The organism is Flavicella sp. (assembly GCF_029238425.1).
In the GTDB taxonomy this organism is placed as follows: domain Bacteria; phylum Bacteroidota; class Bacteroidia; order Flavobacteriales; family Flavobacteriaceae; genus Flavicella.
The window spans coordinates 1-57,671 of sequence record NZ_JAQWGB010000101.1 but is presented as its reverse complement, the minus strand read 5'-3'; the positions used below and the strand labels follow the sequence as shown (position 1 = coordinate 57,671).

The following is a 57,671-nucleotide window of genomic DNA, read 5'->3' as shown; positions in this document are numbered from 1 at the left end:
TTTGTTTTGAAAATTTATTTTTAAATCTTGAATTTCAATAATTATATGCAGATATTTGCACATCGTTAAAGAAAAGGGTGATTTTTACGAAAATTATCCTTTTTTTTGAGTTTATCGTTGTAGATTTTTAAATGTAACTTGTTGGTATACAGTGTTTAGGGGTTTTAAATGTGCGCTTGAATAACGTAGTGTATTGTAGAAAAAAATAAAAAAATAATTAGGCAGTATTATATTTGCTTAGGAAATCAAATTAGGATTGAAACGTATTCCTTTTAGGAGGATATAAAAAATTATAAAATGGCATTAAATAAACACAGTAGTAGATTAACACAAGACGAGTCTCAACCAGCTTCTCAAGCGATGTTATATGCGGTAGGTTTAACAGATGAAGACATGAAAAAACCTCAAATCGGTATTGCAAGTACGGGTTATGATGGAAACCCATGTAATATGCATTTGAATACATTGGCTGCAGAAATCAAGAAAGAAGCAAATAAAAATGAGCAGGTCGGATTGGTTTTTAATACTATTGGTGTGAGTGATGGAATTTCAATGGGAACTTCTGGAATGAACTATTCATTAGCTTCTAGAGATATCATTGCAGATTCTATGGAGACAGTTGTAAACGCTCAGAGTTATGACGGTCTTATTGGTGTTGTTGGATGTGATAAAAATATGCCAGGTGCTATTATTGCAATGTTGCGTTTGAACCGTCCATCTATCATGGTTTACGGTGGAACAATTCGTTCTGGTAATCACAAAGGAAAAAAATTAAACATCGTATCTGCTTTTGAGGCATTAGGTCAAAAAGTAGCGGGTGAAATTGATGATAAAGAATACAGAGAGATTATCAAAGCATCTATTCCTGGAGCAGGAGCTTGTGGTGGTATGTATACTGCAAACACAATGGCTTCGTCTATTGAATGTATGGGAATGGCGTTGCCTTATAACTCTTCAATTCCAGCTGAGAATCCTAATAAATTATCAGAATCTGAGCGTACTGCTCAGGCAATGAAAAATTTATTGGAGTTGGATTTAAAGCCAAAGGATATTGTAACAAAAAAATCTATTGAAAACGCGATCGCTATTGTAAATGCATTAGGAGGTTCAACAAATGCGGTATTACACTATTTAGCAATTGCATATGCTGCTGATGTTGAGTTTACATTAGAAGACTTCCAAAGAGTTTCTGATAGAACTCCATTGATTGCAGATTTAAAACCTTCTGGAAAATACTTGATGGAAGATGTTCATGGTGTTGGTGGAACTCCAGCAATTATGAAATATTTATTAGAAAAAGGATTTTTACATGGTGACTGTATGACTATTACAGGAAAAACATTGGCTGAGAATTTAGCAGATGTTGAAGCGATGGAATTTGAAGATCAAGATGTTGTTTTTCCAACGGATAAAGCATTGAAGTCTTCAGGAAACTTACAGATTTTATATGGTAACCTTGCTGAAGAAGGAGCTGTTGCTAAAATTTCTGGAAATGAAGGATTGGTATTTGAAGGAAAAGCTGTTGTTTATGACGGTGAACAAGCTGCAAATACTGGTATTTCTAATGGAGAAGTAGAAAGAGGGGACGTCGTCGTTATCCGTTATGTAGGACCTAAAGGAGGACCTGGTATGCCGGAAATGTTAAAGCCGACTTCTTTGATTATGGGAGCTGGTTTAGGAAAATCTGTTGCTTTGATTACGGATGGAAGATTCTCTGGTGGTACACATGGTTTTGTTGTTGGGCACATAACGCCAGAAGCGCAAGATGGTGGATTGATCGGATTGGTTGAGACTGGAGACAAAATCTTAATTAGTGCAGAGGACAATTCTATCACGTTGAAAGTTTCTGAAGAGGAGATTGCAAAACGTAAAGAAAACTGGGTACAACCAGCATTAAAACATAACAAAGGAATTTTATTTAAATACGCAAAATCAGTTGCTACTGCATCTGAAGGTTGTGTTACAGATAAATACTAATTCCTAAAAACATTTTCAATTGTTCGCAATTGATATATTAAATTTTCGAATATGGGAAATTCAACAAATAATAAGTCAACTGAAAGAATTATAGGTGCTGAGGCAGTTGTAAGAGCTCTTTTGGAGGAAGGTGCAGATTTAGCTTATGGTTATCCGGGAGGGGCAATTATGCCAATCTATGATGAGTTATATAAGTACCAAGATAAACTACAGCATGTATTAACACGTCATGAGCAAGGTGCAATTCATGCTGCTCAAGGATTTGCAAGAGTTTCTGGTAAAGTAGGTGTCTGTTTGGCAACTTCGGGTCCTGGGGCTACAAACCTTATTACAGGAATTGCTGATGCACAAATTGATTCTACACCTTTAGTATGTATTACAGGGCAAGTAGCATCTCATTTGTTAGGTACAGATGCGTTTCAAGAGACAGATGTAATTAGTATTTCTGCTCCTGTAACAAAGTGGAATATCCAAGTGACAAAATCTCAAGATATTCCTGCTGCCATTGCAAAAGCATTTTTTATAGCTAGATCAGGGAGACCAGGTCCAGTTTTAATTGATATTACTAAAGATGCGCAATTAGGTGAATTGGATTACTCTTATGAGAAATGTTCTGCAGTAAGAAGTTATAAGCCTGTTCCTGAAACAAATATTGAAAAGGTAAAAGAAGCTGCTGAGTTGATGAATGCGGCTAAAAAACCATTTATTGTTTTTGGTCAAGGAGTTATTTTAGGAGAGGCTGAAGCTGAACTAAAAGCTTTGATTGAGAAAGGTGGAATTCCTTCTGCATGGACAGTATTAGGTTTGTCGGCTTTGCCAACTGAGCACCCATTGAATGTTGGGATGGTTGGAATGCATGGACATTATGGACCGAATAAACTGACAAACGAATGTGATTTGTTAATTGCGATTGGGATGCGTTTTGATGACCGTGTAACAGGTACGTTAGATACGTATGCGAAACAAGCAAAAGTGATTCATTTTGATATTGATCCTGCTGAGATTGATAAAAATGTAAAAACGGATGTTGCCGTAATTGGTAATTCAAAAGATACTTTAGCAAAAATATTACCTTTTATCAATGAGACGAAGCATGAAGCTTGGCACAATGAATTTAAGGAATATAGAAAAATAGAAGACGAGGCGGTTATCATTCCACAGTTAGAACCAACCAAAGAAGGTTTGACTATGGGTGAGGTAATCAACCAAGTAAATAAAGAAACAAACGGAGACGCAGTAATTGTTTCTGATGTAGGTCAGCATCAAATGTTTACAGTACGTTATGCTGATTTCACAACAACTAGAAGTAATGTAACTTCAGGTGGTTTAGGAACAATGGGATTTGCATTGCCAGCAGCTATTGGTGCTAAAATGGGAGCTCCAGAAAGAGAAGTAGTGGCCTATATTGGAGACGGTGGTTATCAAATGACTTGTCAAGAATTAGGTACTATTTTACAAACCGGTGCTGCAGTTAAGATCGTTGTTTTGAACAATGAGTTCTTAGGGATGGTACGTCAGTGGCAACAATTGTTTTTCGACAAGCGTTATGCTTCAACAGTAATGACGAATCCTGATTTTATCAAGCTTGCAGAGGCTTATGATATCAAAGCAACAAAAGTTGTAAAACGTGAGGATTTGGCCGGTGCTGTGAAAGAAATGATTGCTTCAAAAGAATCGTATTTCTTAGAAGTAATGATTGAGAAGGAAGACAATGTTTTCCCGATGGTACCTACAGGAGCAAGTGTTTCAGATGTAAGATTAAAATAAAAGAAAATGGAAAAACAATTATTTACAATTTCTGTTTACACAGAAAATAATCCAGGGTTATTAAATAGAATTGCAACTATTTTCTTGAAAAGACACATCAACATTGAAAGTTTGAATGTTTCCAGGTCTGAAATTGAAAATGTACATCGTTTTACGATTGTTGCAAGAATGACAGAAGTTGCTGTAAAGAAACTTGTAGGTCAGATAGAAAAACAAATTGAAGTAATTAAGGCCTATTATCATACAGATGATGAAATCATTTTTCATGAGACTGCCTTGTATAAAATTGCTTCCAATTTATTATTTGATAAAAGAGAGATTCAGAATATTATCAAAAATAGTCATGCAAGTATTGTAACGGTAAACCCGGACTTTTTTGTAATAGAAAAAACAGGATTTAGAAAAGAAACGGAAGCTTTGTATGATGAATTAGCTCCTTATGGAATCATGCAATTCGTTAGGACGGGTAGAATTTCTGTGTCAAAAACAGAAATGAAAATCTCTGAACAATTGAAAAATCTATAATTTTTTAACAAGAGATCTGTTTCTTATTATATGAGATAGGTTTTTTTAGAGATAATTATAAGATTATTAAGATATAAGCAAAGGTTTTTATATTTTTGCAATCGCAATAAAAATTAATAGCATAGCTAATAAGTTATTACCGTGTAAAAACAGGTAATCGATTAGTTTTAAATAAATTAACAAACAAAAGAAAAATGGCAAATTATTTTAACACACTTTCTTTACGTGAGCAATTGGAACAATTGGGACAATGTGAGTTCATGGATAGATCAGAATTTGACGGAGGTGTAGAAGCATTGAAAGGTAAAAAGATCGTTATTATTGGATGTGGAGCTCAAGGGTTGAACCAAGGGTTGAACATGAAAGATTCAGGATTGGATATTTCTTACACTTTAAGACCAGCTGCAATTGCTGAAAAAAGACAGTCTTATATCAATGCAACTGAAAATGGATTTGCAGTTGGAACATACGAAGAGATGATTCCTGCGGCTGATTTGTTAATCAACTTAACTCCAGATAAGCAACACACAGCTGTTGTAACTGCTGTGATGCCATTGCTGAAAAAAGGAGCTACTTTATCTTACTCTCATGGATTCAACATTGTTGAAGAAGGAATGCAAGTAAGAGAGGATATCACTGTAATCATGGTTGCACCTAAGTCACCAGGTTCAGAGGTAAGAGAAGAGTTCAAAAGAGGATTTGGAGTACCTACGTTGATCGCAGTACACCCAGAGAATGATCCAGAAGGAAAAGGATGGGATTACGCTAAAGCGTATGCTGTTGGTACAGGTGGTCATACTGCTGGAGTATTAAATTCTTCTTTCGTTGCTGAGGTGAAGTCTGATTTAATGGGAGAGCAAACAATTCTTTGTGGATTGTTACAAACAGGATCTATCTTGTGTTTCGATAAAATGGTTGCTGAAGGAATTGATGCTGGATATGCTTCTAAATTAATTCAATACGGATGGGAAACTATCACGGAAGGGATGAAGTATGGTGGAATCACAAACATGATGGACAGATTGTCTAACCCAGCTAAAATTGCTGCGTTTAAAGCTTCTGAAGATTTAAAAGACTTAATGCGTCCGTTATTCCAAAAGCATATGGATGATATCATTTCTGGTCACTTCTCTAAAACAATGATGGAAGACTGGGCTAATGATGATAAAAACTTATTAACTTGGAGAGCTGCTACTGGAGAAACGAACTTTGAGAAAACTCCTGCAGGTGATGTTGAGATTTCTGAGCAAGAGTACTATGATAATGGTACTTTAATGGTTGCTATGGTAAAAGCTGGTGTTGAGTTGGCTTTTGAGGCGATGACTGAGTCTGGAATCATTGATGAGTCTGCTTACTACGAGTCTTTACATGAAACTCCTTTAATTGCTAATACAATTGCAAGAAAGAAATTATATGAAATGAATAGCGTAATTTCTGATACTGCAGAGTACGGATGTTACTTATTTGATCATGCTGCGAAGCCATTGATTGCTGAGTACGTTAAAAATGCTCCATTGAATTTAATTGGAAAGCCTTTTAACGATGGTGATAACGGTGTAGATAATAAAGAACTTATTGAAGTGAACGCTGCTATTAGAGAGCATGGTGTTGAGGAAATTGGTGAGTACTTAAGAGAGTCTATGACTGCAATGAAAAAAATCGTATAATTAGATACAATTTATATTCAAAGCCTGATAGACGAAAGTTTATCAGGCTTTTTTTTACTAATCAAGGGAAAGATGTCAGTTCGAGTGATTTTAGAAGTGAAACGTAGAAAATAGTATCGAGAACAATTCATAAAATAATAAACAATGATCCCAATAGAAAGCGTACTAAAGGCTCAAAAAAATATAAAGAATATAGTTCAAGTTACTCCTTTGGATGTAATGGAGAATTACTCTAAAAAATATGAAGCTTCTATTTCCTTTAAAAGAGAGGATCTTCAGGTGGTTCGTTCATATAAAATTAGAGGAGCATACAATAGAATTGTAAATTTATCTAAAGAAGATTTGGTCAATGGTGTGGTCTGTGCTAGTGCAGGAAATCATGCACAGGGAGTTGCTTTGGCTTGTCAGAAGTTAAAGGTGAAAGGAGTGATTTTTATGCCTACTACAACTCCAAATCAAAAAATTGGTCAGGTTAGGATGTTTGGACAATCCTTTGTGGAGATAGTGTTAGAAGGGGATACCTATGATGCTAGTTATGCTGCTGCTTCAGTCTATTGCAAGGAGCATAGTGCTACCTTTGTGCATCCTTTTGATGATGAAGATGTCATGGCTGGGCAAGGGACAGTAGGCTTGGAGTTGGTAGATCAGTCTCAAGAAACGATAGATTATTTGTTTTTACCAGTTGGAGGAGGAGGACTGGCTGCAGGGGTTTCGAGTGTTTTTAAAATATTAAGTCCGACTACCAAAATTATTGGTATTGAGCCTGAAGGGGCACCGTCTTTTAATGTTTCATTGGAAAAAGGAGAGAATACTACTTTAGATCATGTAGAGAAGTTTATTGATGGAGCTGCAGTAAAGAGGATGGGGGAGACAACCTTTGAGATTTGTAAAGAACTAGTGTATAAAGCAAATGTTGTTTCAGAGGGAGCAGTGTGTTCTACTATTTTAAAAGTGTATAATGAAAATGCCTTGGTTGTTGAACCGGCAGGAGCTCTTTCTATAGCTGCTTTGGATTTGTATAAAGAGGAAATCAAGGGAAAGAATGTTGTCTGTATTGTAAGTGGAGGTAATAATGATATTACGAGGATGGAGGAGATGAAGGAGCGTTCTTTGTTGTTCGAAGGGTTGAAGCATTATTTTATCATACGTTTCCCACAACGTGCAGGTGCATTAAAGGAGTTTGTTGTAGAGGTGCTTGGGCCCAATGATGATATAGCCTATTTTGAATATACTAAAAAGAATAATAGAGATAAAGGTCCTGCAGTGGTGGGAATAGAGTTGAAAAGCAAAGACGATTTTGAGCCGTTACTTATAAGAATGAAAGAAAAAGGTTTTTTAGGAGAGTATTTGAATGAGAGTCCTGAGCTATTTCAGTTTTTGGTGTAGAAATTAACGAGTAGGTTTTAGAGTATTTTTAAGATGTAAAGTACTGATGAGTTAATGACAAGCATCCCAAATTGGATCTTTGGGAGTAGGTGCAATAATTTCTATGGGTTCTTTTTTTACAGGATGCATAAAGTTTATTTTTCTAGCATGTAAATGGATGCCAGCATCTTTATTGCTTCTGTTAAATCCGTATTTTAAATCTCCTTTTATCGGGCAGTTGATATTTGCCAATTGACTTCTAATTTGATGATGTCTACCGGTTTCCAGATCAATTTCAAGCAAGTGATAGTTATCTAGGCTTTTGATGATTTTATAGTGTAATACAGCTCGTTTCGTGTCTTTTGTTTCTTTGTTAAAAACCGTTGCTTTATTATTCTTTGGGTTTTTTCTTAAATAATTGACAAGCGTATCGGCAGGTTTTGAGGGTTTGTTTTTTACAACTGCCCAGTAAGTTTTGTCAATGGTTTTGTCTCGAAGCATTTTATTTAGTCGTTCCAAGGCTTTCGAGGTTTTAGCGAAAATGACAATTCCAGTAGTGGGTCTGTCTAAACGATGAACAACCCCTAAATAAACGTTTCCTGGTTTGTTGTATTTCTTCTTTATGTATTCTTTTAAAATATCACTTAAGGGTGCGTCTCCTGTTTTGTCACCTTGCACTAGGTCACCCGTTTTTTTGTTGACAACAATGATGTGGTTGTCTTCAAATAGGATCTCTATGTTGTTTGAATTGGATCTCAAAAGAATTTTTTAGATGTTTGTTATGATTCTTTCAGTTGTAAATTAACCTTGTCAATAAATTCTAAAACCGAGTCTCTACCTTCTTTTGAAGTGGATGAGGTAACAAAGTAATCTGGAAAAATATCCCAAGAGTCTTCTAGTAATTTTGCTTTGTAGGTTTCAATATTACGTTTTAACACTGTTGGTGTTAATTTATCAGCTTTGGTGAAAATGATGCAAAATGGAATCTGACTTTCTCCTAAGAACTGCATGAAATCCATGTCGATTCTTTGAGGCTCATGTCTTGAGTCAATCAATACAAAAGAACAAATTAACTGTTCTCTTTGCAGAAAATAATTTTTAATAAAAGACTGAAACGTTCTTTTGGTTTTTTTTGAAACTCTTGCGTATCCATATCCAGGTAAATCTACTAAAAACCAACTTTCGTTTATTTTAAAATGATTGATCAATTGAGTTTTACCAGGAGTACCCGATGTTTTGGCAAGTTTTCTTTGGCCTGTTAGCATATTGATCAAAGAGGATTTACCTACATTAGATCTACCAATAAAAGCATATTCTGGAATACGTTCTTTTGGGCATTTGCTTACATCAGAATTACTAATTTCAAAAGAAGCCGTTTTGATTTTCATGGGATGCTTATAAAAAACAAACACAAATTTTTTTAAAAATTTGTGTTTGTTTATGAGTTATTAAAGATTGTGCTTTATGAGCCAATCATGAACGATTTTATTAAATTGATCAGGGTGCTCAGTCATTGGAGCGTGACCACATTTGTCGATCCAAAATAATTCAGAATTTGGCATTAATTTGTCAAAATCATGCGCAACTTCCGGTGGTGTAACTGTATCTTGTTTTCCCCATACCAAACATGTTTCCATTTTCATATCAGGCAAGTCGTTTGCCATATTATGACGGATAGCACTCTTCGCAAGAGATAAAATTCTTAAAACACTTCCTCTATCATTTACAACTTCAAATAAGTCGTCTACCATAGCTTCAGTAGCTGTAGCTGGATCGTAGAATACCATTTCTACTTTCTTTCTTACATATACTCGGTCACCTCGTTTTGGGTAACTATCTCCCATCGCACTTTCGTATAAACCAGAACTTCCAGTAAGGACTAAGTTACTAACAAGCTCAGGGTAATGCTTTGTAATGTATAATGCAATATGTCCACCTAAAGAGTTTCCAACTAAAATGGGTCTTTCTAGATTTTTATGCTCAATAAATCTCTTTATAAAAAGTGAAAAATGTTTCACATTTGTTTTTATCAACGGTAAGCTATAAATAGGTAACTCAGGTACAAGAACCTTATATCCTTTGTCTGCAAAATATTCAAGAATACCATCAAACATACTAGCTGTTCCCATTAAACCGTGTAGGAGAATGATGGCTTTTCCTTCGCCAGCTTCTTTGTAAGTGAATTCCCCTTCTGTAATAATATTGTCGATCATTTATAATCTTTTTTACGATTGACAAATGTACTCTTTTTTTTACAAAAAAACATTCATTCAATATTTCTACTTTTTTTTGCGAATTCCATTTTTAAGCACCACGATATGAGATAAGTATGCAAAGTGGGAGAAAATAACAGAACTTATTAACAAAGTGGAGGATTGTGGGAAATTGTGGTAAATAATTCTTACTTTTGAATTCTATAATCTCAGATCTCAAGACTTGGAAAGTATCGTAGGAACATATGAATGTAAGGCAGACTCTAAGGGGAGGATGCTTTTGCCATCTGCATTAAAGAAGCAGTTGGATCCTGTTTTGCATGAAGGTTTTGTGTTGAAAAGATCGGTTTTTCAGCCTTGTTTAGAATTGTATCCTATGAAGGAGTGGAATGCTGTGATGGCTCAGATGAATGGATTGAATCGTTTTGTGAAAAAGAATAATGATTTTATTCGTCGTTTTACTGCTGGGGTTAAAAAGATTGAATTAGATGCAACGGGAAGGTTGTTGATTCCAAAAGATTTATTGACTTTTTCAGGGGTTACCAAAGAGGTGGTGATGTCTTCGGCAATTTCGATTATTGAAATTTGGGATAAAGATAAATATGAGCAAGCCATTGATGAGGCGGCTGTTGATTTTGCGGAGTTGGCAGAGGATGTGATGGGAACGATAAATAATGAAGGAGATGGAAGGATATCATAATCCAGTTTTATTGAAAGAAAGCGTAGATGCATTGGCAATCAAGCCAGATGGTGTTTATGTGGATGTTACTTTCGGTGGTGGAGGTCATTCAAGAGAGATATTAAGTCGTTTAGGAGAAAATGGGAAGTTATTTGCTTTTGATCAGGATCCAGATGCGCAAAGAAATATTATTGATGATGAGCGCTTTGTTTTGATTCAAGAGAATTTTAGATATATATCTAGGTTTCTTCGTTTTTATGGAGTGACTAAAGTGGATGGGATTCTTGGTGATTTAGGTGTTTCATCGCATCAGTTTAATGAAGCCGAACGTGGTTTTTCAACTCGTTTTGATGCTGAGTTAGATATGAGAATGAACAAGTCAGATGAGTTATCTGCTTATACAATTGTGAATACGTATACAGAAGAGCAATTGAGTAATGTGTTGTTTCAATATGGTGAGTTGCGAAATGCTAGAGCGTTGGCAGCGAAAATAGTGGAGCAAAGAGAAGAAGAAAAGATTGTAACTAGTTTTAGGTTGAAAGAAGTTTTACAGCAGTTTTTACCTAAAGCAAAAGAACATAAAATATTAGCACAGATTTTTCAAGCGTTTCGAATTGAGGTCAATCAAGAATTGGAAGTTTTGAAAGAATTTTTGCTACAGACCCCTAAGTTGTTGGAGGTGAATGGTAGGTTAAGTGTAATTTCTTACCATTCGCTAGAAGACAGATTGGTAAAGCGTTTTATTAAAAACGGTTTGTTTGAAGGGGAGCCAGAAAAAGATTTTTATGGAAATATAGATGTTCCTTTAAAAAATGTTGGGAAAATGATTGTTCCTACTCGCGAAGAGATTAAGATTAACAACAGAGCAAGAAGTGCAAAGCTTCGTATTGCTACCTTGAAAAAAAAGAAGTAAGATGAAGATTTACGACGTTTTAAAAGGTGGGTTTTTAGTTGATGAAGGTGCTTTTAAAAACTGGAGAATCATCGTCTTTGTTGTGTTTCTCTTATTATTCATGATTACAAGTTCTCATAATGCTGATCGGAAAGTAATGGAAATTGCCAGTATGAATAAGGAAATGAAAAAATTGAAATCCTTGTATATAGATTCCGGAACATATTTGACAAGGATGAAGATGGAATCCTCGGTAAGAGAGAAATTAAAAGAGAGAGGCTTGGCGTCTCCAAAAACACCGCCAATAAAAATCAAAGTAACAGCAAAATCTAACTAAAGTGAGTACGGAACAAAAAGGCATATTAAGTAGACTATCTATAGTAGTTGTCTTGATGACTCTTTTTTTGTTGGTGATTTTTATTAAAATAGCTCGTATTCAGTATCTTGAGGGTGATAAGTATCGAGATATGTCCGCCCATAGGACTATCAGAAAAGATACTATTTTTTACAATAGAGGAAATGTTGTTTCGGCTAGAGGGAGTTTATTGGCAACCTCAATGTCAAAATATGATATCCGAATGGATGTTGTTACTGTGAAAGATGAAGTTTTTGAGAAAAACATTCACGGTTTGTCTGAAGCGATGTCGGAAATGTTTGGGAAATCCACTTCTTATTATCAATCTTATTTTAGAAAAGCGAGAAGAACTAGAAATAGGTATTTGTTTGTTGCTAGGAATCTTGGATATATGGACTATTTAAAAGTAAAGAGTTTTCCGATTTTTAGATTGGGTCTTTATAAAGGTGGTTTCATTACGGAACAAAGAACAGTTCGCGAGCATCCTATCGGGAAAATAGCGGAGCGTACCATTGGTTATGATGATTATCGTGGCGAAGTAGGTATCGAAGGTGCGTATACGGATTATTTAGAAGGAAGTTTGGGGTGGCGTATGAAACAGAAAATCGCCAAAAATCAATGGAAACCTATCAATGATAATAATGAGGTAGAGCCTAAGGATGGGAGTGATGTGATTACCACTATTGATATCAATGTTCAGGATATTGCTCATCATGCTTTGTTAGAACAGCTGGAAAAGTTTGAGGCAGATCATGGTTGTGTAATTGTGATGGAGACCAAGACTGGTTCTGTAAAAGCGATTGCAAATTTAGGGAGGACTTCAAAAGGTAAGTATTACGAAAAAAGGAATTATGCCGTTTGGGAATCGCATGAACCGGGTTCAACATTTAAAGTTGCCAGTTTGTTGATTGCTTTAGAGGATAAAGTTATTGATACGAGTACAGTTGTCGATACTGAAAAAGGACGCATCTATATCCATAGAAAAAAAGTTGAAGATTCTCATAGAGGTGGGTATGGTGAGATTTCTGCTAGTAGGGTAATTGAGGTTTCTTCTAATGTTGGAATAGTGAAATTGATTCAGAAGCATTATAAAAAAGATCCGCAAAAATTTGTAGATGCGGTTCATGAAATTGGTCTTGGGTCAAAAATTGGACTAGAGATTAAAGGTGAAGGTGCTCCCTATATTCCTTCTCCTAAAGATAAAAAACGTTGGAATGGTATTTCTCTAGAGTGGATGGCTTGGGGCTATGGTATATCATTAACGCCATTGCAAACATTAACTTTTTATAATGCTATTGCAAATGATGGGGTTATGGTGAAGCCTAGGTTTGTAAGTGCTCTTAGGACAGAAGGGAAGGTGGATAAGGTGTTTGAGCCAAAAGTGATCAACCCTAGTATCGCTTCTATGGAGACGGTAAAGAAATTAAGAAGGGTGTTGGAAAAAGTTGTTGAGCAAGGGACTGCTACAAATATTTATACACCAAACTTTTCGATGGCTGGTAAAACAGGAACAGCAAAAAAATATGTTCCATCTTATACTGATGCCAGCGGTAAATATCATTCGGGGGGGTATTCTAATAAAGAATATACTGCTTCATTTGCAGGTTTTTTTCCTGCTGAAGCTCCAAAATATTCTTGTATCGTAGTGGTGCATAATCCAGATAAAAAGAAAGGGTATTATGGTGCTACTGTTGCGGCTCCGGTTTTCAAAAAAATTGCGCAAAAGATGTATGCTTCTGCTCCTATAAAAAAAGAAGTAGAGAATAAAACGCCAGAGATTGAAGAGTTGGGGGTTGATTCAGAATCGTATTATGCATTGTTGCAGAAAGATTTGAAAATCATGCCTGATGTTAGAGGTATGGCGGGAATGGATGCTGTTTCAGTTCTTGAGAATTTAGGAATGAAGGTTGTTTTTGAAGGTGTTGGAAAGGTAAAGAGTCAGTCAATTAGAAAAGGGAAGAAACTTGTAAAAGGGTCTACAATAATTTTGAAATTAAGCTAAATGAAGATATTGAGCGAAATACTTGATGGAGTTGCTGTTTTGGATCAGATTGGTGTTGCAGATGTGTCTGTTGTGGCTATAGTTTTTGATTCTAGAAAAATAGTGGCTGACGCTCTTTTTGTAGCTCAAAAAGGAACTGCTTTTGATGGTCATTTGTTTATTGGAAAAGCGATTGATCTTGGAGCTACTGTTATAGTTTGTCAAGAGTTACCAAACGAATTAATGGACGGAGTAACTTATGTGAAAGTAGTCAATAGTGATGTTGCATTAGCACACCTAGCTTCTAATTTTTATGATAACCCGTCTTCGAAATTAAAATTAGTTGGTATAACCGGTACCAATGGTAAAACTACAGTTGCAACTTTGTTATATGACTTATTTCAAAAAGCGGGTTTAAAAGCTGGTTTGCTTTCTACGGTAAAAATAAAAATTGGATCAGAATCTTTTGATGCAACACATACGACACCAGATTCGGTAACTATAAATAGTTATTTAAGCAAGATGTTGGATGCGGGTGTGACCCATTGTTTTATGGAGGTGAGTTCTCATGGGATTCATCAATGTAGAACGGAAGGCCTGCAGTTTGATGGAGGAGTTTTTACAAATTTATCGCATGATCATTTGGATTATCATAAAACATTTGCTGAGTATAGAGATGTGAAAAAGAAATTTTTTGATGATTTATCTAAAGATGCTTTTGCTCTAACTAATGCCGATGATAAGAATGGGAATATTCTTTTACAGAACACAAAGGCTAAAAAAATAAGTTATGCTCTAAAATCTATGGCTGATTATAAAGCTAGGGTTTTGGAGAAAAGCTTTTCTGGAATGTTATTACAGGTTCAGAATAGTGAAGTGTGGGTGCAGTTGATTGGAGAGTTTAATGTGTCTAATCTTTTGGCGATATATGGAGTTGCTGTAGAGTTGGGAATGGAACACGATTCAGTTTTGTTGTTGATGAGTCAGCTTGAAAGTGTTAACGGAAGGTTCCAATATGCCATTTCTAAAACAGGAATTGTAACCATTGTGGATTATGCACATACCCCTGATGCCTTGAAAAATGTTTTAGGGACTATTGAAGGGATTCGTTCTACAAAAGAAAATTTGATTTCTGTCGTAGGTTGTGGGGGTGATAGAGATACCTCGAAAAGAAGTAAAATGGGAAATATCGCTGCAGCTATGAGTGATCAAGTCGTGTTTACATCTGATAACCCTAGGTTTGAAGATCCACAATCAATTATTGATCAAATAGAGGAGGGTGTTTCTAAAGAAGATGATAAAAAAGTGCTTTCTATTTTAGATAGAAAACAAGCTATCAAAACGGCTTTGAAATTGGCAAGTCAGGGTGATATTGTTTTGGTCGCTGGAAAAGGACATGAAGATTACCAAGATGTTCAAGGAGTGAAACATCACTTCGATGATAAAGAGATTATAAAAGAAATATTAATAGCATTAGAAAAATAAAAAAATAACCACATGCTGTATTACTTATTTGATTACCTAAAAGCAAACTACGATTTAATTGGAGCCGGTGTGTTCCAGTATATTTCGTTTAGGGCTTCAATGGCGTTTATTTTTTCAATGTTGCTTTCTACGATTTATGGGAAGCGAATGATTAATTTTTTAAGAAAAAAACAGATTGGAGAGTCTGTTCGTGATCTTGGATTAGAAGGGCAAGTGCAAAAGGCTGGTACTCCAACGATGGGAGGTCTTATCATTATTTTTGCCACCTTGATTCCAGTGCTGTTGTTTGCAAAGGTTGATAATATTTATATCATTATTCTATTGGTAACGACACTTTGGATGGGGTCTATTGGTTTTTTGGATGATTATATTAAAGTGTTCAAAAAAGATAAAGAGGGTCTAAAAGGAAAATTTAAGGTTTTAGGGCAAGTAGGATTAGGAGTTATTGTTGGTGGAATGTTGTTTTTTAATCCAAACGTGACTATGAAAGAAAAGTTACCTGCGGCAGAAATTCAAATGGTTACTGATAGTGGAATTCCAAAAGTGTTTGGAGAGGAAACAAAAGCAATTAAAACGACACTTCCTTTCTTAAAAAATAATGAGCTTGATTATTCTGTGGTTACAGAATGGATGGGAGATACTTCTAAAAAATGGGGTTGGCTGATATTTATTCCTATTGTGATTTTTATCGTAACAGCAGTTTCAAATGGTGCTAATTTAACCGATGGGATTGACGGTTTAGCGGCAGGTACTTCGGTGATTATAGTCCTTACTTTGGGGGTTTTTGCTTGGGTTTCTGGAAATATCATTTTTGCTAATTATTTGGATGTTATGTATATCCCTCATTCCGGTGAGATGGTGGTGTTTATCAGTGCTTTCTCTGGAGGATTAGTAGGGTTTTTATGGTACAATACCTATCCAGCACAAGTTTTTATGGGGGATACAGGGAGTTTAACGATAGGAGCAATTATAGCAGTAATTGCAGTAGCAACGCGTAAAGAATTATTGATTCCGGTATTGGCTGGAATCTTTTTTATAGAGAATTTCTCCGTGGTTTTGCAGGTTGGATATTTTAAATATACACGTAAGAAATATGGTGAGGGTAGAAGGATTTTTAAGATGGCGCCTTTGCATCATCATTATCAAAAGTCTGGTTACCATGAGTCGAAAATAGTAGCACGTTTTATCATTATTGGTTTGTTGTTGGCGGTAGTAACTGTTGTGACATTGAAATTAAGATAGGTATAGAAAAAGCATGAAAAGAATAGTTGTACTTGGTGGAGGAGAGAGTGGTGTTGGAACTGCTGTGCTGGCTAAAGAAAAAGGCTATGACGTTTTTGTTTCTGATAGAGGAGTTATAAAAGACAACTACAAAGAAGTTCTTGCTAAATATGAGATAGGATATGAGTCAGGTGCTCATACGCTGGATAAGATAGAAAATGCAGATGTTGTCATGAAAAGTCCAGGGATTCCAGATACGGTTCCTTTGGTTGTAAGTCTGAGAGAAAAAGGAATTTCTGTTATTTCTGAAATAGAATTTGCCGCTCAGTTTACGGAGGCTACTTTGATCGGTATAACTGGTTCAAATGGAAAGACGACCACAACAATGATGTTGCATCATATATTGAAAAAAGCTGGCTTGAATTGCGGAATGGCTGGTAATATCGGCGATAGTTTTGCTTTGCAAGTGGCTGCTGAAAATTATGACAGTTATGTGTTAGAGTTGAGTAGTTTTCAGTTAGATGGAATCGTTGATTTTGCACCACATATTGCGGTAATAACAAATATCTCTCCAGATCATTTGGATAGATATGATTATAAATACGAGAACTATATCGCATCAAAGTTCTTGATTACAAAAAATCAAACAGAAAAGGATTATTTGATTTATGATGCGGATGATATTGAAATAATAAAATGGCTTGAGGGTCATGAAGTAAAAGCGCAGTTGGTGCCATTTTCATTGAGTGAAAATAAAGGGGTACCCGGAGCGTATGTTTACGATAATAAAATACAAACAGAACTAAACAAAGAAATTTTAACAATGGATATTTCTAAACTAGCAACGAAAGGAAAACATAATACGAAAAATGCGATGGCATCATCATTGGCAGCACAAATGATGAAGGCGCGTAAACAAGTAATCAAAGAGAGCTTGGAGGATTTTGAAGGAGCAGAGCATCGTCTTGAAAAAGTCTTAAAAATAAATGGGGTTCAATATATAAATGACTCCAAAGCTACGAATGTAAATGCAACATTTTACGCTTTGGAGTGTATGGAGGCTCCTACGGTGTGGATTGTTGGAGGTGTTGATAAAGGGAATGATTATTTAGATTTGATGCCGTTGGTAAGAGAGAAAGTAAAAGCAATCATATGTTTAGGTGTGGATAATGCAAAAATTATGCAAACATTTGACGGAATGGTTGATTTGTTGATTGAAACGACCAGTGCAGAAGAGGCTGTGAAAATGGCCTACAAATTAGGGTCAAAAGGAGATAATGTGTTGTTGTCACCAGCTTGTGCTAGTTTTGATTTGTTTGAGAGTTATGAAGATAGAGGAAGGCAGTTTAAAAATGCTGTAAGACACTTGTAAAATAGATATAGAATGATCCAAAGTTTATTCAAACATCTTCAGGGAGATAGAGTCATCTGGGCCTTAGTGGCTATGTTGGCAATATTTTCGTTTATGCCAGTTTATAGTGCTAGTACAAACTTGGTGTATGTTGTTGGGAATGGATCAACATTTGGACACTTGATCAAGCATGCTGCACTTCTTTTGATGGGGTTTGCAATCATGTTTGGAGTGCATAAAATACCCTATAGGTATTTTAGCGGAGGTTCTGTTTTATTGTATCCTGTGGTTATTGCGCTGCTTGTTTTTACGCTTTCACAAGGGAAAACAATTGGAGGAGCCAATGCGAGTAGATGGATTCGGGTTCCTATAGTTGGAGTTGGTTTTCAGACTTCTACCTTGGCGGCGTTGGTTTTGATGGTGTATGTTGCTAGGTATATTTCGAGAAATAGAAATAAGGCGATTGTTTTTAAGGAAAGTTTGTTACAACTATGGTTTCCAGTAGGATTAGCCTTGGTGTTGATATTACCAGCAAACTTCTCCACTACGGCAATAATATTTTTTGTGATTTTGATCTTAGTGTATCTGGGTGGATATCCCGTGAAGTATATACTATTTATATTAGGTATGGGGATTGCTGCGCTGAGTGTTTTTATTTTGATAGCCAAAGCTTTTCCAGATGCTATGCCAAACAGGGTAAATACTTGGCAAAGTAGAATTGAAAGTTTTTCTGATCCAAACGAGACAGAAGGTTATCAAGTAGAAAAAGCGAAAATAGCTATAGCTACTGGTGGTGTAGGAGGAAGAGGTCCGGGTAAAAGTGTTCAGAAGAATTTTTTGCCACAATCTTCATCAGATTTTATTTATGCTATTATTATAGAAGAGTATGGCTTGATTGGAGGATTGGTCATATTGGTGTTTTATTTTCTGTTGTTGATGAGGATTTTGATTGCGGCAAAGAAAGCTGGAACCGTTTTTGGAACCATGTTGGTGATCTCTATTGGGATTCCAATTATTTTCCAAGCGATGACTAATATGGCGGTAGCAACAAATTTATTGCCCGTAACGGGTCAGACGTTACCGTTGATTAGTAGTGGTGGAACGTCTATTTGGATGACCTGTTTTGGGTTAGGAATAATATTAAGTGTTTCTTCAGCGAATGAGGTAACAGAAGAGCAGTTAGAAGAGGAGAATGAAGATCCTTTGTCGATACTGCATGAAACAATACATGATTAAAAAATAAAAAAATGAAAGTATTAATCAGTGGTGGGGGTACTGGAGGTCATATTTATCCCGCGATTGCAATTGCAAATGAAATAAAAAAGCGATACCCGTCGGCTGAATTTTTATTTGTAGGTGCACAAGATCGTATGGAGATGGAAAAGGTTCCGAGCGCTGGTTATAAAATAAAAGGTTTGTGGATTTCTGGAATACAAAGAAAATTAACAGTAGATAATTTGTCCTTTCCGTTAAAGTTGTTAAGCAGTGTTTGGAAATCTAAAAAAATAGTCAAAGAGTTTCAGCCAGATGTTGTGGTTGGGACAGGAGGTTTTGCTAGTGGTCCAGTTTTGTATGTAGCATCGAATAAAAACATACCTTCTTTGATTCAGGAACAAAATTCATACCCAGGGATTACAAATAAATTATTGTCTAAAAAGGCAAATTCTATTTGTGTGGCCTATGATGGTTTGGATCGGTTTTTTCCAAAAGAAAAAATAACAAAAACAGGAAACCCAGTCCGTCAAAATTTATTGACAGTAGATTCCAAACGAGATGCAGGGATTGATTTTTTCAATCTAGATCCGAATAAAAAAACCTTGTTGGTGATTGGTGGAAGTTTAGGGGCTCGTGCCGTAAATAAATTGATTGCTGAATCGTTGGAGTTTTTGGATGAAAGTGGAGTTCAGATTATTTGGCAAACGGGTAAGTTTTATATCGATGAGTATAAAAAATACAATGCGAAAGATGGAGTTCAGACACATGCGTTTTTGGCAGAGATGGATTTGGCATATGCAGCGGCAGATTTTATCATCAGTCGTGCAGGAGCAAGTTCTATTTCGGAGTTATGTATCGTAGGGAAGCCTACGGTTTTTATTCCGTCTCCTAATGTATCAGAGGATCATCAAACAAAAAATGCTTTGGCCTTGGTTCATGAAAATGCGGCATTGATGATAAAGGAATCTAATATTTCCTCTTTTGAAACTGTTTTTGAGGAGTTGATAAAAGATGAAGAGTTGCAGAAAAGGTTAACAGAGAATATCAAATCTTTGGCGTTGCCAAATGCAACAGAGACCATAGTGAATGAGCTTGAAAGAATTATTGAGTTAAAAAAGAATTGAATTGAATTTAGAAAAAATACATAGGGTTTATTTTATAGGAATTGGCGGGATTGGAATGTCTGCTATTGCTAGGTATTTTTGTGCAAATGGAAAGCAAGTGGCCGGTTATGATAAGGTGCCAACAGAGATAACAGATGCTTTGGTTGAAATAGGTGCTGAAATCCATTTTGATGATTCTTTAGAGTTGATTCCTGATGTGTTTAAGGAAAGTGCTGGAACTTTGATTGTATATACTCCAGCAGTACCAAAAGACCATAGCGAGTTGAACTTTTTTCTAGATGCTGGTTTTACGACATTAAAACGAGCACAAGTTTTAGGAGAAATTACTAAAAACACCTTTTGTTTGGGAGTTGCAGGTACTCATGGTAAAACAACAACCTCTTCTATATTAGGTCATATTATGAAAGCTACGGGTACGGGGGCTACATCATTTTTAGGCGGAATAACAGAAAATTATAGCTCTAATTTGATCCTAGGATCAGATAAAGTGTCTGTGGTAGAGGCAGACGAATTTGATCGTTCTTTTTTACAGTTGTCTCCGAATTTAGCCTGTGTGACTTCAATGGATGCAGATCATTTGGATATCTATGGTGAAAAGGAAGTGTTGGAAAATTCATTCAGAGAATTTACAGAAAAAGTTACCGACCGTTTGATTGTGTGCAAAGGATTGCCTTTGGAAGGGTTGACTTATGCTGTGGGAGAAGAAGCGGATTATCAGATATCAGATATTAAAGTTGAAAATGGAGCTTACAGTTTTACCATAAAAACACCTGTTTCGATGCAAGAAAATATTGAGTTTTCATTGCCAGGAAGACATAATTTATCAAATGCTTTAGCAGCAGTGGCATTGGCGGAACAATATGGTTTGCCTTTGGATGCTATCGCGGAAGCTTTGAAGAGTTTTAGAGGTGTAAAAAGAAGATTTTCGTATAAAATCAAAACAAATGACTTTGTGCTGATTGACGATTACGCGCATCATCCTACTGAAATTGACGCAGTTGCAGATGCCGTTTCTGAAATGTATCCAAATAAAAAAGTAGTAGGCGTTTTTCAGCCACATTTATATAGCAGAACGAGCGATTTTGTTGAGGAATTTGCAAAAAGTTTGGCTAGATTTGACGAGCTGTTGTTGTTGGATATTTACCCTGCAAGAGAATTGCCGATGGAAGGAGTTACTTCTGATTGGTTGTTAGGAAAAATTGAGAAAAAGGAGAAAAAAATTGTTGATAAAACTAATGTTTATAGGGAGCTGAAAAAAGCTAATGCCGATGTGGTAGTCATGATGGGTGCTGGGGATATTGGTGTTTTGATAGAGGAAGTTTCTGAACAGTTTAAATTGGAGTTGTTATAAGGTGTTTTTGTATAGTGTTGGCCTAATTAATTTGAAATGAAAAGATATATTGTTTACATAAAAAGCTTTGTTTTGCTAGTGATAGTGGCTTTTTTGTACGGGTTTGGTTCTCAGAGAAATGGAGCTAAGTTGGTGCAGGAACCTATCGTGGAATTTGCAAACGGAGCAAATTTGTTTCTTTCTCATGAAATGGTTAATAAATTGTTAATACAAAATATTGGGGAGCTTAAAAACCAGCCAAAATCCTTAATAAATTTACATGAGTTGGAAAGTGTTGTGTTTCAGAATCCACTTGTTGAAAAGGTGAAAGTCTTTATGTCAATAGATGGTGTTGTAAAAACAGTGATTACACAACGTACCCCTATAGCGAGAATTCATAGCGGAGAGGATGTTTACTATCTTGATAAGCAGGGTGTTAAAATGCCTTTATCTGTGAATTATTCTGCTAGAGTTTTGCTGGTTTCAGGTAATGTTGTTGAGGAGGATTTAGCGTCTATTTATAGTCTTGTGACTAAAATAAACGACGATAGGTTTTTGTCAAATCTAATCGTTGGTGTGCATAAAAAATCCGTCAACAATTACGTACTAAGAACTAGAAAATATGATCAAGAGATTCAAATTGGAAAAATTGAAGATTTGAATGTTAAGTTTAAAAAATTAGAGGCTTTTTACAACGAAGTAATTCAGAGTAATGAGTTGGAAAAATATAAATCGATTAATTTAAAATTCAACAACCAGGTTGTTTGTACAAAGAATTAAATTATGGAAAAAAAGACTTTCTCAGTTGGATTAGATATTGGAACTACAAAAATTGTAGCCATTATCGGTTGCAAGAATGAATATGGGAAACTTGAGATTTTAGGAATTGGAAAGGCAAAAAGTCTGGGGGTAAAAAGAGGTGTTGTAAACAATATCACCCAAACTATTTTATCTATCCAGCAAGCTGTTGAAGAAGCAGAAAATGTTTCTGGTTACGATATCAATGATGTAGTGGTAGGAATTGCCGGACAACATATCCGTAGTTTACACCATAGTGATTATATCACAAGAGATGATGCAGATAGAGTGATTGATGAGTCTGATATTAATGATTTGATCAACCAAGTACATAAATTGGTGATGTTACCGGGGGAAGAGATTATTCATGTATTGCCACAAGATTTTAAAGTAGATAGCCAAGAGCATATCAAAGAAACAATTGGTATGTATGGTGGTAGATTGGAAGCAAATTTTCATGTGGTTGTTGGACAGGTTTCTTCCATAAAAAATATTGGTCGTTGTGTTAAAAGTGCTGGCTTAGATTTGTCTGAGATTACTTTAGAGCCTTTAGCATCGGCATCAGCAGTTTTAAGTCAGGAAGAAAAAGAAGCCGGAGTAGCTTTGATTGATATAGGTGGTGGTACCACAGATCTTGCCATTTTTAAAGATGGAATTATTCGTCATACAGCGGTAATTCCTTTTGGAGGAAATGTTATCACAGAGGATATCAAAGAAGGATGTGCGATTATTGAAAAGCAAGCAGAACTTTTGAAAGTAAAGTTTGGGTCAGCATGGCCTGGAGAAAATAAAGAAAATGAAATTGTTTCTATTCCTGGATTGAGAGGAAGAGAACCAAAAGAAATAACATTAAAGAATTTATCAAAAATTATTCATGCAAGAGTAACGGAGATAATAGAGCAAGTGTACTTAGAGATTAAAAACTATGGACATGAAACTCAAAAAGGAAAACTAATAGCAGGAATTGTTTTGACTGGCGGGGGCGCTCAGGTAAAACATTTAAAGCAGTTGGTAGAATATATTACAGGAATGGATACCAGAATTGGTTATCCGAACGAGCATTTGGCAGGAGGTTCTGATGAAACTTTAAGTAGCCCAACATTTGCAACCGCAGTTGGTTTGCTTATGGAAGGTTTGGAAAAGCAAGAAAAGAAAGAGAGAGCAGAAGTTCCGCAACGTGAGCAATTTAATTTAGGAGGAGAAGACGATGTTGAGGAAGAAGTTGTTTCAGAGGAAAGTCAAGAACAAGAAAATGAGGAGCCTAAGGCGGAGCCAATAGTACCTCCAACACCAAAGAAGTCAATTTTCGAGAAATTCTCTGAGAGATTTAGAGATTTTTTAGATAACGCAGAATAGCAGAAAAAGAAAAAAATAACCATTTAATCGTCAAAAAGAACCCGTTATTATGAGCAGCACAGAATTCGATAACATTTCATTTGATATGCCAAAGTCACAATCTAACACAATAAAAGTTATTGGTGTAGGTGGTGGTGGAAGCAATGCTGTAAACCACATGTTTCAGCAAAATACAAAAGGGGTGGATTTTGTCATTTGTAACACAGATGCACAAGCCTTGGAAAATAGTCCAATCCCAAATAAAATACAACTAGGAGTTTCTTTAACCTCTGGACTTGGTGCAGGTGCCAATCCGGATGTAGGAGAAGAGGCTGCCAAAGAAAGTTTGGAGGAAATTAGAAGCATCCTTACAACGCAAACAAAAATGGTTTTCATTACCGCTGGAATGGGTGGTGGTACTGGTACAGGAGCTGCTCCAATCATTGCTAAGATTGCAAAAGATATGGATATCCTTACTGTAGGTATTGTTACAATGCCTTTTCAGTTTGAGGGAAGAATGCGTACGCAGCAAGCTCAAAAAGGAGTAGACGAATTGCGTCAGAATGTAGATTCTTTAATTGTTATCAATAACAACAAACTTAGAGAAGTATATGGAAACTTAGGTTTCAAAGCAGGGTTCTCAAAAGCTGACGAGGTGCTGTCAACGGCTTCAAGAGGAATTGCTGAAGTAATTACACATCACTACAAGCAAAATATTGATTTACATGATGCAAAAACTGTTTTATCTAACAGTGGTACTGCTATTATGGGGTCAGCGAAAGAAGCGGGAACAAACAGAGCTAAAAATGCGATTGTAAAAGCTTTAGATTCACCTTTATTAAATGATAATAAAATTACTGGAGCTAAAAATGTTCTGCTACTAATTATTTCTGGTAAGGTAGAAGTTACTTTGGATGAGATTGGAGAAATCAATGATTTTATTCAAACGGAAGCTGGTTATGATGCTAATATTATTATGGGTGTCGGTGAGGATGACGATTTAGAAGATGAAATTTCTTTAACTGTTGTGGCTACTGGTTTTGCTGCAGATCAACAAGGGACAATTTCTGATATTGAAGTTAAAAAAGTGATTCACACTTTAGAGGATGAACAAAAAGCTATTTATAGTTTTGAAGAGAAAAATTCTTTAAAAAATCAGATATTAAATAGACAAAAAGAGGTTCCTGTAGAGGATAGTAAAATTGTTTATGAACTAGGTGAGGAAGAAGAAGAAGTTCCAAATCAGATTGTGAAAACTACAAACCTTATTCAGAATTTAGATGTTGAGTTTGAAGAAATAAAATCAGATAAAATTTTACATGACCTTTCTGATTTTTCAGAAGAAGATTTTGAAATTAAGGAGGTGACTTCTGAAAAGGAACCAGCATTAACAAAGCAAGAAGAATATATTGAAGAAAAGCCAGTTCAAATGGATCTTTTATTTGATATAGATGTAGTAGGGGCTGAGGAAGTGAAGGCCGAAGTAGAAGAATCTAAGCCAACAGAAGAACCTGTCTATTTTAGTTTAGATGACAGTGTAGAAGATTTTATCAACGGAATTGAAGTAGTAGATCATGAGGTGGTAAAACCTGTTGTTGCTGAAACTCCGAAAGAGGAGGAGATTAAACGATTTACGCTAGAGGATACGATTGAAGAAGAAAAAAAGCCATTGGATATCAATGAAATTGAAGTTCATGGTCATATTGAAGTTAAGGCAGAAGAGCCACAAACGATTCGTTATAGTTTAGAGGATTTTGACATTCAGCCAACGATAAAAAATGCCTCTACTTTTGATATTAATAATATAAAGGTGGTGGATCATGAAGAGGTGAAACCTGTTGCTGTTGAAGCTCCCGTTGATGAAGAGTTAGAAATAACTCTTAAGAAACAAGAAGAGGTGGTTGTAGATGATATGGAAGTAATTGGAGCGAAAGAGGTAAGTCCTTTGGATGCTACAATTTCAGAAATTCAACAAACTGCAAACAGTAGGAGAGAAAAAATGAAAAAATTCAATTATAAGTTTAACAACAATGTTCCACAAAACATTGAGGATATAGAAAAAGTACCGGCTTATAAAAGAAATGGTGTGGATTTGGATGATGTGAATTCTTCTGATACAACTCAATCTAGAACAACATTAAGTATCGATGATAATGACGAAATTCAATTGAGGTCTAATAATTCATTTCTACATGATAATGTAGATTAAGAAATTTACCCCTACAGATTAAAATGCCCGCTATATAGCGGGTTTTTTATTTTATTGGATATGTGAATTGTTTATATTTACGGTCGCATTAAGAAAAGTTTTAATAGTATAATTAAAGAGATAGAAAATGAGTTTACAAAAAGAATTAATGGTCAAGTTAAAAGAAGCGATGAAATCAAAAGATACGGTTGCTTTAGAATCGTTAAGAGCTGTTAAATCGGCAATTTTATTGGCACAAACAGAAAGTGGAGCCAAAGAAGAGTTGACTCAGGATCAAGAATTAAAACTGGTTCAAAAATTAGTAAAGCAACGTAAAGATAGCGCCGCTTTATTTTCAGAACAAGGAAGAGAAGATTTAGCTGCTCCAGAATTGGCACAAGCTGAGGTGATTGGTCAGTTTTTACCTGAGCAAATGAGTGAGGAGGCGATAAAAGAAGCAGTGGCAGCTATTATTTCTCAAACGGGTGCTTCTAGTATGAAAGATATGGGTAAAGTGATGGGAATGGCTTCAAAACAATTGGCTGGAAAAGCAGACGGTAAAACAATTTCTGTGGTGGTCAAACAGTCGTTGTCATAAATTATTAATGGCCGCGTGGCGCAACTGAATAGCGCATCAGATTTCGGCTCTGAGGGTTGGGGGTTTGAATCCCTTCGCGGTCACTTAAAAAAAACTCTCTAGATGTTGTTATCTAGAGAGTTTTTTGCTCAAATAACCATGGAGGACATACCTTATTTGAATAGTGTTTTTAGTTCCTTTCTTATTTGTACCCATTCTCTTTCACTGGTATTTTCTTGAGTGATTTCAAAAAGTTTGTAAAAAGAATTTCTCACTTGTGTTCTCACGTTATTTTGTTGGGTGTAAATATCAATCAGCTCTGCCTGTGGTGCATATTTGTTGTTTAAAGTTTTACTCTTAGAAAAAGAAAGTTCTTGAGCAACCTTTAACTGGTTTTTATAGTCTTCGATAAAAGCATCAAATGTGGATATTATTTTTTCTTTAGCAGTTGGGGTAGCCCTAGTTTTATTAATTTCATCTTTAAAAGCAATGACAAACTCTTTTAGCTTTTCTACATCTTTTTTATGCTTTTTTAATTGTTTCTTTTTTTTCTTTGCAGAAATTGTGTTGCTTTTTTCAAGAATCAAAACCCATTCATTGTCCGTTAAGGAATCCTGAACCAAGAGTCTGCTAGCTACCATATACCGCTGTAGTTTTTTTCTTGTTACTAGATTTTCATCTACAATAATTTTTATGTCATTTAAGCTGACCAAGTCTTTGTTCAATAGTTTTTTTACCTTCTTTTCATTTTTCTCATAATTTTTTTGATAAGCTTTGATCTCAGATTTCGCCTCCTTCATAATTTTCAACACATAGGTTTTTCTGTTGTTGTCTTTTACATTGTGTTTAATTTCTTTGACGATATCCGTGGCCATGAATATTTGTTCGGGACCATTGATCAATATAGTGCTTAGAAGAGAAATTAGTATAAATATCATAATAGCAATTTTTAGATTTTTTTAATTTTGGATATTCATGTTTGCTTTGGTAGTTATTAGTTGAACAGCTCCTTTGACAATCTCAATGTCGATGGTTTTGAATTTCCCGATTACTTCACCGTCCAATTGCAGCAAGCGAGGTTCTTTAAATTTCAAAGTGGCACTTTCTGTAACGAGGGTTTTACTTTGTTGATAGGTGTAAAACTTTTCATTAAAAGCAGAGAGTCCGGCTTTGATCAGAGAGGTCATGTCTAATTGTTCCATCAAAACAATTTCGAATTTACCATCCATCGGGTTGCCAATTAAATTCAAAGGAACTCCGGTTCCATATTTTCTAGAATTGCAAATCGCTGCCATAAAAACGGAACCTTTTATGTGTTCTTTAGGAGTACTTACTTCAATATCAAAATTTTCAAAGTTTTGTAATTCTTCTAAAAAATATTTGGCATAGGTAATCATGCCTCGGTTGGGGTCTTTTTCATAGGCATTTACTATGTTAGCATTCAAACCAACATCACCAATATGCATGCTATAATATTCCTTGTTTACCTTTAAAAGATCTAAGCCATAAATCATTTGAGAAAGTAGGATATCTTTTAAAGCTTGGATCGGTTCTGGCTGAACATAAAGTTCGGTTGCCATACCATTGGCAGAACCTAGTGGGATAATTCCCATTGGGATATTTTTATTTAAAAGAGAGATTGCGGTAAACAAAGTGGTTCCATCGCCTCCAACAGAGGCAACCCTATCTGGTTTAAAATCATCTAGGATTTTACTTAGTTTGAGTGCATCCTGTTCTCCCGTGGTTTTAAATACAAGAAAATTAATCCCGTAAAAAGAACACAGTTCCTTTGCTTCCTCTAAAAAAGGTTCCTTATCTACATCACCCGAGATTGGATTCACAATAAATAATAGTTTCATAGTAGCTTTGGGTTAAAGGATTCGTTCTTTTTGAAATAATGTGCATTAACTCCTGTGTTTTTGAGAAGCTGCCAGTTTTTAAGTTTTTCTGAATTTACTGTTTTTTTTGTTTGTCTGATAAAGATACTAGAGATTTGGTTTGGAAATTTTTTTGCTACATCAGTATAAATTTCTACATCTTTTTGAGAATCGTCTCCCACTAAAATAAATTCTTTGTTTGGTGAAAGGGTTATGATTTTTTCAATGGTGTTTTTTTTGAAATCAAGCTCCTTTTGGTTTTTGATAAGTTTTTTTAAGCTAAGATAAGGAGTAAGCAATAGAATCCCTTTAGGTAAATCATTGGAAATAAGAAATTCACTGATTATTTTAAATAAGTTTGTTTCACTTTTAGAAACGTAAAAATATCTTGGGTTTTTGTCTTTATAAGCTAGAAATAATTCTTGGGTAAAAGTTACCACTCCTCTTTTATGTGGTGGTTTGAATAAAGTCGTATAAATTCTTTTTGGTGCCGATTTGGTATGAGAATGTAAAATAGTCTCGTCGAGATCAGAAATAATAGCGAGCCTTTTAGAGGTATCAGGAAAATAAGTTGGATAAGTTTGGAGGGGTGTTATTTCTTGAAGGGTGTCACAATTTATAATGACGGGAGTTTTAATGATTTTATGTGTAGTAAGCAATGTGAAATATCCATGTGCATCCGTTTTGGTGATAAATTCGTTAGAATCAGAAACAACTTTTATTTGTTTGTTTGCAAAGGTTTTTTTTTGATATGATTTTAGAACATACTTTGCATTTTTAATGGCTTTGGTGGCGTGCTTTTGTTTTTTATCTGAGTAGAGTATGGTCCCAGAAATCCAAGTTTCTTTTGAGAATTCAATCACCGAAAATTGCCAGATTTTAGGCATAACATTTTTTTTATACAATTTAGTGTTTCTAAATTACATGTGCATATCGAAAAATAAAAATTGTTTCAAACTAAAAAATCCTCACATTGACCTGTGAGGATTTTAAAAGTTTTATGTTTTTTTTAGAATTCAAATTTTACGTAGTTATCACCATTTGGCAAACCATTGGTTACATATAAAATGGGTTTTCCTGTTTTTGGAATTTCCATAATAACGCTTTCTATAGTTTGCGTAATGGAGCCTTCTTCATTGATCCTTATAGGCTTGGTGCTTTTTAAATTTTTTATTCCTTGCGTAGTTATCGTTTGATGGTTTTCAGCTAAAACACTGGCTGCTTTTTCTAATCTTTCAACTGTTTTAGCTGTTGAAGGCTGAGTTGATGTTATGTCTCTTACTTTGTTTGCGTTTTTGTTTAGGGTATGATTTGTATGAACGGTGTACCCTTCTTGAAAGTTCGATACATCATATACATTTCCGTTTCCGGTAACCTCAAATGAAATGACTTTATCTCTATCGCCAATCATGTAATTCATGGCTTGAGCAGAAGGAACACTTTGTAAATATTCTTTAGCTTCTTGAATGTTTTTTGTTTCTAGAATTTTTCTGTTGTTAAAGGCTACAGGAAGTCCGTTGTGGTTTCTTTCTAAGTCCACTAAAATATTACAACCAACAGCTACTCCATAATTATTCACACCGTTTTGTGCGAATATACCTGCAAAACTTGTTTGCATGATTTCTACCTTTTTTTCGGTATCGATAATTTTTGACACGACTACTTTGTTGGAAAAAATTAACATCAAATCATTGTTATGAGTCACAAAGTTTGGTTTGTCTGTTCTCCCAAAAACTCCTGTGGTTGTGCAGTGTGCTATTTGTTCTATACTTGGTTTATGTTCCATTAAAAAAGCAATGTATTCATCAAAACTATTGTAAAGAAACAACGTTTTTAAATCAACATCTGACCCTTCGGCCATTCCTGTAAGTTCTGAATACAAATCAGGAGTAAAGGTTTTTACATCTTGTAAATAATTTGTTTTTTGAATGAAGTCAGTAGCCATTTCTTTGCTGTTTTTATAGTCAGAATTAGAAATGACCCAAGTGTCAAAATCTATCATTGATTTTTGAATTACTTCTTTCAAAGCCACTCCGTGTTGGTAGCCTTTTGCAAATGGTGTTTTTCCATCAATAGTTAGATAATATATTCCGTCGTGTTTTGTTACTTCTGGAATTTTAATGTCTTCTTTTACTGTTGTTGTAAAGCCTGTAATCAAAAGAACGATTACGGCAATTAAAGTAGTTTTTGTGATGTTTGAATTTTTCATGAGTTGAGTTTTTAATGTTCCTGTTCATTTATAACAGCGTAAAAAAAACAAAACCCCCTAAATATTATTTAGAGGGTTTTAAATTTATCATGAAATTTTTACAGTTGGAAGTATACTAAGGATCAGTTATGATTTGAAGAAAGATTAATGGGATATCATTTTTTTGATAGCGTTTCTAATGGCTTCCCATTCTTGATCGGTAGTGTTTTCTTTTGCGATTTTAAAAAAGGAGTGAAAAGATTCATGAACCTCTAAGCGGACTTGGTTTTTTTGGTTGATTATATTTTCAAGCATTTCTTTGGTAGCATTTTTATCCCTCAACACAGCATTTTTTGAATACGTATATTCTTGATTGTATTCAAATTGTTCTTTGATCTCTTTCATAAAAACACCAAAAGCTTGTTTGATAATTTCTTTTTTTTCTGAAGAGGTAATGATTTCATCGACTTTGAATTTAGTTTTTTGCAAAAGATCTTCAAAAGCCTCTTTTTCTTTTTGGAGAGATTTTTTATTCTTTTTAGTTCTTTTTTCAGTGGGTTCTAAAGCCAGGGATATGATTTTATCCCATTCGTTTTGTTTCAACTCCTCTTGAATTTTTAAGCGCAAGGAAATTAATTTTGTGTGCATTTCTTTGGAAGCGTTGAAGTCGTTAAAAATAATAGACTTCACTTCTTCAGAAGAAATATGATCTTTGCTCAATGATTTTTTTAAAGACTTTAAATACTTTTTATGAGTTTTTCTATTGGCTTTGATTTCCGTTTTACCCTCTTTCATCCATGCCACCACTTTGTCTTTTCTATCTTCATCCTCAACATGTTTTTTTATTTGTTCCATAACTTCGGGAACCATGAAAATCTCGTCAGAATCAGAACCAAAAATTTGTATCAACAATGTGATCAATAAATAGGTCATAAAAAATTATTTAATAAATTGCATATGCTAAAATAAACGATACACTTTACATATGGACAAAAAGAATGTAACTAAAATTTTAAATGATAGTTCTTTAGAACGTAGAGATGCTCAATTATATCCTTTGGTGTATGACAATTTACATTTGATTGCAGAAAAGTTATACGCAAGAGAAAAAAAAGGACACACCTTACAGCCGACTCTTTTGGTGAATGAAGCTTATATGAGTTTGGTAGATCAGGATCATATAGATTGGAAAGGGCGTTCTCATTTTTTTGCGGTGGGTGCGCAGGCAATTCGCAGGATTTTGGTAGATCATGCGCGTAAAAAAAATGCGAATAAACGTGGTGCCGGGGCGCAGCGTATTGATTTAGAGGAAGGAATTGCGTATACTCCAGAAAAGGAAGGCAATCTTTTGGATATCGATGAGGCTTTAGAGCATTTAGAACGAGTTCATGAAAGACAAGCGAAAGTAGTAGAATTGAAATTTTTTGGAGGAATGAAAATGCAAGAGATCGCGGATGAATTGGGAGTTTCAATAAAAACAATTGAAATCGACTGGAAAGTTGCGAAAGCTTGGTTAAAGAAATTTATGCAAAGTGATATATGAATGATCAAAGCTTACATGAAAAATCATCAGAAATATTAGCGAAGGTTTTAGATTTACCCTTTCAAGAAGCGATCAAAAAAATTAATGAGCTATCTGAATCGGATGAACAACTAAGAAAAGAGACCTTAGCCTTGTATAATGAAATCTATGCAGAAGAAGTAGAAAAAGACAATAACACCGACGAGACGACTTTTACCAAAACAAAATTAATCGGAAGGAAAGACTCTGTTTTTCGTTCTAAGGTTGTAAGCAGTTGGACCAAAAACTTATTTGGGAACAAAAGAAATAGATTAATTTTAGTCATCTTTTTTTTACTTCTTCTTTTAAGTGGAGGGATTTTATCTGGAGGGTATATTCGAAATAATATCCTAGCTTCTGAAAAGGAAGAAAAAATAGCACTTATCAATACAACCACTGAAATATTTCAACGTTGGTTGCAGTATGAAAAAGAAAAAATCAAAAGTTTTGCCGAGCAAGAAACCATAGTACGTTTTTCTAAATCAATCGATAGTTTAGAAAATTTAGATGAAAGCTATCAACTACTTCGAGGTTCTAAAACAGCTGTAGAAGTAACAAAGTGGCTTAAAAAAAATAAAAAATCCAGTGGATATGGAATTATTTCCTTGTTGAGTAATAGCAGCCCTAAAGATTTGTTAAGTACTTCCATTGTAGATTCTACAGGTGTTACCAAGATGTTTGGTGCAGATTTGGGAGAGATTATATATAAAGATTATTTGAGGGCTCGTACCGGTGAGGTGGTGTTTATACCACCTATCAATAATTTAGATTTGATAAATAATTATGACAAGGGAGTAGAGAAACAAGCTTGGATTAATTTTTTGTGCCCTGTGTTTGATGAAAATGGAGAAGTTAAAACCATACTGTGTGGTTCTTATTTAGCAATTAAGGGATTTTCAAATATTTTAAAAGTTTCTAAACATGGTGCAACAAGTGAAACTTATGCTTTTAATGAAGATGGTAAAATGCTGTCTTCTAGCAGGTTTACGGAGCAATTAAGAAACACTCATTTGTTGGAATTTGATGCCAATGCCGAAACCATTTATAATATAGATTTAAGAGACCCAGGAGTAAACGTCATGAAAGGCGCAACTCCCAGACTTCAAAAAGTAGCGCAACCTTATACTGAAATTGTTGAAATGGCTCTCAATCGTATCAAGGCAAACGACAGCACCTTTACTGGAGCAATTATGGAACCTTATAGAGATTACAGAGGAATAGAGGTTATTGGAGCTTATGTTTGGTTGCCTGAATATAATTTTGGAATCATTACCGAGGAGGATTATGAGGAGGCTTTAGCTTCGTTGATGTATTTTAAATATACATTTATTGTATTTTTTACTGTGATACTACTATTATCATTTTTGTTATTCAATTCAAATGTAAGAATCGCTAGAATCGGTAAAAAAGTTGATGATTTTAGTGTGTTGGGGCAATATAAGCTTAAAGAGAAATTGGGAGAAGGAGGTTTTGGACAAGTTTTTAAAGCCGAACATACATTTTTGAAAACACCTGTTGCGATCAAAGTTTTAAAAACAGAATTTGTCAATACAGATATGTTAGAGCGATTTGAAAAGGAAGTAAAAATCACCTCTTCTTTATCGCATCCGAATACGATAAAAGTTTACGATTACGGAACCACTGACGATAATAATTTTTATTATGTCATGGAATACTTAAATGGAATTTCTTTAGATAAAGTGGTGAATATGAATGCTGATATTCCATTGGCAAGAGGAATTTATATTTTGTATCATCTGTGTTTATCATTAAAAGAAGCCCATGAAAAAGGATTGGTTCATAGAGATATAAAACCTATGAATGTAATGCTATGCGATCAAGGAGGTGCTTTTGATTTGGTGAAATTGTTAGATTTTGGTTTGGTGAAAGAAGTAGATACTTCAATTTCACAACAAACTCAAATCAACAGAATTGGAGGAACACCTATGTTTATGGCCCCAGAACGTATTAGAGACCCTTTTAATGCAGATCAACGTGTCGATATTTATTCCATTGGTGCACTGGGAATGTATTTGTTTAGTGGACAGTATTTGTTAGAATTGATTTCTCAAAAAATGTTGTCGGGAGAACAAACGTTGCAAGGTGATTTTAGAAGTCAATTGATAGAAAGAAAAGATATACCTACCGATTTGAGTAATTTTTTAGGAGAATGTATTCGATTTGATCCTAACAAACGACCTGAATCTATTGATGTACTAATTGCTTTTTTTGAAGAAAAAAATAAAGAATACCCATGGACAAGACAAGATGCTAAAAACTGGTGGAATACCTACGATGTATATTCTTAATTAGGGTTTTTTCACAAAATTTACGCTGTTAGTAATAACAACAATTTACTCTTTGTCTATGGAAATATTATCACTTTTAAAGCGAAGCATTTATCATGCTAATTTTAACGAAGATTTTTTGTTTCAACATCAGTTGAATCCAAACATCCTTGTCTTTGCGGTTATGGATGGCTGTTCTTCTGGACGGGATAGTCATTTTGTGTCTGGGATGTATGCAAAATCAATATATAAAACCTGCCGAGTACTTCCTCAAATGAAAGAAATTTTAGACGATTTTGATTTAGAGACCATGGCTCCAAATGAAATAGGGGAATACATTCTAAGTCAATTATTTCAAGATTTGAAAAAAGCTAAGAAATTATTTTTTCTTCAGTTGGAAGAAGTGTTGGCAACACTTAATTTACTGGTTTTAGATACAAAAAATAAAACAGCTTCGATTCATATGAGTGGTGATGGGATTTTTTCAGTGAATGGAAAAATCACAGAGATAGATCAAAACAATGTGCCTAATTTTTTAGGCTATCATTTGGCCGATTCTTTTGAGAATGTGTTAGAAAACGATATCCAAAGTTGGTGTTTTGATAAGGTAGAGGATATTGCAATAGCTACAGATGGACTTTTGAAATTGACGCATAAAACTTCTAAAATAAATCCTTTAGAATTGTTTTTAAATGAAAAATCAACGAAAAATAACAAACGTTATTTTGAAGAAAGTTATGCTGATCTTATCGATAAAAAATTTATTGCAGGGGATGATATAGCCATCATTCGATGCGTTATTTAGGTCGGATGACCATTTCAACCTCCACAAATTTAAAAACAGGAATTAGTTGGTTTTTAAGTTTTTCTTGAATGCCACCAAATGAGGTTAGTGAAATGGTTTCTGTGTTTGGATTTAAATAGATAACAATTAAATACCCAGAGCCAACCTTTGAAATATACGTTTCATAAGATATTCCTTTAGAAATAACTTTTTCAATCGTAGTTTCAATAAGTATCTTGTCCTCCTTGTTTTGTAGGGTTCCCCCGCTTAATTCAATAAATGCATCTTTGATAATTTTTAAGGGGCTTTGAATCATAATCAAACACATTAATATTACGATGATGGAATCTCCTATGAAGATCATAAAATCAATTTTTGATCCAATAGAAATAAATGAGAGTAAAAAAAAGGCAAATCCAGTAACTGAAGTTAGAATACCATCAACTTTTGCACTTTCAGCTTCTACAAGTAACAGGCTGCTTTTATGGTTCGTTTTCTGATTTTGCTTTTTAAAGTAGTATAACAGTGCAAAGGTCATCACCAACACAAATCCTACATAATAATAAATGGGTGTCATTACGATAGGTGTAATTTTTTCTCCTTGAAAAAAGTTGATAATTTTTAGGGTGTTTTGAGAGAGCGCCATGACGATGATTCCTAGGATTAATAATCCTTTAGAAAGCACAAAGGCAGCTTCATAAACAAATTGACCATAAGGGAAAACTGCTGTTTTTTTGTGTTTGTGTTTGGAAATATAAATAGCTAAAAGAGTTGCAAAACCCAAAGCAAAAGAAAAGTTTCCATCCATTAACATTGCTTCAGATCCGGTATATTGATAGGTAACCCAACCGGCAATGGCGAATACAAGATTTGCCATGACAGTAATCCAAAGAGTTTTATTTTCAATTTTTTGAATGTCCATAAATATTAGTTGTTTCTTATTGATAATTGTTGACCTTCATCAAATGTACATACTATTAATAACAAACTCATTTGAAAAATATCAAATGAGTTTGAGAATAAGTAATTTTTTGACTAGAAAAACATTGTTAACCCAGCACTTACCGTATGGATTTTATCTTCAAATTTTCCGTTGTAATATCCTGTTACCTGCAATTTTGGAGTTAAAGAATATGCAGCAAATATTTCTTGTTCAAAACGATCATTTTTTTCATTATTGATGTCGTTCATTTTGTAAATTGGAGTGATCTGTGTAAAGAATTTTTCTGAAAAAACAATAGGTGTAATTACTTGAAAAGAGATTCCATGCAAAGCTGTATCCAAGGCAGGTGCTGGATTGTCGTATGTAGGTTTACCAGAGTATTGATACGATAAAATTGGGAAAAATTGAATGGTTTCTGAAGCCATTAAACCGACAGTGATACCGGGAGAAACTATAAATCTTCCAGATCCTAAGCCATCTTCAAAACTAGCTGTCGGAGCAAATATGTCTACGGAAGGACCAAAGGCACCCACAAATTTATCATAGTTTTTATAAGGTAGATAAAAATATCTTGCTCTAATATCACCAAAACCAGCTTTTTTTGTTTTGTCGTTGTATAAAATAGGAACTTCTGCCAATACCAAATGAGCTTCTGAGGGAGCTAAAGTCAGTTTTCCTCGGTATCCCATAATATTTTGATTCTCTCCGGCTGCAACTTCAAGTGTGTTGTCTATAAAAGAATAAAAGTTGGTTGGCTTTGAAGCGTCTATTTGTGCTTCTTAGTTTTCAGTGTTTTGTGCAAAAGAGATACCACTGATTAAGATAAATGCTAGGTAAATTAATTTTTTCATGATGTTAGATTTTTAATTTTAATGAGGCATTAAATTGTGCCTTCATTTACAATAGCGTAAGGATTGATGGAAAACCCAAATTCAAATTTATTTTTTTTTAAAATCACATCCTAGAATTTTTTTTAGGGGTTTAAGGAACTTCATACGCTATTATCAATAGAAAGATGAATTAACTTAAAATCTATTAAAATGAAAACTAAAATTTTTACACTAGTATTGGCACTGATTTCTTTTAGCGGTTTCCCACAACAAATAGAAGTTTTAAAAAAGGATAACAGTATTGAAAAAGTTTCGTATGATTCTTATACAATTGGATCGAGAAGTATCAAATTAAATTCCAAAGAAAAATTAGCTTATGAAGATGTCAAAAAAATCAGTACGGATTTTTTTGATGCCTATGAACGAGCAATGAAAAAATTAGGTAAAGAAAAATACAAACATATTGAAATCGAATTTACTGGAGATGAAAATATCTATGCTTTGCAGTTAGAAAAATTACAGTCCAAAAGATTAGGGATTGAAACGACCAGAGCAGCAGGTGGATTATTGACTTTAATAGGTGTTTTGTCTGGAGATAGACAATTAACTTCTGCAGGTTTGTTAACCTCATATATAGGAGACACTAATAGTATGGAAAACAACCAGAAATCCATTGCTGTACAAACCGAAATGTTGAAAGATTTGGATGAGAGAACTAAAGCAAATACTGAAGAAAAAACGGAGAAAGAAATATTGGAAGCAACATATGGAAAGGAAAATGTGGCACCTATTGAAACTTTATTGAATAGAAACTATAAAAAAGCAGAGGCTTTGGCAACGGTGGGCGAGCTAAGTGAAAATAAGGATTACCAATTAGCTGCTGTTTGGGTAAAAGCTTTGATTGCAAAAGAGCAGGGAAATACACAGAAAGTATCTGAAGAATATCAAAGGTTACTAGCTTTAGAAACTAATCTAACTTCAGAAAAAGAGTTAGAAAAAGAAATTCAAATATTGCTGAAGGAGTTAAATTCTTTAAGAGCCTAAAATCATAACAAGGATTATATAATCAAAGATCATTTTTCTAATAGAGAAATGACCTTTTGCATGAAAACTACTTTTTATTTGATACTTTTGGGTATTATGAAAAAGAATAGAATATTATTTTGTTGTTGTTTGTTGTGCCTTTTAATTCCTTCCGGGGTTTACTCACAACAGAAAGCATCTTCTCAGAAAAAAGAATTTTTTATTTTTCCAAAATTGGATAAAACTAAAAAAGAAAAATATTCGTTGATAAAACGCTCAATTTTACCTGTTAGTTTGATGGGAGCTGGTTTGCTGTTAAACCATAGTGCACTTGAAAAGCAATGGCAAGAAAAAATAAGAAATCATGTTGGGAATGATTATTATAATGATATTGATGACTATTTACCGTACCTACCAATACTACAAATGTATGGAGCCGATATTTTAGGTGTGGAAGCAAAGAACCACTGGTTTGATCAATCCAAAAATTTATTTATTGCCAATGGAGTTACGGCTGTGATTACCTATGTTTTAAAAAGAACTACTTCTAAAACAAGGCCAGAAGGTTCCGAGCATTCTTTCCCATCAGGTCATACTAGTTTTGCCTTTACCAATGCGGCGGTTTTAAGTAAGGAATTTGAAGATTCCTCTCCAGTTTTTGCTTATAGTGGTTATGCTTTTGCAGCAACTACAGGTGCCTTTAGGGTGGTAAATAACAAACATTGGGTTTCTGATGTGTTGTTTGGAGCCGGCTTAGGAATTTTTGTGACTGAAATGGTGTATTATTTTGAGCCTTTTAAATATTTCAATCCATTTATTGAAACTGAGGGGGTAACTTTAGTGCCTCAATTTGATTCAGATTCTTATGGGGTTTATTTTAGTTATGCTTTTTAGCTTATTTGTTGTTTAACATATTGTTCCATCGTTTGTCAATTTCATCTTGAAGAAATGGAATTTCAATCCCTACAACAAACTGCCATCTAGATTGTTGTAAACCTGAAACCTGATTTTCTACATTTTCTATGTCGGAACCAGGGAAATCAACAGGCTGTTCAAATTCTGAAGAACTATAAGAATAAGTAGCGCCTAAAATAAGTTGAATTGTTTTGATAGACATATCGATACCGAATCCAAAATGATTGAAGTCAGTTTTAAAATTTACATCTGTTTCCTCTCTTGAGAGTAAGTCGTAAATATTAGCATTTTTTTCAAAGGAAGAATAATCAGAGGAATAACTTAAGAATCCGCTAAATTTTGGGCTGATATAATATTCAATTCCGATCCCATAATTTATGACAGCTTTTCTCTCTTCCTCAAAAGAGAAAGTGGGTGCTGTTCCAAGTTCGCTCTCCAAGAGAGGGATTTCAATAGGCATATAGCTTTTTATCGCATTATTCCATTCGGTGTTCAAGTGTATTTTATGCTTCCCAATAGGGATTCCTGCTCCAAAAGAAACGGAAAGAGGTGTTTTTCTTTCTGCGTTTAGGTTTGAAAAATTATTATAAATAAAAATATCATCACCAGAGCCAATCCCTGCTAAAAACTCATTATAAATAAAACTCCCTGAAGTAGAAACCTCCAAATAGGGAAGGGTGATATTTACACCTAATTCTAGATTTTCTGTTTGATAGGCCCCTCCAATTTTCCAGAAGAAACCATAAGAATCCACAGCATAGGAAATTTCTTTATTGTAATTGGCAACCTGATCACTACTATGAAGAGCATTGTAGTTAAGTTCGCTAATTCCGGTGTTTTTGTAGGTAGAGAAAAATCCAGACACCCCAATGCTAAATTTCTCATTAATCAATCTGGCCCAGGAGCCCCCAATCCACTCGTCCCGAATAGAGTTGTTTAAGGTTACCCGACCGATGAATATTTCATCACCAGGAAATTCAGGAAGAATTTCATCCAACACCAATCCCGTTTCATAACTTAAAGAGGAATTCTCTCTGGATTTAGAAATAAAAGCATAAGCAAAATGACTTTTTTCCCATCTAGGAATTTTAAAAGTACCGGCAACCATAGAAGGAAGTCCTTGAAAGCTGGAGTTTTTTATCTTTTCATTTTCTCCAAAAGTATTGGTCAATTCTAACTGTTTTAATTCGTAGGTTTTTGCATTTATGGAAAAAGCAACATTATCCACTAAAGCAAGTCGCGCTGGGTTATAATAGGTCAACCCTAAATCAGAAACACTCCCTGTTACATTTCCATTTAATAGAATAGAGCGGTTACCATAATTTTCTTGTTTGTAATTTCCCTGAGCCAAACTATCGAATGAAACGAAAGAAATCAGAAATATAAGATAATATTGAACTAGTGCAAATTTCATGTTTGGTTTGGTTTTTGCGTTTTAGGAGACAGCTTATTAAATAAAAATAATAAATTAAGTTGATTTTAAATGCTGATACATTAGTTAGTTTAGGTGATTAGGAATTGAAATTAATTTAGAATCATTTTTTATTTTTAATATTGTAGCTTATACCGTTTTACAGTCCTAACCAAGGCGCAATTTTTTATGAAATTAAACTCCAAATATTTTAAAAGAGTTTTTCAATTACTACTCTTTATTTTTGTTTTTATTGGGTTTTCCCAAAAATCGACCCTTGAGTATTCTCAGAATTTGACTATTTCTGACGGATTGGCTCATAACGGGGTGACTTCTATTTTGGAAGATTCCAAGGGGTATATGTGGTTCGGAACCTATGATGGTTTGAACCGTTATAATGGTTATGAGTTTGAACGTTTTAAAAACACCATTGAAAAAGAATACCTGGTAAGCAATAGAGTGCGTTGTGTTAGTGAAGATTTCAATGGGAATATTTGGATAGGTACAGATCAAGGAATTAGTCTTTTTGATTATGCCACTGAAAAATTTAGGGTAATCTATTCCAATAAACTGGTGAAAAATGGTGTCAATGGTCCTATTGTTAGGAGAATTATTTTTAGTAAGGATAAGAATTTTATTATTTGCGCAACCGAAGGAAATGGCGTTTTAGTCTTCAATAAAGATTATAGCCTTTACAATAGATATATTCCTATCAGGGAATTCTCTAACCGACATATTGAATTTTATGGTGGGAGTGAATTTGACAAAGCCAATTATTTATTTTCATCAAATATTGGATTGATATTGCTGAATATAGAAACAGGTGCCTTTAAGAAGGTGGCGCCAAAGGAAATAAGAAATAGTCTGGTGCACAAGGTGGTAAATGATAGTATTCTTGTTGCTGCCAATGGGGATGGTTTGCGCGTAATGAGCTATAAATCAACCAACGGATCAGTTTCTTTTAAGCTTGTAAAACGTCTTTTAAAGGAAAATGACATCGTTACCATTTCCGTAGATAAATTAGAGAATCTTTGGGTAGGGACTACCAGTGATGGAGTTATACATATCAATAATGTAAATACCCTAATTGATGGAGGTAAAGTAAAAGTCACAAAATTTAGTACAAAAAACAGATTGATTCGTGTGAGTGATACGTATGCTTCAGAAAATTTTGGATGCTGGGTTGCCACTTTCAATAGAGGTGTCTATAGATTTAATTTAAAGGAAAATTCTTTTAAAAAGTTCAATGAAGAAATGAACTATAAACACGGACTTTTTACTACCGAGGTGTTGCATATGACGGGGTATGATTCCATTCGCTTTTATGCAAGTGCTAACAAAGGTGGGGTAGGTTTGTTCAATACAGAAACTCATTCCTTTGAACCTTTGACTTTTGATTTTAAAGATAGAACTAAATTACGTGTGGCAAATATTTTTCTAGATTCTAGCGAGAATCTATGGATTAAATTTACTGGAGACATGGGCTTTATGTTTGTGAAAAATGGAACTCATAAACTTCAAAATATTGAAGTAGAGGGTTATGATTTTGCTAGATCATTTAAGCCTGTTTATTTGACAGAAGACAAGGATAAAAATATTTGGGCAGGTTGTGCAAATAACGTTTATAAATTAAATTTAAATGAAAGAGCTGAAGTAGAATCGGTTGAAGAAATCAATAAGAATCCTTTTTTTATTGATAATCATATCACTTTAGTGAGAAAAGTATATCAAGACCCAAAGTATGATTTTATGTGGGTGGGATCTGATTCTGGAGGCTTGTATCGTTTGGAAATGTCTGGAGGAAAATCTTTGGAAGACGCGCCTGTAACGCAATACAAAGTTGATAAATCTAAAAAGCATTCGATTTCAAGTAACTTTGTGACTTCGATTGTAAGGTTGCCCAATGATGAATTGTGGATTGGTACCGAAGGTGGTGGGATTTGTAAGGTGATTCATAGTGATACAGAACCAGAATTTTTACCTTTTACAGAAAAAGACGGACTTACTAATAATGTAGTAAAGAGTATTATTTATGACGAAGAATATAACCTATGGATTTCTACGAATATTGGATTGAATAAATTTGATACTAAGGATAATAGATTTACAAATTACAGAAAAGAAAATGGTCTTCCGTTTGAAGATTTTACCTACTCCTCAGTACGTTTACAAAAAGATAGATTTGTTTTTTCTGGTTTGAGTGGGATTTGTTATTTCAACCCAAATGAACTGCCAAGAAACGAGCAATTACCAAAACTAGAATTTGGAAAGTTTAAACTTTTTAACAGAATTATAGCCCCTGGAGATTCTATAGCCAATAGAGTGTTATTGGATAAAAGTTTGGATAAAGTCAAGGCGGTAAACCTAAATTTTGACGAGAATGTATTCTCTGTAGAATTGAATTCACTACATTATTCCATTCCAAATAATTACCAATTAAAATATAAATTATCACCTATCAATGAGGAGTGGATCGTGGTGGCTTCTGATCAAAGAATAATTCAATATAGTGGTTTGCAACCTGGAGATTATAAGCTTTCCGTAATGGCTTCTAATTCCATGGGAACCTGGTCTAAACCTAAGGAATTGGAGATTATAATTTCTCCACCATATTGGAAAACACCTTTGGCTTTTGTGGTATATTTCTTGCTGTTAACTTTGGCTGTATTTGCCATTGTGAAAATTGTTTTAAAAATTCAATCTTTAAATCATAAAGTAGAAATAGAACAATTAGAAGTGGACGCGGTGAAGGAAGTGAATGCTGCGAAACTTAGATTTTTCTCAAATATTTCTCACGAAATTAAAACACCATTGACTTTAATATCTGGTCCAGTTGATTTGCTTTTGAGTCAGTTTAAAAATAATATTGATATCAAAGAAAAATTGGGAATCATCCAAAGGCAATCCAAAAAAATGTTGCAATTGGTCGATCAGGTACATGATTTTCAACGTGCGGATGCCAATGAATTAAAAATGAATTACACGCATTTTTCTTTCAATACTTTTATTGATGAGTTGATTAGCGATTTTGCATTTAAAGCTAAAATTGAAAAGAAAAAATTAATCTCAGAAAATGAAGGTCAAAATATTTATGTTTCTGCAGATCGTAATAAGTTAGAAAAGGTTTTTAATAATTTACTAAATAATGCTTTTAAGTATACAAAGGCAGAGGATACGATTTCTGTAAACTATAAAATCGAGGATAAGGATTTAATTATCTCCGTTATAGATACCGGTAAAGGAATTGATGAGGAAGATTTAGGTCATATTTTTGAGCGTTTTTATCAATCTCAGAAAAAACATAGTTTTTATACAGGAGGGTCAGGAATCGGATTGGCCTTTTCTAAGCGTCTTGTAGAAATGCATTATGGTTATATTGGAGCAGAAAGTGTTTTTGGGAAAGGAACAACCATCAATGTTCAGTTACCGATAGTAAAAGCTTTGCCATCTGAGGATGAGATTCAAAGAGAAGAGGTAATTCTTATTGCAGAGAAAGAGCATGAATCCAACGTGCAATTGATCAACAATGAAAATATTTCTAATATCAAATTGGATAGAGAAATTTCTGAAGCTGTTATTTTTTATGCAGAGGATAACTTAGAGATGCGAATGTTTGTCTCAGAAAATTTATCTAAATTTTTTACGGTAAAAATATTTAGCAACGGTCAAGAGTTGTTTGATGCCCTGGAAGAAGAGTGGCCAGATATTATTATTACAGATCTTTTGATGCCAGAAATGAATGGTTTGGAGTTGTGTAAAAATGTAAAGTCTGACGTAAAAACAAGTCATATTCCACTGATATTATTAACTGCTTGTACTACAGGGGATGATCGTATTCAGGGGATTAGGGATGGTGCGGATGCCTATATTAAAAAACCTTTTAATATGGAACACTTGCTTACTAGAACAGAGTCTTTATTGCAAAACCGAAAAACATTAAGAGAGCGTTTTGAGATTGGAATTCCGCTTACCAAAGAAAACAATAGCAACAATAGAAATGACAATGCATTTTTAGAAAAATTATATAATTTGATGGCAGAAAATCTTGACAATCAAGAATTAGATTTGAATCTGTTCGCAAAAGAATTATACTTGAATAGAACTCATTTTTATCAAAAAGTGAAGGCCTTGACAAATCAAACTCCTTTTGAATTGTTAAAAGAATATCGTTTGAAAAAAGCAGGTGAGTTTTTAATTCAGAAAAAACTTTCTGTGAACGAGGTATATGTGATGACTGGTTTTAAAAGTAGGACCCATTTTGCCAAGCTTTTTAAAGAGAAATTTAATATTACCCCTGGGAAATATGCTGCTGAAATGAAAAAGAAATTTGATGAGGGCGGAACGCAAAATAATGCTTAGGTAAAGTTAATGTACTGATAAAGACACCAAATAAATTCTTAAAAACAAGATGTTGCTTGAAATGTGTTTACTTTACAGATAGATACCCTTTTGGAGTATTCCAAATCAAATTAATAAAACCAAAAATGAAAAAAACCAAAAGCCTTCTTTTGTTAAGCTATGTCTTGTTATTGACCTGTGTTTTTCAGAGTTGCAATGAAAAAAAAGAAACAGTAAAAGCATCGAATAAAAGTCAGCCAAATATTATTTTATTTGTTGCGGATGATCACGGAACCGATGCCTTAGGATGTTACGGGAATCCAATAATAAAAACACCCAATCTAGATAAGTTAGCCAAGGAAGGTGTTCGTTTTAACAATGCCTATTGCACCAGTGCCAGTTGTGCCGCCAGCAGATCCGTTATTCTAACAGGGCAATTCGGACATGCAACAGGTTCGTACGGACATGTACATGATTATCATCATTTCAGTACTTATGATCATGTGAAGTCTTTACCCGTTTTGCTTGCAGAAGGTGGTTATGCCACGGCGAGAATTGGAAAATATCATGTAGCTCCAGAAAAAGTTTATCATTTTGAAACGGTTTTAAATGCTGATCCTAGAAATACAGTAGAAATGGCAGAGCAATGTGGTGATGTGTTGAATTCTGAGAAACCATTTTTCTTATATTTTTGTACGGATGATCCACATAGGGGAGCGCCTTTTATGCCTGAAGTTTGGAGTGATCCAAACACTTTTGGAAATAAAAAAGAAGGGTACAAGGGTGTTGAAACAGTTGTGTACAATCCAAAGGATGTTTTGGTTCCAGATTTTTTACCTGATACCAAGCAAAGTAGAGAAGAAATCGCTCAATATTACCAAAGTGTATCACGTATAGATCAAGGTTTTGGGAAGTTGATGAAAATGTTAAAGGAAACCGGTAAAGCCGATAATACGATAGTGTTTTATATTTCGGATAATGGAATGGCATTTCCAGGGGCTAAAACTACAGTATACGAACCGGGAATTAAATTGCCTTGTATCGTAAAAGATCCAACAACTTCGAAAAAAGGAATCGCCAATGATGCTATGATTTCTTGGGCAGATTTAACTCCCACAATTTTAGAAATGGCAAAGGTAGATGTAGGGGAAAATAACTTTCATGGACGCTCATTTAAAAATGTATTGGACACGGAAAAACCATCTGGATGGAACGAAGTATATGCATCCCATAATTTTCATGAGATCACCATGTACTACCCGATGAGAGTGGTAAGAGATGGTAACTTTAAGCTGATTTGGAATATAGCCTGGCGTTTGGATTATCCATTTGCATCTGATTTATGGGCAGCATCTACTTGGCAAGGGATTTATCGTGAGCATGGAGAAATGTTTGGAGAGAAAAAAGTAAAAGATTATTTGTTTAGACCCGAGTTTGAATTATTTGATTTAGAGGCAGATCCTAATGAGTTGAATAATTTAGCATCTCATAAAAAACATAAGGCTACTTTGGAAAGGTTGCAAAAGAAACTGAGAGCATTCCAGTTGGAAACAAAAGATCCGTGGTTGATTATGTGGGGTCATGACAATTCATTACAAGGAACAGGAGTAGATTTGTAGTACAAATTGAAACAGATCTATTACTTTATTATTGAAGTAATATCATATTAAATACTTAATAAAAAACCTGAATCATTATCCTAGATAATTGATTCAGGTTTTTTATTTGCATCCATTGTTAGAAATTATTTGTGATCAATAATAATTTTTCAAGAACTACAATACATATACGGACACATACATTTTTATTTTTGATTTCTATTTATTTTGAAGAGCTCATGAGAGTGAACTTAAATCTTCTTAAATTTAAATAATGGGAAAAAGTAAAATCTTAAGGTTAAAAATGTTTTGTGTTGCCTTCGTCTTTTTAGGCTTATGTCAAAATGCAATTGCCAGAAAAGGAAAGTCGTATGAAAATTTTTCAACCGAAATAACAAATATTAGAAATGTAGCATCTGCTCAAATAAATGGGAAGCAGTTTATATATATATCTTCCTTAAGTGATGCTGTTGGTTGTTATACTTTAGAAGGAAAAAAAGTATGGGAAAACAAACTGGAGGTTCCAGGAGTTTTGTTTGAAATTCTAGCAAAAGATATTACCAATGATGGAAATGATGAGCTATTAGTAGCTAGTGGTAATGGTAGCATTTTTTGTTACAAAAGCAATGGAGATTTACTTTGGGAATTTACACCGGATCACAAGGTTCGTTTTTCAGAAATAGCCGTTGTAAAAAACGAAAAGAAAGTGCAAGTCTTTGCCGGAGGAAATGATTATAAATTATATGAAATTGATACTAAGGGAAAACTTGTAGGAACTACTGATATCAAAGGAACTGTGCGAAAAATTGAATCCGGGAATTTTGTAGATAAAAACACAGAGTCTCTTTTTGTGATGTCGTATACGCATGATAAATTTCGTTGGGAATTTATGGGGATTTTAGACGCTACAACCAAAGAAGTTGTAAAAGAATTGAGTTATAAAAAATCATCGGTAAAGGAATTATCTAAAATGATGGTTACAGAAATTGTAATTGCCGATTTGAATAAAGATGGTTTATCGGATATTACATTTTTTGGAGATTTAAGTTGGATTCCAGTAGTAATTGGTTTGGATGGCAATTTTCAAGAAATCACTCGATTCAAAGGAACGAGAAAAGAATTGCAACGCTATGCGAATGCCAAAGGAACAGTTCTTGCTCCTGTGAGAGATGAAATCATGTTTCAATATGGGGGTTTCTTGTATAAATTAGATTTAACTGGGAAACTACTTCAAAAAACAGGTACTCGATATGCTAAATCAGGAGAGTTAGTTTTTAGTGATTTTGTTGTAGATACTGAATCGAAACAATTGATTGGTGCTGGTGAAGTGGACGGAGGAAACACGGTTTGTTTTTACAATTTAAATAAGAATAACTGGAATGTGGCTACCAAACCAAAATCAATTGGAACCATGGAGGAAGTAGCCAATAATATTAATGAACTATATGCCCAATTACTAAAGTTTAAAATGCCATCGTATCAAACACCTTCGGACAAGGAATGGGTGATGATTACCGGTAAAAAAGTAGACGCTAAGGTAAATAATCTTAAAGGGAACAATATAAAATATGTGATCCAAAGATCTCCAAAAGAAAGTACGGATAGATCTCATTTAGTTGCTATTATGGGAGATGTTGCGCTAAAGAAGGATAAAAGAGGTAAGTACAAAGATTCTAGGGCTTCTATCGTCAATAAGGCGAGAGCATATGAGATGGAAGGACAAGCATTTACCTTATGGGCAGGTCATGGAAATGATCCTTTTTATATTCAAATTGAGACTTTAGAAGAGATTTTAAAAGTAGCTCCAAACACTTGTTTAGGCTTTGTATATGCAGAGATGGATAATGTAGATGATCCAAGAGTACAGCATTTTGTGAGAGAATATGTACCAAGATTGGCAAAGGCAATTCGTGTCAATAATAATGCGAAATTATATTTTAGATATAAAAATACTTTCTGGTCTTTGACAAATAAACTGCCCTTGTGGCAAGAGTTATTCTTCTCTAATAAATACAATGATATACTAGTTCCGGCTTCTGAGGATACCAGTTCAAGAACCCAAGATATCAATTTAGCAGGACGTGTAGGAATGTTATCTGCGGGTTATATTGACGACTTTGCAATGAGATTGATTGATGATAACCCAACTAGTTGGAGACCTTTAACTCCTGGAGGACAACGTTCAATTTCTCCTTATTTAAGACAAGGGGTTATGATGGCTGCTTATGGAGCAAGATATGGTGTAGTGGCAGATAATAGTTTTACTGAAGAACCTGGCTTAAATGTTTTATTTGGTCTGATGAAATCGGGTGTTTTACCCATAGTAGAAAAAGAAAATATTTTGTCTATCGGTTCATGGCATTTGATTGAAAATGTAGATACTCATTTGGTACATTCTATAGACAACCATCATTCTTTAAAACAATATAAAAAATCAGATGATAAAGCGGTGTTTTCGGTGGCTCAAATGCATTGGGCTGGAACGAATATTCCAGAGTCTGATTATTCTCAAATAGCCTTGGGAGTTCAATATAGATGGTTGAATTACATCCCTGAATTACCTAATGGAATGGTACCTGTAGCTCCTATAGAAATGGAGGAACAATTGAAAGCAAAAGGAATTCCTTATACCGTTAGTGATGGGGTTAAAGGGAAATTAAACAATGAGTTTGTGTCTGCAGGGGATTTTACTCCTTATTTTAAAAATACCGTAGCAGAGGGAGCGGCACAATTACCAATTCTTGTAAAAGGTGCTGCGTGGAGTGCTATTAGAATTGATAAAAACCATGTGAGGGTCATTTTGATGGATCAAGGATATATAGAACCTCGTAAAAGAAATGCTATTATTTCGTTCCAAGGAGAGCAACCAAAAACAGCTGTTGATATCCTTTCGAATGAAAAAATTAAAGTCAAAAACAACATTGAACTGACAGTTCCTGCAGGTTCTTTAAGATTTATTGATTTTAGTTATTAGTTGTTTTAAAATTTATCGAAAGCGTTCTAAATTATGTAGAGCGCTTTTTTTTGGGGGGTGAATCAACTACACGGTGTTCAAAATACCACTATGAAATAATTTGAAACGTTTCCTCGTATAAATATCTTAATTTCACTTTTTGAATTTTCAAGGTAAAATTATATAGAAATGAATAGAGTAATTATAGCCCTAGTATGTTTGTTATCAACAGCATTATTGCAAGCACAAATAAAGGTATTGATTGTTGATGGACAGAATAACCATGGGGTTTGGCCAATGTCGACGATTATGATGAAGCAATATCTAGAAGAAACAGGTTTGTTTAAAGTAGATATTGAAAGAAGTAATTTTATGTGGAAATCCGAAGGAAAAAAAGACTATTTGCCTTTAGCTGGAATTGGAGAAAGAACAAGCTCTAAAAACCCAAAAACGGATCCAGATTTTGCGCCTAAATTTAAAAAGTATGATGTTGTGGTTTCTAACTTTGGATGGAAAGCAGCAGATTGGCCTGAGAAAACCCAGAAAGCATTTGAAAAATACATGAAAAAAGGAGGTGGATTTGTCTCCGTGCATGCCGCTGATAATTCTTTTCCAAAATGGACAGCTTACAATCAAATGATTGGTTTAGGTGGTTGGGGAAATAGAAATCAAAAAGATGGTCCTTATGTATATTACACAAATGATGGAGAGTTGGTACGTGATGATTCTCCTGGAGGATCTGGAGCTCATGGACCAAAGAATGAATTTCCGGTTACGATAAGAGCAGAACATCCCATTACAAAAGGAATGCCTAAAGTTTGGCTGACAACAAAGGATGAATGTTATGCTAAGTTAAGAGGTCCAGCGGAAAATATGACTATTTTAGCCACAGGAAAAGATGCTTCTGGAAAAGCACCAACCGATAGACATGAACCTGTTTTAATGGTGCTTGATTATGGAAAAGGAAAAATTTTTCATACCACTTTAGGACATGATGCATTGTCATTTGAGAGCGTAGGTTTTCAGGTTTCTTTTTTACGTGGGGTAGAGTGGGCGGCTACGGGAAAAGTAACTCAAAAGATTCCAGCTGACTTTCCAAGTGAGTCAAAATCTTCTCGACGCCCTTTTGAGTTGAAAAAATAAAACATTAAAAAAACACTATATATCCGGTAAGGTCTTATTGATCTTACCGGATTTTTTTGTGTCTTATAGTAATTTAGATTTACTGTTAAGCACATATTAAAAACTATTGGAGACAGCCTTTTTATTAGTTTGGTAGTTATTTGTCATTGAACCCAACCTAAATGACAAATACTGAAATGAAAATAAAATGTATCTTAGGAGTAGTACTTCTTGTTTTTGGATTAATGAATGTGTCGGCGCAACAGAAAAAAGCGCTATCAAATACGGAAGCTCTTTATGATTTTGAAGAGAATGGAAAAGGATGGAATACAGACCATTCTGATAATTTCTCTCCAACCGATGAAAAATCAGCATCCGGTTCTTATAGTATGAAATTCAGTAATTATTCTGAATATAAAAAATCAGCCTACTATAGTATCAACACGGGACATACTATCATGAAAGTAAGAACTGCTGTGAAAGATTCACAAAAATATTTGGTCGCTGCTTCTTATGACGGAATTGTAATGGGGGTATCATATGGTGGAAATATCTTATGGAAAAATAACCTCTCGGGTTATATGATTCATGATATATGGTGTGATGATATTGATGCAGATGGAAAAGATGAAGTGCTTGTTGCCAATGCCGATGGAACGGCTTATTGTTTGGATGGTGTAACTGGAGAAACAAAATGGGAATACAAGAGAAATGATACTCCAATGTACTCTGTATGTACGGTTACAAGCAACGGGTCAACTTATATAGTATGCGGTGGAATGGACTTGAGTATATCTTATTTGTCGAATACCGGTGCTATGTTGAAAAATATTCATTCTTCAACGTATAGTGAAGAGAAACCATGGGGAGGAGTGGATGCCAAGTATAAATTCCTTCATTATGCAAACTTTTTACGTCCCATTAAAAAACAAGATGGAAATGAAGTTTTGGCGGTACATGGAAGCAATAACCATATGCAAGGTAAAGGAAGTATTTATTTGTTCAATGCTTTTGAGGATACTCCTTATAAAATCATCAAATTATCAGCCAATACAGTTTTAGGAGATTTAAAGGTCAGTGATTTAGATAAAGATGGATCTGAAGAAATAGTAATGGGTACCTCTGCTCATTATAAAAGTGCAGAGATTGTTAGAGTTGATATTGATGCAACCGCGGATGATTTAGTGAGGTATACTCATACAGGTATGGGGTTTGGGTATTTTGTAACTCAAACAGAAATGATTCAGGAAGATAATGTGGGTAAATATGTATCTATTTCCGGAAATCATATGTTTTTATTAGATACTGCTCTGGATGGTTCCGGGAAAGAGGAGTTAGAATGTTTTTACGCTTTTAATGATTTATGGAAAGATGGCGATAAGTTGATATTGGCAAGTGTACAAAGTGGAGGAAGCTGTATTCATGTTTTAAATACAGAAATTTCTGGATGGAAAACGGCCTATGAAAATATTTCTCCAGAAGGAAAAATTCAAGATATCATTGATAATACAGCATCCGCTAGAACAAATTTAGCTAGTTATTCAAGACCAGATTATGAAAGAGAACCCGTTCCGGTTTATATGATGACGGAAAGTATCGAGTCAGGAGTAGCAAAGCAGGTAGCCGATAACATCAAGGCAAATTATAACAGTCCAATTTTCTTAGGAGGAGATCATACAAACAAAGCTGAGGATTGGGACAGATCTGGAATGGAGAATGAAAAATATAAGAATAAAATAGATGGAAGACGTCAGTATACCTATACACAAGAGCAATGTTTAGGTTTAATTACTCCATGGTATGATGGAGAAGAAGGAGTTGCCTATTGGGGAGGTCATGGAAATGACCCATATATGTTTCAGTTGGAAACAACCAAAAAAGTAATCGATCATGCAGCCGGTAAAAAAACAGTTTTAATTTACCCTGAATTAGAAGATGAATCAGAAGATTTTGCATGGGTAATTGAAGATTTGTTTTATCCATTGGCAGAATACTCGAAATCTAAAAACACAAATATTTTTGTAAGAACAAAGCATAATTTTTGGCAAGGAAATATTTACATGCCCATGTGGGAAAAAGCCCTTGATGGTGATTATGCAGAGATATTTGTCCCTTCGATGGAGGAGACAACCGACAAAGCAATGGACATAAGTATTGCAGGTAGGTCAGGAGTTTGGGCCAGTGGAGCTGTGGATAGTTGGGGAACACGTTCTGTACCAGACAACCCTAGTTTTGATAGGTCACGACAACATTCACATCAACGTTTTCCAAATCACTTTTTACGTCATATGATGTACCACATGGCTAGTGGAGCTCAGTACATCAATAATTTTCCTGTATATCCTGAATACATGAGTTTTTTATGGGAGTTGGTTGCAAAAGGCGCTTTGTATGTGCCAAAAAGAAATGAAATATTAAGTTATTCTCCTGTCCATGTCAGTATGCAGAATCCTGACACTCATTATATAGAAGAGGGGAGTAGTTTGAAATGGTCTATTTTTTATGATAAAGAATTTGAAGAAAACAATCCATTTGTATTCAGTAGACAAAATTCAACTTGGATGGCAGCCAAAGTGAATCCATGGGATTTCTCTAATTATGCCGGAAATGTAAAGGATAGGAGGCAAAACTATTTGCCAAATTATCCAAACGGGTTGGTTTTGATTACGCCTCCCCAGGAAGGAGTTTTCTCTAATCAAACTGCAACGAGAGGGAAATTAAAAGATAATTTACATCCGATATATGAGAATATGATGACGGAATATATAACTGACGGAAGACATTATTATTCTTCTGATGGCACACAAACATATGCCGCGGATACTTATTATACTACGGTAAAAGCAGAAATTGAATCTAAATCAAGTCTGTTGCCAATTACGGTAGAAGGAGATGTAGCTTGGGTTGTTGCACAAACATCACCAACACATTTGAGATTGACAATTATTGACGGAGGTTATTTGAATCCAAATGACCGAATCGCTAAAGTTACTTTTAATACGATAAACCCAACTAAAGTAACAGATATACTAGACGGAAAATCTTTTGATGCGAATGCAACTACCATTGAAGTTGATATTCCATGTGGAACTTTTCGTTTTATTGATGTAGAGCTTCCAAGTGCTCTATAAATGGAAAGGTAAACTGTGAGTAAATGAAATTACAATTAAAACAATCTAAAAGTTTTTTTAGTGAAAAACTTTTATCCTATCAATATGATCAACCGTGCTTAGATGCTTCTTGGCATTATCATAAAGAGTACGAATTATTGTATGTTTCAAAGGGAAGTGGAATTCGTTTTGTTGGAGATAGTGTTCAAGAGTTTAATGAAGGTGAGCTAGTTTTGGTAGGTGCGTATTTGCCACATTTGTGGAGGAATGATTTATCGTCAAAAATAGATGCTGATTCCAATGTGAAAATAGTAGTAATTAAATTTTTGAAGGATTTTATTGGAAAAGGAGTGTTTGAAAATCCAGAATTTTATGTTGTAAAGGATATGCTGAAATCGGCAGATTTAGGAGTGTTGTTTTCTAAAGAAACTTCTCAGGAATTTAAAGATAGGTTGTTGGGATTTGATAATTTGAATGCGCCAGAAAAATCAATTGAGCTGCTTTCTTTGTTGCATGAATTATCTCAAGAAAAAATTGAAAAGCAAATTTCTACTTTGGATATGAGACAATACTCTTCAGAAAATGGATCTAAGTTAGATGAAGTAATGAAGTTTATATCTATCAATTATGCATCGAGTATTTCATTAAAAGATGTGGCAGAAATAGCCTGTATGACAGAGAATTCTTTTTGCAGGTATTTTAAAAATTTGACGAATAAATCTTTTGTGAAATTTTTGAATGAGGTGCGTATTAGAAATGCAGCAAAACTTTTGGTATCTACAAATAAATCTATTTCAGAAATTGCTATGGAGGTTGGTTTTCCATCCATTACTAATTTTAACAAACAGTTTAAAATAGTTCAAAGTGAAACACCGAAAATATATAGAGAAAGAATTGCCTACGAGAAAAAATTGTAGGTTTATAGAAATAAGAACTCGTAAATTATCAAAATGAATTTAAGTCCCAAAAAAACGATACTGTGTTTACTATTAGCAATCACCTCCATCTTTGCATACGCTCAATCAAAAAAAACGAATGTAATTTACATATTGGCGGATGATTTGGGGATTGGTGATTTAGGTATTTATGGTCAAAAATTATTGAAAACACCTAATATTGATAAATTAGGATATGAAGGAATAAAATTCACAGATCATTATTCTGGGAATGCAGTGTGCAGTCCGTCTAGAGCGGTGCTAATGTCAGGTCAGCATCCAGGACATAACCATATTATTGGAAATTCACCTCAAGAAATACCTTTGAAATCTGAAATGACTGTATTACCTGAGTTGTTTAAAAAACAAGGATACGCAACCGGGGCTTTTGGAAAATGGGGATTAGGATATACTTATTTAGATACCGAAGCAAGCCCGTTACACAATGGTTTTGATGAGTTTTATGGGTGGAAAACACAGTATGCGGCACATACTTATTATCCAACCAGTATGGTCCATAATGGAGAAAAAATTAAAATGAAACCTGGTACTTATGTTCATGATGAAATCATGAAAAATGCTTTTGATTTTATTGAAAAAAATGCAAGTGAAAACAAGCCTTTTTTCTGTTATATTCCTACGGCAATACCCCATGCAGCGATGCATGCGCCAAAAGATTTACATGATAAATGGAGAAAAAAACTACCTCAATTTGAAGATGTCATTGGTACGTATAGTGCCAAAGACGAACCATGTCCAGATGTTGTGAATCCAGTAGCTGCCTTTGCCGCTATGGTTGAACATTTAGACAATCAGGTTGGAGAAATTATCGACTTGTTAAAGGAAAACGGACAATTAGAAAATACATTGATCATATTTACCAGTGATAATGGGGCTCATAATGTGGGTGGTCATGATCCTGAGTTTTGGAACTCTACAGGAGTTTTTAGAGGGATGAAAAGAGATATGTATGAAGGAGGAATTAGAACACCAATGTTGGCCTATTGGCCGGGGGTGATACAACCTGGATCTGAAACAAATCATCCAAGTGCTTTTTGGGATGTGATGGCTACCGCTGCCGATATTTTGAATGTGGAAACTCCTGAGCAATGTGATGGTATTTCATTTTTGCCAACTCTTAGAGGAAAGATTAAGGATCAAAAGGAACATGAATACCTTTTTTGGAGAATTGAATCTTATAAAATTTACCATCAAGCCATAAGAATTGGAAAATGGAAAGGTGTTTTAAATTGGTATAAGAAAACAAAGAAATCACCTGAAAGAAAAATGCCTTTGGAGTTGTATGATTTGTCAAAAGATATTTCTGAAGAAAATAATATTGCCGATAAAAATCCAAAGATGGTAAAACGTATGATGAAGATAATTACGGAAATGTGATTTTTGTTTTTTTGTACTCGCAGTAACAAGTAATGAACCTTTACCTACATTTCAGAGTTTAAGAATGGGTTAATTTGTTTTCAATCGGAGGTAGAATTGATGTATTTTGATTCAGTAAAAGCCTTTAGTTTTATATTATAAATATTTTAGGAAAATGAGACTTAAATTTTTAGTACCCATAATTTTTATCCTTTGTTTAGCGTTTACAGCTGAAGCCAAAGAGATCATACATATAAATAATGCCGAGGGTGATATGACCCAAATATTGAGAGATAAATTGAATGCTATTCAAGACAAGGAAGTGAAAATTATCTTTGAAAAAGGCACCTATCTTTTTATGCCTACCTATGCGATGGATAAATATTGTTTTATTACCAATCATGGGAATGGATTGAAAAAAATTATTTTTCGTTTTGAAAATTTCACCTCTGTTGAAATAGAAGGAAATGGAGCTAAATTTATTTTTCATGGTCAAGAAGCTCCTTTTCAGTTTGAAAAATGTAAAAATGTCTCTGTAAAAAACATCACGATAGATTGGGACGTGCCATTTTCTTTTCAAGGAGATGTTTTGAAAGTCAATAAACAAGAAAATTGGATTGATATCAAACCTTATACAAAAGGGTTTTCTTGGAAGTTAGCGAAAGGGAGAATTATGTTTCCAAATATTGATGGTTTTCATTTTGATGAATTAGGGAGTACTTTAGAATTTGATAAGAAAAGCAAAGCAGTAGGACATGGGGCTTGGGATTTTGGGAGCAGACCTCGTTGGGTAGAAAAAAGACCCAATGGAGTATTAAGAATTCATGAAGAAAGAAAACAATATCCAAAAGTTGGAACTATTTTACATTCTAAAGGAGGACATGGTCAAAATAGATATGCGCCAGCCTTTCAAGTAACAACTTCTTCAAATATATTATTTGATCAAATTACCATCCATCATGCTTTGGGAATGGGGTTTTTATTTGAGAGAACTGATGGGATTTCAATTTTAAATTCAAATATAGTACTTCCTGAAAATTCAGATAGAGTCGTTTCTACCATAGCGGATGCAACGCATTTTGCAAATTGTAAAGGGGCTATTTTAATAGAAAACTGTCGTTTTGAAAATATGTTAGATGATGGTACTAATGTACATGGAACCTATGTTAGCGTAGATAAAATAATCAATTCAAAAACTGTAAGAGTAAAATTGCAGCATTTTGAACAAATGGGATTTGAATTTACCGAAGCTAATGATGAGGTTTGGTTTATTCAAAATCCAGACCCTTCGCGTGGACCTTTAAATACAGTTGCAAAAGTTACTTATGTGAATGATAGGTATTCTGATATAACTTTTAAAAATGCGATTCCGAATAATTTGGCAGTTGGTGATATCCTTGAAAATAAAACGTGGAATCCAGAATTTACTATGAGGGGGTGTACAATAAGAAATCATAGAGCTAGAAATATTATTTTTAAAACCCCCTTAAAAGTTGTGATAGAAGATAATGATTTATCATCAATGATGTCTTCAATTCTATTAAGAGGGGAATCTTATTTCTGGTATGAATCTGGAGCAGTGGGTGATGTATTGATTCAGAATAACAGATTTAAATATTGCGCCTATAGTGGATCTGAGCATGCAGTATTAAGAGTTACCCCTAGGTTAGGTGCATCTTTTGATCAAAGTATAACCTATGATAAAAACATTAGGTTTGTAAACAATACCATTGAAAACTTTGATAAGAGAGTAGTTTGGGCAGACAGAGCAGAAGGATTGTTGATTGAAGGAAATACAATAACTAAAACAAATGATGCTGAGTCTTTATATCCAAATGCTCCTGTGTTTGAATTTGAAAATTGTAAGGATGTCAAGTTGTATAAAAACAAGTACATCGGTAAAGTTAAAAACACGATAATGGTAAAAACAGATGCTGTGTCCGAAGAAAATATTGTTGTAAAAAGAAACAAAGGTTTTAAATAGAATTGCAAATAAATAAGATTAGTAAGTTAATTAGTTTGTTAGATTAGAAGAAGGCCTCACCATTATGGTGAGGTTTTTTGTTTCCAGTAGACTGAGAACTACATTTTGTGTATAAATGGTAGTAAATTCAGGCTTTATGGTTTAGTATTCTTTTTTTACTGCGAAGGACATGTCTTTTTTATATGGGGATTATATTTAGAATATTCAATCCTACCCCATATGATTAAAACTAAAAAACATCAATTGAATCACTTTTTTTCAGAAAGTAGTTTTTCTAAAATCAGTTTAAACAAAATAGGAGCCACTTAGCTCTTCAATTGTTTATAAGATTATAAGTACCAACCAACAAACTTAAAAACCAAATAATGATTAAACTAATTAAACCAAGT

General features: G+C 34.4%; 43 protein-coding genes and 1 tRNA gene. 33 read left to right on the top strand and 11 right to left on the bottom strand.

What is annotated here, in order from left to right; translation table 11 throughout:
• Positions 1–297 precede the first annotated feature (297 nt).
• The 5 genes from ilvD to ilvA all read left to right on the top strand — a co-directional run bounded on the left by ilvD (position 298) and on the right by ilvA (position 7,322).
• Positions 298–1,977 (top strand): dihydroxy-acid dehydratase, encoded by a 1,680-nt coding sequence (gene ilvD, locus P8H68_RS07550; RefSeq protein ID WP_300323035.1) that lies wholly within the window; start codon positions 298–300, stop codon positions 1,975–1,977.
• A gap of 51 nt (positions 1,978–2,028) precedes the next feature.
• On the top strand, positions 2,029–3,744 hold the full coding sequence (gene ilvB, locus P8H68_RS07545) for a biosynthetic-type acetolactate synthase large subunit (RefSeq protein WP_300323033.1): 1,716 nt from the start codon (positions 2,029–2,031) through the stop codon (positions 3,742–3,744).
• A 6-nt stretch (positions 3,745–3,750) separates the two neighbouring features.
• Positions 3,751–4,269 (top strand): acetolactate synthase small subunit, encoded by a 519-nt coding sequence (gene ilvN / locus P8H68_RS07540; protein WP_300323031.1) that lies wholly within the window; start codon positions 3,751–3,753, stop codon positions 4,267–4,269.
• Positions 4,270–4,463: 194 nt separating this feature from the next.
• Positions 4,464–5,936, top strand: a complete 1,473-nt coding sequence (gene ilvC / locus P8H68_RS07535; protein WP_300323029.1) for a ketol-acid reductoisomerase — start codon at positions 4,464–4,466, stop codon at positions 5,934–5,936.
• Between the two features lie 144 nt (positions 5,937–6,080).
• Positions 6,081–7,322, top strand: a complete 1,242-nt coding sequence (ilvA, locus tag P8H68_RS07530; RefSeq protein ID WP_300323027.1) for a threonine ammonia-lyase IlvA — start codon at positions 6,081–6,083, stop codon at positions 7,320–7,322.
• 51 nt (positions 7,323–7,373) lie between these two features.
• Here the strand turns inward: ilvA and P8H68_RS07525 are convergent, their stop codons facing one another.
• The 3 genes from P8H68_RS07525 to P8H68_RS07515 are packed head-to-tail and all read right to left on the bottom strand — an operon-like array spanning position 7,374 to position 9,514.
• On the bottom strand, positions 7,374–8,060 hold the full coding sequence (locus P8H68_RS07525; RefSeq protein ID WP_300323025.1) for an RluA family pseudouridine synthase: 687 nt from the start codon (positions 8,058–8,060) through the stop codon (positions 7,374–7,376).
• A gap of 20 nt (positions 8,061–8,080) precedes the next feature.
• Positions 8,081–8,689: a ribosome biogenesis GTP-binding protein YihA/YsxC gene (gene yihA / locus P8H68_RS07520; RefSeq protein WP_300323023.1), complete on the bottom strand. Its 609-nt coding sequence runs from the start codon at positions 8,687–8,689 to the stop codon at positions 8,081–8,083.
• Between the two features lie 60 nt (positions 8,690–8,749).
• Positions 8,750–9,514: an alpha/beta hydrolase gene (locus P8H68_RS07515; protein WP_300323021.1), complete on the bottom strand. Its 765-nt coding sequence runs from the start codon at positions 9,512–9,514 to the stop codon at positions 8,750–8,752.
• Positions 9,515–9,737: 223 nt separating this feature from the next.
• Here P8H68_RS07515 and P8H68_RS07510 point away from each other — a divergent pair, with 223 nt between their 5' ends.
• The 15 genes from P8H68_RS07510 to P8H68_RS07440 all read left to right on the top strand — a co-directional run bounded on the left by P8H68_RS07510 (position 9,738) and on the right by P8H68_RS07440 (position 26,149).
• Positions 9,738–10,214 (top strand): division/cell wall cluster transcriptional repressor MraZ, encoded by a 477-nt coding sequence (locus P8H68_RS07510; protein ID WP_300323020.1) that lies wholly within the window; start codon positions 9,738–9,740, stop codon positions 10,212–10,214.
• Positions 10,198–11,106, top strand: coding sequence for a 16S rRNA (cytosine(1402)-N(4))-methyltransferase RsmH (rsmH, locus tag P8H68_RS07505; protein ID WP_300323018.1), 909 nt, complete (start codon positions 10,198–10,200; stop codon positions 11,104–11,106). Before P8H68_RS07510 ends, rsmH begins: the two co-directional genes overlap by 17 nt.
• 1 nt (position 11,107) lies before the next feature.
• A complete protein-coding gene (locus tag P8H68_RS07500; RefSeq protein ID WP_300323015.1) occupies positions 11,108–11,422 on the top strand; it encodes an FtsL-like putative cell division protein in 315 nt (104 codons plus the stop codon).
• 55 nt (positions 11,423–11,477) lie between these two features.
• On the top strand, positions 11,478–13,442 hold the full coding sequence (locus P8H68_RS07495; protein WP_300323052.1) for a penicillin-binding protein: 1,965 nt from the start codon (positions 11,478–11,480) through the stop codon (positions 13,440–13,442).
• A complete protein-coding gene (locus tag P8H68_RS07490; protein WP_300323013.1) occupies positions 13,443–14,906 on the top strand; it encodes a UDP-N-acetylmuramoyl-L-alanyl-D-glutamate--2,6-diaminopimelate ligase in 1,464 nt (487 codons plus the stop codon). It begins immediately after the preceding gene.
• A 12-nt stretch (positions 14,907–14,918) separates the two neighbouring features.
• On the top strand, positions 14,919–16,148 hold the full coding sequence (gene mraY, locus P8H68_RS07485; RefSeq protein WP_300323011.1) for a phospho-N-acetylmuramoyl-pentapeptide-transferase: 1,230 nt from the start codon (positions 14,919–14,921) through the stop codon (positions 16,146–16,148).
• 13 nt (positions 16,149–16,161) lie between these two features.
• Entirely contained in the window at positions 16,162–17,499 is a 1,338-nt protein-coding gene (murD, locus tag P8H68_RS07480) for a UDP-N-acetylmuramoyl-L-alanine--D-glutamate ligase (protein WP_300323009.1), read from the top strand.
• A gap of 15 nt (positions 17,500–17,514) precedes the next feature.
• On the top strand, positions 17,515–18,714 hold the full coding sequence (locus P8H68_RS07475; RefSeq protein ID WP_300323050.1) for an FtsW/RodA/SpoVE family cell cycle protein: 1,200 nt from the start codon (positions 17,515–17,517) through the stop codon (positions 18,712–18,714).
• A gap of 11 nt (positions 18,715–18,725) precedes the next feature.
• Complete coding sequence (gene murG / locus P8H68_RS07470) at positions 18,726–19,817, top strand: undecaprenyldiphospho-muramoylpentapeptide beta-N-acetylglucosaminyltransferase (protein WP_300323007.1); 1,092 nt, start codon at positions 18,726–18,728, stop codon at positions 19,815–19,817.
• Position 19,818: 1 nt separating this feature from the next.
• A complete protein-coding gene (gene murC / locus P8H68_RS07465) occupies positions 19,819–21,168 on the top strand; it encodes a UDP-N-acetylmuramate--L-alanine ligase (RefSeq protein WP_300323005.1) in 1,350 nt (449 codons plus the stop codon).
• 36 nt (positions 21,169–21,204) lie between these two features.
• Positions 21,205–21,927: a cell division protein FtsQ gene (locus P8H68_RS07460; RefSeq protein WP_300323003.1), complete on the top strand. Its 723-nt coding sequence runs from the start codon at positions 21,205–21,207 to the stop codon at positions 21,925–21,927.
• 3 nt (positions 21,928–21,930) lie between these two features.
• The gene (ftsA, locus tag P8H68_RS07455) at positions 21,931–23,301 is read left to right on the top strand and encodes a cell division protein FtsA (RefSeq protein ID WP_300323001.1); all 1,371 of its coding nucleotides are present in this window, start codon (positions 21,931–21,933) and stop codon (positions 23,299–23,301) included.
• A 49-nt stretch (positions 23,302–23,350) separates the two neighbouring features.
• Positions 23,351–25,489, top strand: coding sequence for a cell division protein FtsZ (gene ftsZ / locus P8H68_RS07450; RefSeq protein WP_300322999.1), 2,139 nt, complete (start codon positions 23,351–23,353; stop codon positions 25,487–25,489).
• A gap of 127 nt (positions 25,490–25,616) precedes the next feature.
• Positions 25,617–26,066 carry a GatB/YqeY domain-containing protein gene (locus tag P8H68_RS07445; RefSeq protein WP_300322997.1) on the top strand — a complete coding sequence of 150 codons (450 nt, stop codon included), beginning with the start codon at positions 25,617–25,619 and terminating at the stop codon, positions 26,064–26,066.
• 9 nt (positions 26,067–26,075) lie between these two features.
• Positions 26,076–26,149, top strand: a tRNA-Arg gene (locus tag P8H68_RS07440).
• Between the two features lie 69 nt (positions 26,150–26,218).
• Here the strand turns inward: P8H68_RS07440 and P8H68_RS07435 are convergent.
• The 5 genes from P8H68_RS07435 to P8H68_RS07415 all read right to left on the bottom strand — a co-directional run bounded on the left by P8H68_RS07435 (position 26,219) and on the right by P8H68_RS07415 (position 31,043).
• Positions 26,219–26,983 (bottom strand): hypothetical protein, encoded by a 765-nt coding sequence (locus P8H68_RS07435; protein WP_300322995.1) that lies wholly within the window; start codon positions 26,981–26,983, stop codon positions 26,219–26,221.
• 21 nt (positions 26,984–27,004) lie between these two features.
• Positions 27,005–27,904, bottom strand: a complete 900-nt coding sequence (locus P8H68_RS07430) for a diacylglycerol kinase family protein (RefSeq protein ID WP_300322993.1) — start codon at positions 27,902–27,904, stop codon at positions 27,005–27,007.
• Positions 27,901–28,809 (bottom strand): App1 family protein, encoded by a 909-nt coding sequence (locus P8H68_RS07425; RefSeq protein WP_300322991.1) that lies wholly within the window; start codon positions 28,807–28,809, stop codon positions 27,901–27,903. The genes P8H68_RS07430 and P8H68_RS07425 overlap by 4 nt, the downstream gene beginning before the upstream one ends.
• A gap of 122 nt (positions 28,810–28,931) precedes the next feature.
• Positions 28,932–30,131, bottom strand: a complete 1,200-nt coding sequence (locus tag P8H68_RS07420) for a C45 family peptidase (protein WP_300322989.1) — start codon at positions 30,129–30,131, stop codon at positions 28,932–28,934.
• 144 nt (positions 30,132–30,275) lie between these two features.
• Positions 30,276–31,043: a hypothetical protein gene (locus P8H68_RS07415; protein ID WP_300322987.1), complete on the bottom strand. Its 768-nt coding sequence runs from the start codon at positions 31,041–31,043 to the stop codon at positions 30,276–30,278.
• A 52-nt stretch (positions 31,044–31,095) separates the two neighbouring features.
• Here P8H68_RS07415 and P8H68_RS07410 point away from each other — a divergent pair, with 52 nt between their 5' ends.
• From P8H68_RS07410 to P8H68_RS07400, 3 genes are read left to right on the top strand one after another with little or no spacing between them, the layout of a single operon-like run.
• Positions 31,096–31,653, top strand: a complete 558-nt coding sequence (locus tag P8H68_RS07410; RefSeq protein ID WP_300322985.1) for a sigma-70 family RNA polymerase sigma factor — start codon at positions 31,096–31,098, stop codon at positions 31,651–31,653.
• Positions 31,650–33,980, top strand: coding sequence for a serine/threonine-protein kinase (locus P8H68_RS07405; protein WP_300322983.1), 2,331 nt, complete (start codon positions 31,650–31,652; stop codon positions 33,978–33,980). The genes P8H68_RS07410 and P8H68_RS07405 overlap by 4 nt, the downstream gene beginning before the upstream one ends.
• Positions 33,981–34,038: 58 nt before the next feature.
• On the top strand, positions 34,039–34,764 hold the full coding sequence (locus tag P8H68_RS07400; protein WP_300322981.1) for a protein phosphatase 2C domain-containing protein: 726 nt from the start codon (positions 34,039–34,041) through the stop codon (positions 34,762–34,764).
• Here P8H68_RS07400 and P8H68_RS07395 read toward each other — a convergent pair.
• Positions 34,757–35,665, bottom strand: coding sequence for a cation transporter (locus tag P8H68_RS07395; RefSeq protein WP_300322979.1), 909 nt, complete (start codon positions 35,663–35,665; stop codon positions 34,757–34,759). The two genes, P8H68_RS07400 and P8H68_RS07395, sit on opposite strands and share 8 nt — an antisense overlap.
• Positions 35,666–35,778: 113 nt before the next feature.
• On the bottom strand, positions 35,779–36,375 hold the full coding sequence (locus tag P8H68_RS07390; protein WP_300322977.1) for a hypothetical protein: 597 nt from the start codon (positions 36,373–36,375) through the stop codon (positions 35,779–35,781).
• Positions 36,376–36,726: 351 nt separating this feature from the next.
• Here P8H68_RS07390 and P8H68_RS07385 point away from each other — a divergent pair, with 351 nt between their 5' ends.
• Positions 36,727–37,560 carry a hypothetical protein gene (locus P8H68_RS07385; RefSeq protein WP_300322975.1) on the top strand — a complete coding sequence of 278 codons (834 nt, stop codon included), beginning with the start codon at positions 36,727–36,729 and terminating at the stop codon, positions 37,558–37,560.
• 213 nt (positions 37,561–37,773) lie between these two features.
• The gene (locus tag P8H68_RS07380; RefSeq protein WP_300322973.1) at positions 37,774–38,433 is read left to right on the top strand and encodes a phosphatase PAP2 family protein; all 660 of its coding nucleotides are present in this window, start codon (positions 37,774–37,776) and stop codon (positions 38,431–38,433) included.
• Position 38,434: 1 nt separating this feature from the next.
• Here P8H68_RS07380 and P8H68_RS07375 read toward each other — a convergent pair whose 3' ends face one another.
• A complete protein-coding gene (locus tag P8H68_RS07375) occupies positions 38,435–39,868 on the bottom strand; it encodes a hypothetical protein (protein ID WP_300322971.1) in 1,434 nt (477 codons plus the stop codon).
• 186 nt (positions 39,869–40,054) lie between these two features.
• Here P8H68_RS07375 and P8H68_RS07370 point away from each other — a divergent pair, with 186 nt between their 5' ends.
• The 8 genes from P8H68_RS07370 (at position 40,055) to P8H68_RS07335 (ending at position 57,282) form a co-directional block, all read left to right on the top strand.
• Positions 40,055–44,224, top strand: coding sequence for a hybrid sensor histidine kinase/response regulator transcription factor (locus P8H68_RS07370; RefSeq protein WP_300322969.1), 4,170 nt, complete (start codon positions 40,055–40,057; stop codon positions 44,222–44,224).
• Between the two features lie 125 nt (positions 44,225–44,349).
• Entirely contained in the window at positions 44,350–45,822 is a 1,473-nt protein-coding gene (locus P8H68_RS07365; protein WP_300322967.1) for a sulfatase, read from the top strand.
• Between the two features lie 253 nt (positions 45,823–46,075).
• Complete coding sequence (locus tag P8H68_RS07360) at positions 46,076–48,775, top strand: hypothetical protein (RefSeq protein ID WP_300322965.1); 2,700 nt, start codon at positions 46,076–46,078, stop codon at positions 48,773–48,775.
• Positions 48,776–48,943: 168 nt separating this feature from the next.
• Positions 48,944–49,897, top strand: a complete 954-nt coding sequence (locus P8H68_RS07355; protein WP_300322963.1) for a ThuA domain-containing protein — start codon at positions 48,944–48,946, stop codon at positions 49,895–49,897.
• Between the two features lie 161 nt (positions 49,898–50,058).
• Positions 50,059–53,007, top strand: coding sequence for a hypothetical protein (locus P8H68_RS07350; protein ID WP_300322961.1), 2,949 nt, complete (start codon positions 50,059–50,061; stop codon positions 53,005–53,007).
• Positions 53,008–53,030: 23 nt separating this feature from the next.
• The gene (locus tag P8H68_RS07345) at positions 53,031–53,903 is read left to right on the top strand and encodes an AraC family transcriptional regulator (protein WP_300322959.1); all 873 of its coding nucleotides are present in this window, start codon (positions 53,031–53,033) and stop codon (positions 53,901–53,903) included.
• A gap of 33 nt (positions 53,904–53,936) precedes the next feature.
• Entirely contained in the window at positions 53,937–55,319 is a 1,383-nt protein-coding gene (locus P8H68_RS07340; RefSeq protein ID WP_300322957.1) for an arylsulfatase, read from the top strand.
• A gap of 154 nt (positions 55,320–55,473) precedes the next feature.
• A complete protein-coding gene (locus P8H68_RS07335) occupies positions 55,474–57,282 on the top strand; it encodes a right-handed parallel beta-helix repeat-containing protein (RefSeq protein ID WP_300322956.1) in 1,809 nt (602 codons plus the stop codon).
• The last annotated feature ends 389 nt before the right edge of the window (positions 57,283–57,671 follow it).

Bases quoted from the DNA above. Each gene is read 5' to 3' on its own strand.
- P8H68_RS07375 (WP_300322971.1), bottom strand. From the start codon at position 39,868: ATGAAATTTGCACTAGTTCAATATTATCTTATATTTCTGATTTCTTTC.
- P8H68_RS07425 (WP_300322991.1), bottom strand. From the start codon at position 28,809: ATGCCTAAAATCTGGCAATTTTCGGTGATTGAATTCTCAAAAGAAACT.
- ilvA (WP_300323027.1), top strand. From the start codon at position 6,081: ATGATCCCAATAGAAAGCGTACTAAAGGCTCAAAAAAATATAAAGAAT.
- P8H68_RS07410 (WP_300322985.1), top strand. From the start codon at position 31,096: ATGGACAAAAAGAATGTAACTAAAATTTTAAATGATAGTTCTTTAGAA.
- P8H68_RS07405 (WP_300322983.1), top strand. From the start codon at position 31,650: ATGAATGATCAAAGCTTACATGAAAAATCATCAGAAATATTAGCGAAG.
- P8H68_RS07385 (WP_300322975.1), top strand. From the start codon at position 36,727: ATGAAAACTAAAATTTTTACACTAGTATTGGCACTGATTTCTTTTAGC.
- yihA (WP_300323023.1), bottom strand. From the start codon at position 8,689: ATGAAAATCAAAACGGCTTCTTTTGAAATTAGTAATTCTGATGTAAGC.
- murG (WP_300323007.1), top strand. From the start codon at position 18,726: ATGAAAGTATTAATCAGTGGTGGGGGTACTGGAGGTCATATTTATCCC.
- ilvN (WP_300323031.1), top strand. From the start codon at position 3,751: ATGGAAAAACAATTATTTACAATTTCTGTTTACACAGAAAATAATCCA.
- P8H68_RS07495 (WP_300323052.1), top strand. From the start codon at position 11,478: ATGACTCTTTTTTTGTTGGTGATTTTTATTAAAATAGCTCGTATTCAG.
- P8H68_RS07490 (WP_300323013.1), top strand. From the start codon at position 13,443: ATGAAGATATTGAGCGAAATACTTGATGGAGTTGCTGTTTTGGATCAG.
- ftsZ (WP_300322999.1), top strand. From the start codon at position 23,351: ATGAGCAGCACAGAATTCGATAACATTTCATTTGATATGCCAAAGTCA.
- ilvD (WP_300323035.1), top strand. From the start codon at position 298: ATGGCATTAAATAAACACAGTAGTAGATTAACACAAGACGAGTCTCAA.
- P8H68_RS07365 (WP_300322967.1), top strand. From the start codon at position 44,350: ATGAAAAAAACCAAAAGCCTTCTTTTGTTAAGCTATGTCTTGTTATTG.
- P8H68_RS07395 (WP_300322979.1), bottom strand. From the start codon at position 35,665: ATGGACATTCAAAAAATTGAAAATAAAACTCTTTGGATTACTGTCATG.
- P8H68_RS07430 (WP_300322993.1), bottom strand. From the start codon at position 27,904: ATGAAACTATTATTTATTGTGAATCCAATCTCGGGTGATGTAGATAAG.
- rsmH (WP_300323018.1), top strand. From the start codon at position 10,198: ATGGAAGGATATCATAATCCAGTTTTATTGAAAGAAAGCGTAGATGCA.
- ilvB (WP_300323033.1), top strand. From the start codon at position 2,029: ATGGGAAATTCAACAAATAATAAGTCAACTGAAAGAATTATAGGTGCT.
- P8H68_RS07340 (WP_300322957.1), top strand. From the start codon at position 53,937: ATGAATTTAAGTCCCAAAAAAACGATACTGTGTTTACTATTAGCAATC.
- murD (WP_300323009.1), top strand. From the start codon at position 16,162: ATGAAAAGAATAGTTGTACTTGGTGGAGGAGAGAGTGGTGTTGGAACT.
- P8H68_RS07355 (WP_300322963.1), top strand. From the start codon at position 48,944: ATGAATAGAGTAATTATAGCCCTAGTATGTTTGTTATCAACAGCATTA.
- P8H68_RS07335 (WP_300322956.1), top strand. From the start codon at position 55,474: ATGAGACTTAAATTTTTAGTACCCATAATTTTTATCCTTTGTTTAGCG.
- P8H68_RS07435 (WP_300322995.1), bottom strand. From the start codon at position 26,983: ATGATATTTATACTAATTTCTCTTCTAAGCACTATATTGATCAATGGT.
- P8H68_RS07350 (WP_300322961.1), top strand. From the start codon at position 50,059: ATGACAAATACTGAAATGAAAATAAAATGTATCTTAGGAGTAGTACTT.
- mraY (WP_300323011.1), top strand. From the start codon at position 14,919: ATGCTGTATTACTTATTTGATTACCTAAAAGCAAACTACGATTTAATT.
- P8H68_RS07420 (WP_300322989.1), bottom strand. From the start codon at position 30,131: ATGAAAAATTCAAACATCACAAAAACTACTTTAATTGCCGTAATCGTT.
- P8H68_RS07445 (WP_300322997.1), top strand. From the start codon at position 25,617: ATGAGTTTACAAAAAGAATTAATGGTCAAGTTAAAAGAAGCGATGAAA.
- P8H68_RS07460 (WP_300323003.1), top strand. From the start codon at position 21,205: ATGAAAAGATATATTGTTTACATAAAAAGCTTTGTTTTGCTAGTGATA.
- P8H68_RS07515 (WP_300323021.1), bottom strand. From the start codon at position 9,514: ATGATCGACAATATTATTACAGAAGGGGAATTCACTTACAAAGAAGCT.
- P8H68_RS07500 (WP_300323015.1), top strand. From the start codon at position 11,108: ATGAAGATTTACGACGTTTTAAAAGGTGGGTTTTTAGTTGATGAAGGT.
- ilvC (WP_300323029.1), top strand. From the start codon at position 4,464: ATGGCAAATTATTTTAACACACTTTCTTTACGTGAGCAATTGGAACAA.
- P8H68_RS07400 (WP_300322981.1), top strand. From the start codon at position 34,039: ATGGAAATATTATCACTTTTAAAGCGAAGCATTTATCATGCTAATTTT.
- P8H68_RS07390 (WP_300322977.1), bottom strand. From the start codon at position 36,375: ATGGGATACCGAGGAAAACTGACTTTAGCTCCCTCAGAAGCTCATTTG.
- P8H68_RS07370 (WP_300322969.1), top strand. From the start codon at position 40,055: ATGAAATTAAACTCCAAATATTTTAAAAGAGTTTTTCAATTACTACTC.
- ftsA (WP_300323001.1), top strand. From the start codon at position 21,931: ATGGAAAAAAAGACTTTCTCAGTTGGATTAGATATTGGAACTACAAAA.
- P8H68_RS07360 (WP_300322965.1), top strand. From the start codon at position 46,076: ATGGGAAAAAGTAAAATCTTAAGGTTAAAAATGTTTTGTGTTGCCTTC.
- P8H68_RS07415 (WP_300322987.1), bottom strand. From the start codon at position 31,043: ATGACCTATTTATTGATCACATTGTTGATACAAATTTTTGGTTCTGAT.
- P8H68_RS07345 (WP_300322959.1), top strand. From the start codon at position 53,031: ATGAAATTACAATTAAAACAATCTAAAAGTTTTTTTAGTGAAAAACTT.